General features: G+C 45.2%; 55 protein-coding genes and 1 riboswitch (1 of these 56 running past the window's edge). Of the genes, 34 read left to right on the top strand and 21 right to left on the bottom strand.

All coding sequences use genetic code 11. The features are described 5' to 3' along the window. From KTG14_RS11505 to KTG14_RS11495, 3 genes are all read left to right on the top strand, one after another. A protein-coding gene (locus tag KTG14_RS11505; protein WP_216971081.1) for a class I SAM-dependent methyltransferase crosses the window boundary here: on the top strand, positions 1–253 show its final stretch. It extends 506 nt beyond the left edge of the window; 253 of the gene's 759 nt are visible here — the last part of the coding sequence; the start codon falls outside the window, past its left edge; it ends in the stop codon at positions 251–253. 234 nt (positions 254–487) lie between these two features. Then, complete coding sequence (locus KTG14_RS11500; RefSeq protein ID WP_216971080.1) at positions 488–1426, top strand: magnesium transporter CorA family protein; 939 nt, start codon at positions 488–490, stop codon at positions 1424–1426. A 191-nt stretch (positions 1427–1617) separates the two neighbouring features. Next, positions 1618–2115 (top strand): spore germination protein GerW family protein, encoded by a 498-nt coding sequence (locus tag KTG14_RS11495; RefSeq protein ID WP_216971079.1) that lies wholly within the window; start codon positions 1618–1620, stop codon positions 2113–2115. Between the two features lie 70 nt (positions 2116–2185). Here KTG14_RS11495 and KTG14_RS11490 read toward each other — a convergent pair whose 3' ends face one another. The 4 genes from KTG14_RS11490 to KTG14_RS11475 all read right to left on the bottom strand — a co-directional run bounded on the left by KTG14_RS11490 (position 2186) and on the right by KTG14_RS11475 (position 5104). Beyond that, the gene (locus KTG14_RS11490; protein ID WP_216971078.1) at positions 2186–2941 is read right to left on the bottom strand and encodes a YibE/F family protein; all 756 of its coding nucleotides are present in this window, start codon (positions 2939–2941) and stop codon (positions 2186–2188) included. Beyond that, a complete protein-coding gene (locus KTG14_RS11485; RefSeq protein ID WP_216971077.1) occupies positions 2938–4068 on the bottom strand; it encodes a YibE/F family protein in 1131 nt (376 codons plus the stop codon). The genes KTG14_RS11490 and KTG14_RS11485 overlap by 4 nt, the downstream gene beginning before the upstream one ends. Before the next feature lie 225 nt (positions 4069–4293). Further along, positions 4294–4719, bottom strand: a complete 426-nt coding sequence (locus tag KTG14_RS11480) for a hypothetical protein (RefSeq protein WP_216971076.1) — start codon at positions 4717–4719, stop codon at positions 4294–4296. A 13-nt stretch (positions 4720–4732) separates the two neighbouring features. Next, positions 4733–5104 carry a hypothetical protein gene (locus KTG14_RS11475; RefSeq protein ID WP_216971075.1) on the bottom strand — a complete coding sequence of 124 codons (372 nt, stop codon included), beginning with the start codon at positions 5102–5104 and terminating at the stop codon, positions 4733–4735. Positions 5105–5478: 374 nt separating this feature from the next. On the opposite strand from KTG14_RS11475, the gene KTG14_RS11470 reads away from it, so the two are divergent. Next, on the top strand, positions 5479–6516 hold the full coding sequence (locus tag KTG14_RS11470) for a hypothetical protein (RefSeq protein WP_216971074.1): 1038 nt from the start codon (positions 5479–5481) through the stop codon (positions 6514–6516). Between the two features lie 57 nt (positions 6517–6573). Here KTG14_RS11470 and KTG14_RS11465 read toward each other — a convergent pair whose 3' ends face one another. Then, on the bottom strand, positions 6574–7425 hold the full coding sequence (locus KTG14_RS11465; RefSeq protein ID WP_216971073.1) for an SDR family oxidoreductase: 852 nt from the start codon (positions 7423–7425) through the stop codon (positions 6574–6576). Positions 7426–7831: 406 nt separating this feature from the next. Between KTG14_RS11465 and KTG14_RS11460 the strand changes: the two genes are divergently transcribed. Next, positions 7832–8797, top strand: a complete 966-nt coding sequence (locus tag KTG14_RS11460; protein WP_216971072.1) for an NAD(P)-dependent alcohol dehydrogenase — start codon at positions 7832–7834, stop codon at positions 8795–8797. 168 nt (positions 8798–8965) lie between these two features. Here the strand turns inward: KTG14_RS11460 and KTG14_RS11455 are convergent, their stop codons facing one another. Beyond that, the gene (locus tag KTG14_RS11455; protein WP_216971071.1) at positions 8966–9544 is read right to left on the bottom strand and encodes a biotin transporter BioY; all 579 of its coding nucleotides are present in this window, start codon (positions 9542–9544) and stop codon (positions 8966–8968) included. A gap of 194 nt (positions 9545–9738) precedes the next feature. Between KTG14_RS11455 and KTG14_RS11450 the strand changes: the two genes are divergently transcribed. Genes KTG14_RS11450 through KTG14_RS11440 form a run of 3 tightly spaced genes read left to right on the top strand, consistent with a single transcriptional unit; the run spans position 9739 to position 11691 of the window. Then, positions 9739–10314 (top strand): bifunctional transcriptional activator/DNA repair enzyme AdaA, encoded by a 576-nt coding sequence (locus tag KTG14_RS11450; RefSeq protein WP_254178125.1) that lies wholly within the window; start codon positions 9739–9741, stop codon positions 10312–10314. Then, entirely contained in the window at positions 10307–11209 is a 903-nt protein-coding gene (locus KTG14_RS11445) for a DNA-3-methyladenine glycosylase family protein (RefSeq protein ID WP_216971070.1), read from the top strand. The genes KTG14_RS11450 and KTG14_RS11445 overlap by 8 nt, the downstream gene beginning before the upstream one ends. Beyond that, positions 11206–11691 (top strand): methylated-DNA--[protein]-cysteine S-methyltransferase, encoded by a 486-nt coding sequence (locus tag KTG14_RS11440; RefSeq protein ID WP_216971069.1) that lies wholly within the window; start codon positions 11206–11208, stop codon positions 11689–11691. The genes KTG14_RS11445 and KTG14_RS11440 overlap by 4 nt, the downstream gene beginning before the upstream one ends. 33 nt (positions 11692–11724) lie before the next feature. Here the strand turns inward: KTG14_RS11440 and KTG14_RS11435 are convergent, their stop codons facing one another. From KTG14_RS11435 to KTG14_RS11425, 3 genes are all read right to left on the bottom strand, one after another. Next, positions 11725–12807 (bottom strand): AI-2E family transporter, encoded by a 1083-nt coding sequence (locus KTG14_RS11435; RefSeq protein ID WP_216971068.1) that lies wholly within the window; start codon positions 12805–12807, stop codon positions 11725–11727. A 175-nt stretch (positions 12808–12982) separates the two neighbouring features. Continuing rightward, complete coding sequence (locus KTG14_RS11430; protein WP_216971067.1) at positions 12983–13537, bottom strand: maltose acetyltransferase domain-containing protein; 555 nt, start codon at positions 13535–13537, stop codon at positions 12983–12985. Positions 13538–13562: 25 nt separating this feature from the next. Next, complete coding sequence (locus tag KTG14_RS11425; RefSeq protein ID WP_112233254.1) at positions 13563–13817, bottom strand: hypothetical protein; 255 nt, start codon at positions 13815–13817, stop codon at positions 13563–13565. A gap of 139 nt (positions 13818–13956) precedes the next feature. Here KTG14_RS11425 and KTG14_RS11420 point away from each other — a divergent pair, with 139 nt between their 5' ends. Continuing rightward, positions 13957–14622: an alpha/beta family hydrolase gene (locus KTG14_RS11420; RefSeq protein ID WP_216971066.1), complete on the top strand. Its 666-nt coding sequence runs from the start codon at positions 13957–13959 to the stop codon at positions 14620–14622. Between the two features lie 85 nt (positions 14623–14707). Further along, complete coding sequence (locus KTG14_RS11415) at positions 14708–15154, top strand: DUF4385 domain-containing protein (RefSeq protein ID WP_216971065.1); 447 nt, start codon at positions 14708–14710, stop codon at positions 15152–15154. Positions 15155–16117: 963 nt separating this feature from the next. Here the strand turns inward: KTG14_RS11415 and KTG14_RS11410 are convergent. Then, positions 16118–17377 carry a dicarboxylate/amino acid:cation symporter gene (locus tag KTG14_RS11410; protein ID WP_216971064.1) on the bottom strand — a complete coding sequence of 420 codons (1260 nt, stop codon included), beginning with the start codon at positions 17375–17377 and terminating at the stop codon, positions 16118–16120. Positions 17378–17532: 155 nt separating this feature from the next. Here KTG14_RS11410 and KTG14_RS11405 point away from each other — a divergent pair, with 155 nt between their 5' ends. Both KTG14_RS11405 and KTG14_RS11400 read left to right on the top strand, forming a co-directional pair. Next, positions 17533–18450, top strand: a complete 918-nt coding sequence (locus tag KTG14_RS11405; RefSeq protein WP_216971132.1) for a TIGR01777 family oxidoreductase — start codon at positions 17533–17535, stop codon at positions 18448–18450. An 87-nt stretch (positions 18451–18537) separates the two neighbouring features. Continuing rightward, entirely contained in the window at positions 18538–19278 is a 741-nt protein-coding gene (locus KTG14_RS11400; RefSeq protein ID WP_216971063.1) for a nucleotidyltransferase domain-containing protein, read from the top strand. Between the two features lie 444 nt (positions 19279–19722). Here KTG14_RS11400 and KTG14_RS11395 read toward each other — a convergent pair whose 3' ends face one another. From KTG14_RS11395 to KTG14_RS11380, 4 genes are all read right to left on the bottom strand, one after another. After that, a complete protein-coding gene (locus KTG14_RS11395) occupies positions 19723–20100 on the bottom strand; it encodes a hypothetical protein (RefSeq protein ID WP_216971062.1) in 378 nt (125 codons plus the stop codon). 193 nt (positions 20101–20293) lie between these two features. Next, positions 20294–20851 carry a hypothetical protein gene (locus KTG14_RS11390; RefSeq protein ID WP_216971061.1) on the bottom strand — a complete coding sequence of 186 codons (558 nt, stop codon included), beginning with the start codon at positions 20849–20851 and terminating at the stop codon, positions 20294–20296. A 430-nt stretch (positions 20852–21281) separates the two neighbouring features. Then, the gene (locus tag KTG14_RS11385) at positions 21282–21671 is read right to left on the bottom strand and encodes a hypothetical protein (RefSeq protein ID WP_216971131.1); all 390 of its coding nucleotides are present in this window, start codon (positions 21669–21671) and stop codon (positions 21282–21284) included. Positions 21672–21838: 167 nt separating this feature from the next. Further along, entirely contained in the window at positions 21839–22693 is an 855-nt protein-coding gene (locus KTG14_RS11380; protein WP_216971060.1) for a CPBP family intramembrane glutamic endopeptidase, read from the bottom strand. Positions 22694–22879: 186 nt separating this feature from the next. On the opposite strand from KTG14_RS11380, the gene KTG14_RS11375 reads away from it, so the two are divergent. Both KTG14_RS11375 and KTG14_RS11370 read left to right on the top strand, forming a co-directional pair. After that, complete coding sequence (locus KTG14_RS11375; RefSeq protein ID WP_216971059.1) at positions 22880–24868, top strand: penicillin-binding transpeptidase domain-containing protein; 1989 nt, start codon at positions 22880–22882, stop codon at positions 24866–24868. A 16-nt stretch (positions 24869–24884) separates the two neighbouring features. After that, a complete protein-coding gene (locus KTG14_RS11370; RefSeq protein WP_216971058.1) occupies positions 24885–25829 on the top strand; it encodes an Abi family protein in 945 nt (314 codons plus the stop codon). Positions 25830–25865: 36 nt separating this feature from the next. Here the strand turns inward: KTG14_RS11370 and KTG14_RS11365 are convergent, their stop codons facing one another. Next, positions 25866–27050: an MFS transporter gene (locus tag KTG14_RS11365; protein ID WP_216971057.1), complete on the bottom strand. Its 1185-nt coding sequence runs from the start codon at positions 27048–27050 to the stop codon at positions 25866–25868. Between the two features lie 82 nt (positions 27051–27132). Continuing rightward, a riboswitch (purine riboswitch) is annotated at positions 27133–27232 on the bottom strand. A 602-nt stretch (positions 27233–27834) separates the two neighbouring features. Between KTG14_RS11365 and KTG14_RS11360 the strand changes: the two genes are divergently transcribed. Both KTG14_RS11360 and KTG14_RS11355 read left to right on the top strand, forming a co-directional pair. Further along, complete coding sequence (locus KTG14_RS11360; protein ID WP_216971056.1) at positions 27835–28518, top strand: response regulator transcription factor; 684 nt, start codon at positions 27835–27837, stop codon at positions 28516–28518. 2 nt (positions 28519–28520) lie between these two features. Then, positions 28521–29525 (top strand): sensor histidine kinase, encoded by a 1005-nt coding sequence (locus KTG14_RS11355; protein ID WP_216971055.1) that lies wholly within the window; start codon positions 28521–28523, stop codon positions 29523–29525. An 84-nt stretch (positions 29526–29609) separates the two neighbouring features. Here the strand turns inward: KTG14_RS11355 and KTG14_RS11350 are convergent, their stop codons facing one another. Continuing rightward, complete coding sequence (locus KTG14_RS11350) at positions 29610–29840, bottom strand: hypothetical protein (RefSeq protein ID WP_216971054.1); 231 nt, start codon at positions 29838–29840, stop codon at positions 29610–29612. A 577-nt stretch (positions 29841–30417) separates the two neighbouring features. Between KTG14_RS11350 and KTG14_RS11345 the strand changes: the two genes are divergently transcribed. Further along, positions 30418–31101: an ABC transporter ATP-binding protein gene (locus KTG14_RS11345; RefSeq protein WP_216971053.1), complete on the top strand. Its 684-nt coding sequence runs from the start codon at positions 30418–30420 to the stop codon at positions 31099–31101. Continuing rightward, positions 31098–33683, top strand: coding sequence for an ABC transporter permease (locus tag KTG14_RS11340; RefSeq protein ID WP_216971052.1), 2586 nt, complete (start codon positions 31098–31100; stop codon positions 33681–33683). The genes KTG14_RS11345 and KTG14_RS11340 overlap by 4 nt, the downstream gene beginning before the upstream one ends. Positions 33684–33731: 48 nt before the next feature. On the opposite strand, the gene KTG14_RS11335 is transcribed toward KTG14_RS11340, so the two are convergent. Continuing rightward, positions 33732–34022, bottom strand: a complete 291-nt coding sequence (locus KTG14_RS11335) for a hypothetical protein (RefSeq protein WP_216971051.1) — start codon at positions 34020–34022, stop codon at positions 33732–33734. A 179-nt stretch (positions 34023–34201) separates the two neighbouring features. Here KTG14_RS11335 and KTG14_RS11330 point away from each other — a divergent pair, with 179 nt between their 5' ends. The 6 genes from KTG14_RS11330 to KTG14_RS11305 are packed head-to-tail and all read left to right on the top strand — an operon-like array spanning position 34202 to position 35576. Beyond that, entirely contained in the window at positions 34202–34417 is a 216-nt protein-coding gene (locus KTG14_RS11330; RefSeq protein WP_216971050.1) for a hypothetical protein, read from the top strand. Between the two features lies 1 nt (position 34418). Then, positions 34419–34625 (top strand): DUF2061 domain-containing protein, encoded by a 207-nt coding sequence (locus KTG14_RS11325; protein ID WP_216971049.1) that lies wholly within the window; start codon positions 34419–34421, stop codon positions 34623–34625. Continuing rightward, positions 34622–34864 carry a hypothetical protein gene (locus tag KTG14_RS11320; RefSeq protein ID WP_216971048.1) on the top strand — a complete coding sequence of 81 codons (243 nt, stop codon included), beginning with the start codon at positions 34622–34624 and terminating at the stop codon, positions 34862–34864. The genes KTG14_RS11325 and KTG14_RS11320 overlap by 4 nt, the downstream gene beginning before the upstream one ends. 56 nt (positions 34865–34920) lie before the next feature. After that, positions 34921–35127, top strand: a complete 207-nt coding sequence (locus tag KTG14_RS11315; protein WP_216971047.1) for a hypothetical protein — start codon at positions 34921–34923, stop codon at positions 35125–35127. After that, a complete protein-coding gene (locus tag KTG14_RS11310) occupies positions 35128–35331 on the top strand; it encodes a DUF2061 domain-containing protein (RefSeq protein WP_216971046.1) in 204 nt (67 codons plus the stop codon). Further along, positions 35328–35576, top strand: a complete 249-nt coding sequence (locus tag KTG14_RS11305) for a hypothetical protein (protein ID WP_216971045.1) — start codon at positions 35328–35330, stop codon at positions 35574–35576. The genes KTG14_RS11310 and KTG14_RS11305 overlap by 4 nt, the downstream gene beginning before the upstream one ends. 44 nt (positions 35577–35620) lie before the next feature. Here KTG14_RS11305 and KTG14_RS11300 read toward each other — a convergent pair whose 3' ends face one another. After that, positions 35621–36175 (bottom strand): hypothetical protein, encoded by a 555-nt coding sequence (locus tag KTG14_RS11300; protein ID WP_216971044.1) that lies wholly within the window; start codon positions 36173–36175, stop codon positions 35621–35623. Positions 36176–36457: 282 nt separating this feature from the next. Between KTG14_RS11300 and KTG14_RS11295 the strand changes: the two genes are divergently transcribed. After that, positions 36458–37747, top strand: coding sequence for a M48 family metallopeptidase (locus KTG14_RS11295; RefSeq protein WP_216971043.1), 1290 nt, complete (start codon positions 36458–36460; stop codon positions 37745–37747). Between the two features lie 28 nt (positions 37748–37775). On the opposite strand, the gene KTG14_RS11290 is transcribed toward KTG14_RS11295, so the two are convergent. Then, positions 37776–38033 (bottom strand): hypothetical protein, encoded by a 258-nt coding sequence (locus KTG14_RS11290; RefSeq protein ID WP_216971042.1) that lies wholly within the window; start codon positions 38031–38033, stop codon positions 37776–37778. Positions 38034–38244: 211 nt separating this feature from the next. On the opposite strand from KTG14_RS11290, the gene KTG14_RS11285 reads away from it, so the two are divergent. Continuing rightward, positions 38245–38403 carry a hypothetical protein gene (locus KTG14_RS11285; protein WP_216971041.1) on the top strand — a complete coding sequence of 53 codons (159 nt, stop codon included), beginning with the start codon at positions 38245–38247 and terminating at the stop codon, positions 38401–38403. A gap of 56 nt (positions 38404–38459) precedes the next feature. Here KTG14_RS11285 and KTG14_RS11280 read toward each other — a convergent pair whose 3' ends face one another. Next, positions 38460–38744 (bottom strand): addiction module toxin RelE, encoded by a 285-nt coding sequence (locus tag KTG14_RS11280; RefSeq protein WP_216971040.1) that lies wholly within the window; start codon positions 38742–38744, stop codon positions 38460–38462. A gap of 61 nt (positions 38745–38805) precedes the next feature. Further along, a complete protein-coding gene (locus KTG14_RS11275) occupies positions 38806–39165 on the bottom strand; it encodes a type II toxin-antitoxin system Phd/YefM family antitoxin (protein WP_211653308.1) in 360 nt (119 codons plus the stop codon). A 298-nt stretch (positions 39166–39463) separates the two neighbouring features. Here KTG14_RS11275 and KTG14_RS11270 point away from each other — a divergent pair, with 298 nt between their 5' ends. From KTG14_RS11270 to brxL, 8 genes are all read left to right on the top strand, one after another. Continuing rightward, positions 39464–43852 carry an AAA domain-containing protein gene (locus KTG14_RS11270; protein WP_216971039.1) on the top strand — a complete coding sequence of 1463 codons (4389 nt, stop codon included), beginning with the start codon at positions 39464–39466 and terminating at the stop codon, positions 43850–43852. A gap of 135 nt (positions 43853–43987) precedes the next feature. Next, positions 43988–44221 carry a TIGR04540 family protein gene (locus KTG14_RS11265; protein ID WP_216971038.1) on the top strand — a complete coding sequence of 78 codons (234 nt, stop codon included), beginning with the start codon at positions 43988–43990 and terminating at the stop codon, positions 44219–44221. Between the two features lie 14 nt (positions 44222–44235). Next, entirely contained in the window at positions 44236–44850 is a 615-nt protein-coding gene (locus KTG14_RS11260) for a DUF1819 family protein (RefSeq protein ID WP_254178122.1), read from the top strand. A gap of 12 nt (positions 44851–44862) precedes the next feature. Beyond that, complete coding sequence (locus KTG14_RS11255; protein ID WP_216971037.1) at positions 44863–45429, top strand: DUF1788 domain-containing protein; 567 nt, start codon at positions 44863–44865, stop codon at positions 45427–45429. A 20-nt stretch (positions 45430–45449) separates the two neighbouring features. After that, positions 45450–49031, top strand: coding sequence for a BREX system P-loop protein BrxC (gene brxC, locus KTG14_RS11250; protein ID WP_216971036.1), 3582 nt, complete (start codon positions 45450–45452; stop codon positions 49029–49031). Positions 49032–49044: 13 nt separating this feature from the next. Continuing rightward, the gene (gene pglX / locus KTG14_RS11245; protein WP_216971035.1) at positions 49045–52539 is read left to right on the top strand and encodes a BREX-1 system adenine-specific DNA-methyltransferase PglX; all 3495 of its coding nucleotides are present in this window, start codon (positions 49045–49047) and stop codon (positions 52537–52539) included. 74 nt (positions 52540–52613) lie between these two features. Continuing rightward, a complete protein-coding gene (gene pglZ, locus KTG14_RS11240) occupies positions 52614–55172 on the top strand; it encodes a BREX-1 system phosphatase PglZ type A (RefSeq protein WP_216971034.1) in 2559 nt (852 codons plus the stop codon). A gap of 16 nt (positions 55173–55188) precedes the next feature. Further along, positions 55189–57246 (top strand): protease Lon-related BREX system protein BrxL, encoded by a 2058-nt coding sequence (brxL, locus tag KTG14_RS11235; protein ID WP_216971033.1) that lies wholly within the window; start codon positions 55189–55191, stop codon positions 57244–57246. The last annotated feature ends 425 nt before the right edge of the window (positions 57247–57671 follow it).

The following is a 57671-nucleotide window of genomic DNA, read 5'->3' as shown; positions in this document are numbered from 1 at the left end:
CAAGACGGTTGAAGTCGATTGGATCAAGCAATATTCCGTATCGCATAACCGCTATGAGAAATGGCAGGACGGCAAACTCGTCCAGACCGAACTCGAACGCTTCCCGATGCGCTGGTACGGTGTCGAGGAGTTCAAGCTATTACTCGGCAGCCAAGGCTTCGAGGACATCATCGTGTCGTCCAATTACGAATACGGGCAATACCCGAAAAACGCTCAGCATGCCGTCACCTTTGAAGCAATCGCACATATTTGAAGATAAAAAGCTGTTTGGAGAAAAATCCAAACAGCTTTTTCTATGCCTGGCAGATGCGCTTCCATTTCCTCATAAAAAATTACAGAAAGGAACTTAGCCACATGTAGTGGTTAGATTTGTGGCTATTGCGGGTAAACTTGTAAAGGTCTGCAAAGGAAGTCGCCATAACAAAGAAGCTCTACAGAAATATTATATAGGCGAGGCTTACAGGCAGAGATAAAAGGGGGATGGAACATGATTACAATATATAAATCCTCTGCTGGCGGGGCTTTACAAACAGTTGATGCATTCGAAAAGAATTGTTGGATCAATATGGTGGCGCCTTCAACAGAGGAAATCACGGAAATAGCGGAACGCTGCAATATCCCGATCGAATTTTTGGAAGATCCATTGGATTTGGAAGAAAGCGCACGGATTGAATATGACGAAGAGACAAATTGCACATTGATCATTAACGATCTTCCGATTGTCGATGACAATAGCCCTCAGCTGGACTCTTATATCACGATCCCCATCGGCATCATTTTAGGGGAAGATTTCATCGTCACCATTTGTAGCCAAGCGACGAACTCCGTAGAAAACGTCATTAAGAAAAACGTGAATACGTCGATGAAAAATCGTTTTGCGCTCGAAGTGTTATTGTCGATTTCTACCCAGTACATAGTGAAATTGAAGAAATTGAACAAACAGCGCCTTAAAATCGAAAGCAATTTGAAGGATTCCTTAACGAACAAGCAACTCTATAAGATCATGGAGATCGAAAAAAGCTTGGTGTACTTCCTGACATCATTAAAAGCGAATGGCGATGTCATCACGAAGCTGTTCCGGACACATTCCATCAAATTGTATGAAGACGATGAAGACTTGCTAGAAGATGTGAAAATTGAAAACAACCAAGGAATTGAAACGACCGAATTGTACACAAGAATCTTGGACAGCATCACGGGATCGTATTCTTCACTCATATCGAATGAATTGAACAACACGATGAAAACCTTGACTCTTTTCACGGTATTCTTAACCCTTCCGACCTTAATCTTCAGCTTTTTCGGCATGAACGTGGCATTGCCTATTTCCGGGCAAGAGCCTGGTTCATGGATTACGACACTGGTCCTGTCCGCCATTTTGATGCTTGTGATCGCCGTCTCTCTATGGAAAAGAAGAATATTTTAGCCGAAAACGCCTGGAGAAAAATCCAGGCGTTTCTTCATGTTTTTAAATCAGGTTTATTTATAAAAGAATTAGAGGGTTCGTGAGTGGCAGGGCGAATGTATATACTAACTATCCACAGGGCGGATCTATGCCGCTTGTCATTACTGCTGCCTTGGCCATGAGAATTCATCGTCAAAAAAGGAGTGTAGAACATGGAGGAAAAAGAAACGATCCCGTTCCAATCGTCTCCGGTACGACCGATTTTCGAGAAGTTTTCCACTGCGCGCGATGTGTCGCTCGTCTACGGCGACCCAATCGAGATGCAAGGCAGGACCATCATTCCAGTCGCGAAAATCAGGTATAGTGTCGGTGCGGGTGCTGGAGGCGGCTATGGCCCTCCCGTGAACTCGAAAGGTCATGAGGAAAACACGGAAATGGCGGGTGGCCACGGGGAAGGCGCAGGCGGTTCGTTCTCAGTCAAACCCATTGGCATCTACGACGTGACAGCCGAAAAAACCGTCTATCGCCCGATCCTCCCGATTGAACTCATCGTTATGCTGCCGCTCATGATGACCGGCCTCGGATTTTTGATGGCTTCCAGCCAGAACAACAGCAAAGGCGGCAAGCACAAGAAGCGCATGCAAGCCGGAAAACGCTGCGACAAGAAAGGAAAAGGCAAGAAGTTGAAAGGGTTGGGGTATAACGGCTAAGAAAGCACAAAACTCCCATGGGGCATCATTTGATGCCCCATGGGAGTTTTAAAATTGAAGTGGGTGGGGTTCATGCTTTCCGCGTCAGCAGAAAAGCCGTGATCCAGGAGGCGATCGGGATGACAAGCGCGATCCCGATGCCAGCGCACAAGATGGTGATCATTTCGGCGGCGAAGATTTTTGAGTTGATGATATCGCCAAGCGAATAGGACAGGTCCTTGAACCAAATCAACAAAGCCAGGTAACTGCCGAAAAAGGCGAAAAATAAAGTGTTGGTGCTCGTGCCGAGAAGGTCTCGGCCAATGGCGAAGCCGGCGTGAACGAGATCGCTACGGCTCATCCTGGGATTGTGCAGGTGGAATTCGCGCATCGGTGAGCTGATCGAAATGGAAATGTCGGTGATCGCCCCGATTGTGCTGATGATGATGACCGCTGCCGCGAGTTCAACAAAACTGATGCCGATATAAAGCGAGAGCAAGCTGAGTTCGTCGATTTCCTCTGCGCCGAATCCATTGATCATCGTCAAATCGGTCAGGAACAGGATGAAAAGCAACAGCACAATCATCGTGGCGACCGTCGACAGGAAAGCGGCAAGGGTGGTGGTGTTGATGCCATTAATGAAAAATAGATTGACGCAGCTAATGATGACGCAAGCGATGATCACCCAGAGAATCGGGTCATTGCCAGGATCGTTCATCATATAGACGGTAAACAGCAGCACCAAGAAATTGATGAACAAGCTGACAAAAGAGATCGCTCCTTTTTTCCCGCCGATCATCACCATGGCCATGCACAGCATAAAGGCTAATAGAATCAATACATTCATTGGGCAGCCCTCTTTCTCTTAATGAAGAAAATGGACGTATAGATGCCGATCGGGATGGTCAGCACAATGCCGAGGCCGCCTGCAAGCGCTCGGGCGATTTCCAGCGACAAAGTGATCGAGAACGCAAACGGCCAAGTGGCGCCATTCGATAAATACAACAGCAGCATGGGAATCGATCCGCTGATATAGACAAAAAATAAAATATTCGCCATCGTGCCCATGATGTCTTTGCCGATTTCGATGCCGGAAGTTTTCATCGCTTCGATGGAGATATCCGGATTTTTTTCGTACAAGGTGAAGATTGACGCAGACATGGTGATGCCGACATCCATCACTGCACCGAGCGAGCCGATGAATAGGCCCGCCATAAACACCGCTTCGTATGGCCTTGAAAGGAACTGCATTTCCTCATAGTTCAAGCCGTTGCCGCCGGAAGTCCAGATTGCGAAAGAAGCGAGCAGCAGCGCGGCGAAAACGCCGGCAATCGTTGCTAGGATTGCTGCGTAGGTTTTTTCATTGAAACCGTTGACCAGCAGCAGGGAAGTGACGGTGAACAATAAGACACTGATGCTGGCAATCATCAGCAAGCTGGCATTTTCCGTTCGGATGTATATGTCCAAAGCGAAGGACAAGATCACGGCATTGAGTGCCAGGCTGACAATTGAGTAGAAGCCCTGTCTTTTCCCGATGACAAGCAGCACAAAAATAAAGATCCACGTAATCGCCAGGATGTATTGATCACGTTTCACATTGTCGATCGTCCCGGACAACGCCGCGTCACTTTCGGCTGATCCATCGATAAAGACGAACAAGTCCTGACCGGCCCGGTATTCATGATCATTGGCGCCGGACAAGGAATACTCATTATCGAGTTCGATAGCCTGTCCTTGATACTCACCGTTCTGGACCGTACCCTCGAGATGCTGGGTATACAGAATATCTTCATTGCCATATATGTCAGTGAGTTCCTGTGTTTTCTCGACCGTTGCAGCTGTGATTTTTGCAATCGGCTGGTCGTAAAATCCGTGGTTATGGTTGATGAAATAAACCGATCCGATAAAGCCGATCATCAACACCCCATAGATAATGAGCTTTAAAACAGATGTGTTTTTGAACCATTGCTTCATTCAGGCGTCCTCCAGTCCGGCACATGCTAATTGAGCTTCATGCTCTTTCTCCGTTGATTGTAGCAGAATTTTCCTGGACTTTCCGATTCCTCATTGTTCGAATGATTTTTAATTTTTCGTTCCGGCGAAGGATTTGTGCAAAAAAAAAAGCCGCACACGCGGAAATATATAGATGTGCGGTTCATTTACATTTCAGGATTGCCGATAGAGAGTGAATAAAGGCTTTTAGCTAGCACTGAATAATGTAATCACCGGCTCTTCAGCAGAAACAACATCCACTTGATGCTCCATGCAGAAAAAGCCGTAATGCTTATAATGGGTTTTTCTTTGACGTTCTTGCTCTTTTATATTTACCTGTTGTGTTAAATAAGCAAGGAGATCGGACTGTTGGTAAATCCGTAATGCGTGTCCTATATGTGTATCCGCAGCAGAAGGTGCCGTAAAATCCTCACAAGTTACGGAATACATGGCATATGAATGGAAATCAATATGCCATCTGTCCATTGTACCGGGGAGATTCAAGAGCAGGTCTGTTTCATTCTCACTGCCGCGCAAAATAATCCGCAATGCGGCGCCTGAAAGTCCTGTTTCTGCAAATCCTTCGAAGGCTATAAAGTAATCTTCTCGTGATAGCAATCCCGAACCTTTCATCAAATCGATCCTTTCATTGGGTATTAATAGCAGGGGAAGGAGCAAAAATCCGGTTCGAGGCGAAAAATAACAGGACCGGCGGCAGCAAGGTGAATAAGGACAGCACACCTGCTAGTGAGAACAGCACGGCGGGCACGAAGCGGTTAAGATTGATTGTTAATAAACCGCCAATACTCAATAACGCAGATGCGACGAGTAAGTAAAAAGGATAGAAGAGCAGTTGTTTGGCGCCCGCCACTACATCGGCGGCGAATATTTCCGAATTCATCTGTGCTTCTGTACGTGTCATTTCCCGCTGTACTTTCGGATCATTCTGGAATAGCTCTATTAATTGAGTTTGAGCAATTTGGCTGTCATCAAGCGAGAAAATCAAGAAGCCTGACAAGCCTGCGCATACCAGCAATAGTGCGAGAGAAGCGATTGCTAGTTTAACCGGAGTGAATAAACTTTCGATTGAGATGATGAACCCTCCTTTAAAATAATCGGTTGTATACCACTTCGATAGAAATTTGGGAATTCCTGCTATTTATAGGAGGGATGGGAAGGGGAATAAAGTGATTATTTAATGACGTGTCTTAAAAGGCTGCATTGCCGAACTTTAAACAACAAATATAACTTTCAAAAAAAATTAGTGAAACTATATTTAAAGTTTCGGAAATCCATATATATGCATTTTTATATAGTTTTTGGAAAAATATCCACTAAAAAGCTTTAAGGAATCAGTCGACGGGGTACGTGAATAGCAAGGAGGCGTTATGAGTGAGCAATATAAGCAAACTGGCTGGAATGACTTTTGCCGTATTTTTACTCGCAAGCTGCCAAGAAACTGAAAATCCATCGCCTAGCACAGAGGACTCAGATTCTCCAAGTGAAACAACACCTGACGTAGAAGAAACAGTAGAAGCAAAGGAAAGTAACGAAGATAGCCAAGACAATGAGGATAAAGAAGCGTCGGATGACTCGAGTGACAGTACAGATGACGATGCTTCAGATGGCTTTGAAGAAACTCAGGCGAGTCCATCCTATTCCATCGAGACATATTCATATGTCACAGAAACCGGCTATCTTACCGCATTCAACATTGAACGCGGCGAGGATGAGGAGGGCATAGCTGAAAAAAGCTTGATGCAATCTCTGATTGAAAACGATCCTACCACACTAGAAATTCTGGGATCTTATGCTGAGCTGACTGTTGATATGCCGAAGCTTAACGTGAAATTTACGGAAGAGGATGGAAGTGCACTATCCACAACTTCTGCGCAAACGACTTTTTTCTATAGTTCATTGTTTGGAATCAGTGATCTCTATGGCATTGAAGAAATTGTGTTTACCAATCCCGAGGGCGAAGAAAATGTCATTGTAGCTCAGCGCTTAGTGGACAAGCCCTTGATTGTTGAAGAAGAAAGAGGTATTTCGCGCGGTTACTATACAATGTACGACAAAGAGCTGGAGCAGACCAACTTCTTAGCTGGCGTGGATGTGGGAGAGCAAGTGGCGGATGAAAACGGTGAACCCTTGTCCTTTCATGAAACAGTGGAAGTGATGAAGACAGCGGACCAGGAAGGGGCCACTTACTCATCAGCCATGGTGGAAGGATTGGAAGTGGTTGACGCCTCACTCGAAAACGATACGGCTACAGTCCGCTTCACATCAGATGAAGAGACAGTCACAGAACCCGACCTGATCGTCTTCGAAACTGCAATGCAATTGGCAGCCCTTGACTTTGAGGTAGAGCAACTTCGTTTAATAAACGAAACCTTAGAAGAAAGCATCACGTACCCGTTTGCGGTGAAGTAAAGATTTGCCCAGGAAAAAGCCCAGAGATCATGTCTCTGGGCTTTTCATATTTATATATTATTCAGCTGGAGTGCCTGGTTCGATCTCGTAGGATTTTTGAACGGTTTCGTTGCGCTCGCCCAATCCTTCGTTGGTCGTTTTGCTCCACATGCCTTCCATGCGTTCCTTGACTTGTGGAATCATTTTTTCCGGAATGACGTTGCGGTATTGATTCGTTTCCCCAAGGATTACTTTGACCGATGGTTCAGTGACTTCTTTCGGATCGAATTGTTCGTAAGGGAAAGCGGCCTTTTCATAGTCGAAGACCGTGTTTTCTGAATCGGACTGCCAGTTTTTCCATGTTTCAAACTCGCGGTCATTAAAGCCAGTCAAATATGGCCCAGGGTTGATGGTTGCCACTTCCACATTGAATTCCTGCAGCTCTTTGCTCAAGGCATCCGCGAAAGCTTCAGTTGCGTGTTTCGTTCCGCAATATGGCCCCATCAACGGATCTGCCATTAAGCCGGATACAGAAGAGACGAAGACGATACGGCCGGATTTCTTTTCGACCATTTGGCGCGCAAATCCTTTCGTCAATAAGGTCGGCCCAAAGAGGTTGACCTCGAATTGGTGGCGCAAGTTTTCTTCAGGGATATCGACAAGCGATCCACCTTCAGACACTGCCGCATTGTTCACCAAGACATCGATGTCCCATGTCCATGCTTTTTCGCGGTCTTTCGGGTTCGTGACATCCAATTTCTCGATTTGCATCGATACGCCACGCTCTTTCGCTTCCTGCTCCAAAGCAGAAACCTGGGAAATGATTTCAACACCCGCGATGACGGATTTGCCTTTTTCCGCTAAGCTGAATGCAATATTTTTGCCGAATCCAGTGCCAGCACCGGTAATTAGTATTTTTTCGTTTGCCATTCTAAATTCCTCCTCGGATTTTTTATTGCTACTGTCTTTTACTTATACTTCCAATGCATACCCTTTTGGACTCTCTGCTCAAACGAAAAATAAGGGATTCTTTCTAAATCCAAGCGAAGAAATGGGCTGGGTGAAAAAGGGAGGTGGCATGCCGGTTCGTTGTCAGTCCCCAGAGTTGCAGGACAAAAAACCGTGTAGTGGATTAAAATTGCTAAAAGCAAGTAAAAAGTATAATGTTTAATTAACTTTATCGTAAAATTCTGATTTTTTATAAAAGGACTTATCATCTCTGGAAAAGCCGTAGCGGCTATGGGTAAGAGGATGATTCTGTTTAGCTATTAAGAAGAGACAAGAAAATACCTGAAATAAGACACCTGAAGCTAATCGAGGAAGGAGGCGTTCGCCGATGAAAGCTAGCGTCCACGAAACCTATGGGCCGCCGGAAGTCATGGTTCTGAAAGAAGTGAAGAAACCGAGCCCGAAAGAAGATGAAATATTGATCAAGGTTCATGCAACAACAGTTACTTCTGGAGACTGCAAAGTGCGAGGGGCGGATCCATTTGCTGTCAGGCTGTTCTATGGGTTGAAAAAACCAAAAATCGGGATACTGGGTTCTGAACTTTCCGGAGAAGTCGAAGAGATAGGGGGCAACGTTAAGTCATTCAAAAAAGGGGATTTGGTAGTGTGCGGAACAAATACAAAACTCGGCGCGAATGCCGAGTACGTATGCATCAAGGAAAAAGGCGCAATTGCCATCAAACCGGGGAACATGACATTTGAAGAAGCGGCCTCTGTTCCTTTTGGTGCCACCACCGCTTTGTTTTTCCTGCGGGATAAGGGGCGTATCCAGAAAGGGCAAAAAGTGTTGATCTACGGTGCGTCGGGCTGTGTGGGCACTTATGCGGTCCAATTAGCTGAAATTTTTGGCGCAGAAGTTACAGCGGTGTGCAGTGGCAAAAATATTGAATTGGTCAAGTCATTAGGGGCTGATTACGCAATCGATTACACTCTGGAGGATTTTACCGATTCAACTAAATGCTATGACCTGATCTTTGATACGGTAGGGAAAACTTCCTTCGCCCAATGCAAACGCATCATGACCGAAAAAGGGGTTTATTTAGCGACAGTCGCAGGAGTGCCTCAATTTGCGCAGATGTTTTCAACTTCTATCAGAGACGGCAAGAAATTGATCAGCGGATTAGCGCCTATGCACAAGGAAGATTTGCTTTTTTTGAATGAATTGATTGAAGCCGGAAAGCTCAAATCCGTCATCGATCGAAGTTATCCCTTAGATCGAGTTGCTGAAGCCCATCGGTACGTGGAAACAGGGCATAAGCGTGGAAATGTAGTTATAACTGTTATTGATTCCTGAAAAGCTTGTGGCGATCAGGAATTGAAAAAGCCCTATGGTCCGGTATATCGGCAGTTGTCGAGAGCTTTTACCGGTAGCAGGCGTGCGTGCTCGTAGTTCGAACGAAAGGAGGGTCAAAACCGTTTAACGGTTTTGACCCTCTCTTTTATTTTACAGATAGCCTACTGTTCATAAAGAAGAATGATTACGTGCTTCCAACCCCTGCAACAACTTAGCCGAGGCCAAACGGTTCCTTACCTGAATGCCAATCCACGCAGCGAGCACGGCTTTGATGACGCCAACGAGAATGAACGGCGCGAACCCGCCCATAAAGGCGCCGGTCCAGGAAAGTTCCGCGAAGAGTTTCAGCCAAACCGTCCCGAAGCCGAGAGCGACGAACATGCCGAGGATGTTGGCGATGACCGCATTCATGAACGTAAATCCTCTTTTCTCCAGATAATAACCGATGACGAAAGCGGTCGGGATGAATCCGAATAAATACCCGCCCGTCGGCCCGAACAAACTGCCCAAGCCGCCGGACATTTGCGCAAATACCGGGATTCCGGCAGCACCGATTGCCAAGTAAACCAAAATAGATAAGGTTCCATAGCGTGCCCCTAAAATCGTGGCGGCCAGCCCGATCGCCAAGGTTTGCCCGGTAATCGGCACGAGCGGGAGGGGGATGGTGACTTGTGCGAGAATGCCGATAATGGCCGCAAACAATGCAGTCACGATCATCATCCGCAGTTTTTGGTTAGATTGTGTCATGTGAGTACGCTCCTTTTGAGTTAACTTATTTATAAGTTAAGTTAACTCAATTTTATAGTATGGGAAGAGCGGATGTCAACAAGCTTTTGAATAGGCAGTGCAGGAGACCATAAGTGCAAAATAGAGGACGAATGCTGGAAACTGTAATGATAAAATGAGAAGAGATAAAATAGATATAAGAGAGGGGGGCAGCTATGGAGGTTCAAGCGAAGTTCACATTCGATGAAATGTGGGAAAAGATCCTGGATTGCGATAGAAAATACGACGGCTTGTTTTTCACATGCGTCAAGACGACAAAAATCTATTGCCGCCCCTCGTGCCGATCGCGCAAGCCGAAAAAGAAGAATGTGGAATTCTGTTTCTCGATTGAAGAAGCGGAGACTCGTGGATTTCGGGCATGCAAAAGATGCCAACCCGAAATTGACCATTCGCCTTATGTCGAATTCACCAAGCAAGTCATTACCTTTTTGACCAATCATTACCAACAGAAAATTGGGTTGGAAGAAGTGGCCGCCCATGTCGGCATGAGCCCATCGTATGTGGACCGTTTGTTCAAACAGGAAACGGGCGAAACGCCGCGTTCTTATTTGGAGAAAATCCGCATCGACAAAGCGGCTCATTTACTGGCGAATACCGATAAAAAGAATTTGGAGATTTGTCTCGAGATTGGTTTTCAAAGCACATCTCATTTCTATAAAGTGTTCCGGGAGTTGAAAGAATTATCACCAGGCCAATACCGGAAAGAGAAAGGAGAGCTGCAGAATGGATAGCGAAACGAAAACACAAGGGCTGGAAATTCCCACGCCGAAAGAGTTTAATTTCACCGAATGCTTGGCCATTCTCGGCCGCTCCGACCAAGAACTATTGCATACGATTTCAGGTGAGCGTATCACTAAGCTATTGAATGCAGAAGGGGAGCTCGTTTTATTCGAATTGAGCTATTCCGGCAGCGCGTTGCACATCGAATTTCTGCATCGTTCGCCATCTGAACAAGGAAAGCAAGCCGTTATGTGGTATGTGATGGATTGGTTCGACTTGGAAACCGACTTGCAGCCTTTTTACGCAATGGCGGCAAGTGACCCGGTTCTTCGCGAAGTGGTGGAGCAGCACGCAGGGCTTAGAATAATGGGCATGCCGGATTTATTTGAAGCGTTTGCCTGGGCCATCACCGGCCAGCAGATCAATTTGACTTTCGCCTATACCTTGAAAAGGCGCTTGATCGAAAACTTCGGCAGTTCAACCAAAGTCGGCGAAGTCGAATATTGGACCTTTCCATCCGCCGGCACAATCGCGTCGCTGGAAGTGGGGCAATTAAGAGAGCTGCAATTTTCAGGAAGAAAAGCGGAATACATCATCGGCATCGCCCGCGAACTTGCGAACGGGCATCTCGTAAAAGAAGAGCTCGTCAGCAAAACCGAACAGCAAGTAGAAAAACAGTTAGTGGCGATACGCGGCGTCGGGCCATGGTCCGCGCATTACGTCATGATGAAATGCCTGCGCTTTAATTCCGCGTTTCCGATATCCGACGTTGGGCTGCACAACGCCTTGAAGGAGCAATTAGGAATGGGCCGCAAACCGACGATTGCCGAAATCGAAGGCTTTGCAAAAAACTGGACAGGCTGGCAAGCGTACGCGACATTTTATTTATGGAGGGTGTTATTATGAATGAACTGCATCAAGTGGATTATCTATCGCCCATCGGCGTCGTCGAAATCACCGCGACTGAACAAGACGTCGTGTCGCTTTACTTCAGCGAACGGGAGCAGCTGCTGCATGCGGTGCAACCGGACACGCCTCAAGTGTTGAAAGACGCTTTACAGGAATTGGATGAATATTTCAAAGGACAACGAACGGAATTCACCGTGCCCTGCATTTCATCCGGCACCGAATTCCAGCAAAAAGTATGGGCGGCTTTGCCTGGCATTCCTTACGGGGAAACCGCCTCGTACCGCGATATCGCACGGACCGTCGGCAACGAGAAATCCGTCCGGGCGGTAGGGAATGCCAATAGCAAAAACAAAATCAGCATCATCATCCCATGCCACCGCATCATCGGATCGAACGGCAAATTGACCGGGTATGCGGGCAACTTGACTCGCAAGGAATGGCTATTAAAGCACGAGCAGATGGTAAAAGGTCAAGAATAAGCCGACTCTCGGGCTTTTCAAAACGTGCTTGTTTCAGCGCAAAGCCGGGAATTTCAAGCGGATCAACCGGTAAATATTCTGTACGATGGCTTTGCCTACAGCGTAAACGGGGATGACCAGGATCATGCCGATAATTCCAGCAAAGCTCGCACCGATGTACAGCAGAAAAATGATCGTCACTGGATGGACGGCAAGCTTATGGCCCATGACGTTCGGAGAAATGAGATTGCTCTCCAATTGCTGAATCACCAGAATGGCAATTGCTGTCCAAAGCGCCAGAACTGGTTCCTGTAAAAATGCCACAACGAGTACCGGCACAGCGCCAATGAATGGCCCGAGAAATGGGATCAGATTGGTGAACAAGGAGACGAGCGCCAGTATAACGGCGTATTGCAAATCAAGGAGCATGTAAGCAATGAGGCTCAGCACGCCCACGAACAAACTGACTATTGCCTGTCCCTGAATATAAGCACTCAAGTTCTCATCCATATCCTGCAAAATTTTCCGTCCGTCCTCGCGTGAATCTTGGGGAAGCACTTTCAGAAAGTGGTCCGGCAGGTGTTCGCCATCTTTCAACAGGAAAAACAGTATAAACGGGACAATGACTAGCTTGGAGACGATGCTCAGGACACTGGCGAGAAAGTCCATGAGGTTGGCCCCCAAGCCGGCAGAAGTGTTGAGGAAATTATCCATCAAAGTGGATGGCTGAAGTCCTGGCATGACTTCCTGCTCTTCGATGTAGCGCCACCATTCGCTTTCTAGCGCGGTGTTGACCCATTGCTGGACCCTTGCGGCGATAAGCGGGAAGTTATTGATCAGTGCCATTATTTGATTCGTCAGTATCGGTCCAAGCCAGGTGCCGAGAAAGAAGATGATAATTGTGAAGAGCGCAAAGATCGACAGAATAGCTGTTACGTGTCCCATACGTTTTTCCAACAGGCTGACAAGCGGACGGAAAATATAGTAGAGAATACCGCCGACAACAATCGTCGGGGCAATGGTTGAGAAGATGACGCGGAAAGGATAAAGCAGAAATGGCATGCGGGCAGCCAAATATATGATGATCAATATGAGAACGACGCTGTATAAAAATAGAAACCATTTTGTTTTCGGCATACACTCTTCCTCCAAACCTGCCTGCTTTTTGAGCAAGCCTTTATTTCCCTATTGCCTGTCACACAAGGCGTTAAACAACCAAAACAGGAAGTGCTTTATTTGAAATCAATAAAAACGCAGAACTTTCTCTTCTTGAGAGGTTCTGCGTTTTTTATGCTTGTCAGAATGATGCTGCCTAGACGGTTTTGATGACAACTGCCGGATTGCCGCCGACGACCGTATTCGCCGGTACGTCTTTCACGACAACTGCGCCGGAAGCGATGACGGCATTGTCACCGATCGTGACACCCGGGTTGATGACAGCGCGGCCACCGATCCAGACATTATCGCCGATGCGCACTGCTTTGCCTGACTCGACGCCGCTCAAACGCTGTTCGATATCAAGCGGGTGAGTCGCTGTATAGATATGGACACCCGGTCCGACTAGGCAGTTATCGCCGATGCGAATGTCGCAGACGTCGAGGAAGACACAATCGAAATTGGCGAAGAAATTGTGGCCGACGTGGATGTTGTAGCCGTAATCACAGCGGAAGTTCGGCTCGATATACAAACGGTCGCCGCTCGATCCGAGCAATTGGCTCATGAAGCGCTTACGTTCCTGGCCATCGGTTTCCATCGATTTATTGAACAAGCGCAATAGCCGCTTTGCATTGACGCGCTCACGCACGAGTACCGGATCATCCGCCCGGTAAAGTGCGCCTGCGAGCATTTTATCTTTTTCTGTGTGCATTTAAATTCCCTCTTTCCCGATTGAATTAAAAACCGAATAGCCGCCTTGCAATGAACGCAAACGCCGCAACTGCGGTAATGAAGGCCGCTACGAAAAACGCCACGGCATAGGACACCAGATTGCCCGGCAGCACCGCTTCGCCGATTTCAAAGAAATAAAACTGGATCGCGACCGGTTCTGTGGCATGGCGCATCAGCCACACTTGAACGCCTTTGACGGCAAATAGGATGCTGATGGCCATAAGGACAGAAAACGCAGTCCAGCGAATGCCTTTCCACATGAGAACCGCCTCCAATAGTGATGATATGGATATTATAACAGAATAGAAAAACGACTCCTCATGAAGTTTTCGAATTCTTTGAAAAATTTACATGCAATTAACTGGAAAGACTTTATACTATAGGAAAGGAGTGGAACCAATGAAAACGATCAACCGCACCATCAAAACGGATAAAGGCCAAGCGGTCAACTACAGCCTTGTCCTCAACCAAGACCAAACGAGAAAACTCGCGATTTTCCTGCCGGGCATCGGCTATACAGCGAAAAGCCCGTTATTCCATTACACGGAGCGGCTGCTCGCGGAACAGGAATACGACATCCTGCGCATCAATTACGATTACGATAATCCGCTCTATGACGACTACACGATGACGGAAATCGAAGAAGCGGTCAAACAAGATGCCAAGCAAGTCATCGACCAAGTATTAAAAGGCAGCATCTACGAAAAGTTCTTCCTCGTCGCCAAATCGCTCGGCACGATTGCGCTCGCAAACGAACTTGCGCGCAAGAAATTCACAGGCGCGAAAACCGTCTGGCTGACGCCGCTCATCAAGCATGAGGACATCTTCGAAGCAATGAAAGACTGTGAGAATCCGGCGCTGAGCTTTATCGGCGACAAAGACCATTATTACGACCGCAACCGGATGGAAGAGCTCCAAGGCAACAGCCAGCTGGACTCGCAGGTCTTAAAAGACGTCAACCATGGAATGGATTTTATTGGCGACCCGTTGAAATCGATCGATGTCCTAAAAGACGTCATCACAGATATCCACGCCTTCTCGAAAAAGAGCACAGAACACGCTTAACGAACAGCCGCCCTTGAGGCGGTTTTTTTATGTCGTTTTTCAAGCAGCGCGACAGGGTATAGTTTCTGCAAAAGGAGGGTGCAGCATGGCATTCGATTATGATTTGGACTATAAAAATTTGGACTTGCGGAAAAACCCCGAGCTTTACCGTGTCGGCAAAGGCGAACAGGGCGTATTGATGGTCGAACCCTATAAAAGTGAAATCCTGCCACATTGGCGATTTAAGACGCCGGACATCGCCCAGGAATCATGCGATAAAATTTCAGAGCTGTTTGAGGAGTACCGCAAAAAGGATGATTTCGTCGGCATGGACATGGCCCGCAAATTCATCCAAATGGGCTACACCCGAGCCCGGCGCTACACGAATTACAAAGGCGGCCGCAAATACAACGAAGACGGCTCGATCAAAGACCGGGAGATTAACGAAGAAAAAGCCGAATCTGCGGCGATTTTCAAGAAGCGCTGGGACGAGATCCGCGAAGACGAGGATTATTTAAAACGCAAAAAAGAACACCAGAAAAAATATGGTTGAAGCTGCATCCAATGGGTGCGGTTTTTTTGTGGAACTAAGATGTTTGTTTGTGGAACTAAGCAGTTTGTTTGTGGAATAAAGCGATTCTTTTGTAGAACTAAGTGATTTGTTTGTGAAATGAAGGGGTTTGTTTGTGGAACCAAGAGGTTTTTGTGAAATTAAGCAGTTTGTTTGTGGAATAAAGCGATTCTTTTGTAGAACTAAGCGATTTGTTTGTGGAATGAAGGGGTTTGTTTGCGGAATCAAGAGGTTTTTGTGAAATTAAGCAGTTTGTTTGTGGAATAAAGCGATTTTTTTGTAGAACTAAGCGATTTGTTTGTGGAACCAAGAGGTTTATTTGCGGAATGAAGATGACGGGATATTTTATCGATTAGGTATTCGCTCCCCCCTGCTTTCTCGGGGTGTGTAGATAAGGGGAGTGGGGAAATCACATTCTGGCGCAATTCATGATTAGATAGTGGGAGTTTGGGAGTCGAATTGTTTTCACCATCCGGTTGGGGGGTCGTCTTACTATTCGCCGCCGCCCGGCTTAGGCTTGAGCTCCCGCAGTAAGCCAAGAAGAGTACTTGTCTCACTGTTTCGCTTCACTCTTGACGCTCGGCGGCTTTGTGATTTCATTGAGATGAATTTTGGGACATTTGTTTGTGCTTTTATTGTTTTCATCGACTGGAGGGGGAATCGCTTCCTGCTTTTTTTGGGGGGGAGATGAGATAGTGAGGGCTAGTATGTGGAAATGTTCTTGGATTCTATTATCGCTTCAGTAAAATAGTCGCCGCTCGGCTTAGGGTTGAGCTCCCGCAGTAAGCGCGATGTCCTGTCGCATCAGCTACATGACCCGTACCCTGCGAACCCCAAGCACCCCCTGCAACACAGTCGAAAAGCAGAAGCTCTTCCAACCACTTTTTTCACTACATATTTTTCCACACAAAAAGCCTCCCGACATCGCCGGGAGGCTTTCTTCAATTATGCTTCTTGTGGGTTCATTGCTGTTTCTGTTTCCAAGCCGTGCTTTTTCTCGGATTCTGCGACCATCAAGGCGCAAGCTGCGTCACCGGAAATATTGATGGCTGTGCGGGACATATCCAGCAAGCGGTCGATTCCGAGTACAAGGCCGATGCCTTCGACCGGAAGCCCGACACTCGACAAGACCATCGCGAGCATGATTAAGCCGACGCCAGGAACTCCGGCGGTTCCTATGCTTGCAAGAACAGCCGTCAAGACGACCGTTAGCAATTGGCCGAGCGTCAAGTCGACCATGAATGCCTGCGCGATGAACATCGTCGCGGCACCTTGCATGATTGCCGTGCCGTCCATATTGATTGTCGCGCCAAGCGGCTGGACGAAAGAGCTGATCGATTTCGGTATTTTCAAGTCACGCTGTGCTACTTCCATTGAAACCGGAAGCGTGCCCGTGCTGCTTGAAGTACTAAACGCGACCGTCATGGCCGGCATAAAGGTTTTGAAAAACCAGATTGGGCTTTTCTTCGCCAGGAAATAGACGGTGCCGCCGTATGTAAAGGCAGCGTGAATCAACAAGGCGCCGATAACGACGAGCATATACGAGCCCATGGCCTGGATGGCGGCAAGGCCTTGCGAACCGATCGCAGTCGCAATCAAGCCGAATGTGCCGTACGGGGCAAAACGCATGACGATGCCAACTAAGTACATCATGATTTCATTGCCTTGTTCGACAAGGCTCAATATTCCTTGCGTCTTATCGCCAAGAGCGGTCAACGCGAGCCCGACGAATACCGCGAAGACGATGATCTGGAGCATATTGCCTTCAGTCATCGCTTCAAGCGGATTTTTCGGGATGATGTTGAGCAAGGTATCAGCGATCGATGGAGCGTCGTCCGGGCTGTACGTCGCAGCACCGATATCGAAATCACCCGCAGCACCTGGCTGGACGAGTGCGGATAAGCCGAGCCCGATAGTGATGGCGATGGTTGTTGTCACCAGGAAATACGAAATTGTCTTGATGCCGATGCGGCCAAGCTTCGCTGGGTCGCCAAGTCCGGCTGTGCCGAGAACGATTGACAAGAATACGAGCGGTACGACAAGCATGCTGATGAGGGCGAGGAAAATCTGCCCGACCGGCACGAAGACGTAAGGATTGAGTATTGCGAAAACTTCAGGTGCAAAAAGATTTAAAAGCAGTCCTGTAATCGCGCCTAAGATCAAGGCACTGATGACTTTAAATGTTAAACCTTTCTTTTTCTTCAATTTATCCACCAACTTTCTTCAATTAGAGAAACGCATAAAAACAAGTGTAACCGAAGCGGAGCAAAAGCAACAGTTTCAACAGACCGCTTTGCTTGGGAAGACATTTCCTAAAAAACCGCAACTATTCCCATAGGTTCGTCGTCTAACATGATAGAATTACGGCGAAAAGAGGTAAAAATAGGGTCAAGAAAGCAGTCATCGCAGGGGGTACCGGTTTTATCGGAACGTTTTTGAAAGAAAAATATGAGCGTCTCGGCTACCGTGTTTACATTATTTCAAGGCAATCAGAGCATATTCAGTGGGCTGACGAGCAGTGTATGAAAGATGCGCTCGACGGGGCGAAATTGGTTATTAATCTTGCTGGAAAATCCGTCGATTGCCGCTACACGGAAGCGAATAAACGCGAGATTTTTAATTCGCGTACCGAGACGACCGAATCGCTTGGGCGAATGATCGAAGCGTGCAGTGTCGCTCCGGAATTATGGGTCAACGCCAGCACGGCAACGATTTACCGCCATGCCGAAGACCGCCCGATGACTGAAGGCGGCGGAGAGGTGGGGCATGGATTTTCGGTAGAAGTCGCAAAAGCTTGGGAAGATAGCTTCTTTTCATTCCAATTGCCAAAAACGCGCCAAGTTGCCTTGCGCATCGCGATTGTCCTGGGAGACGGTGGTGTTATGGAACCGTACCGCAAGCTCGTGAGATATGGACTGGGCGGCAAGCAAGGCAATGGCCGCCAGATGTTCAGCTGGATCCATATTGAAGACTTGTACCGGACCATCCGTTTCATGCAGCACCGCGATAAACTCTCAGGCGTCTTCAATGCGTCTGCCCCAAATCCTGTCACGAATAAAGAATGGATGAAAGCACTGCGGCGATCGATGAACCGGCGAACGGGGCTTCCGGCGTCAAAATGGATGCTTAAGACAGGGGCAGCCGCGCTTCGGACCGAAACCGAATTGATTCTAAAAAGCCGCTGGGTTGTACCGGAGCGGCTTGTGCGTGAAGGCTTCCGCTTCCGCTATCCGGGTGTCGGAAGCGCATTGGCTGACTTGAATAATAGACAGACTTAAAGGCATTCAAGAGAATGTCTTTTTTTGTGCGCACTCTTGCACCAGGTAGGGTATGCTAAAGACAAACAGACTTTGGGGGAAACAGATATGAAAGAACGCTTAGATCCGATCCATGCAGCAAAAGTATTTGTCGAAACGAACTTCCGTCATTGCCGTGGGGCATTGCTTGCAGGCAGCGTCGTGCGCGGGCAAGAGACGGCGACATCAGACCTCGATATTGTCGTGTTCGATGAAACTTTGATGAATTCATACCGCGAATCCCTGATTGCGTTCGGTTGGCCGATTGAAGTCTTCGTCTACAATTTAAGTTCGTATAAAATCTTTTTCGAAAATGACCGTAAAGCCGCCAAGCCGAGCATGCCACGCATGGTCAGCGAAGGCATCATCCTGAAAGATTCAGGCATCATGGAAAGCATCCAGCAAGAAGCAAAAGCATTGCTCGAAGCAGGGCCGGAAGCGTGGAGTTCGGATACGATCCGCACGAAACGCTATTTCATCACTGATGTGCTGGACGACCTGCGGGGCAGCGATGACCGGAAAGAGCGGCTGTTTTGCGTCAACACGCTTTCGGATTTGGTGAGCGAATTCATTTTGCGCACCGAGCAAAAATGGATCGGCTCATCCAAATGGGTGATTCGTTCACTCGAAGCGCATGACCATGAACTGGCGGTACGGTTCGTCGAGGCGTTCGAGAACTTTTACCGGACCGATGAAACGGCGCACATTATCGAATTTGTCGAAAGTGTCTTGGAGCCTTACGGAGGCCGCTTATTCGACGGATTTTCGATCGGGAAAGCAGAAGCTGAGAGGACGACGGAAAAGCTTTAAAGTCGTGATTTGGAAAGTAGATGCATCATGTAACTCATACAACTGGGCGTGTGAAACGAAGTGAGAAGAAAAGCTTCCGCTTTTCGACTACGTTGCAGGGGCACGCTTTCCGGAGGGCTCGCACTGAGCCGCTTCGTCGCTGCGCTCCTGCAGGGTCTCAAATGTCTCGCTGATCCTCCCGGAGTCGGCCCCTTCCACTTCGTCTCTAGTTTTAGAGTATAGGGCCTCTTCTTCAGCATACTCAATATGAGATGTAGAAGAGCATTATGCTTTGCAGCTCAAGTTGCCCTAATCACAGGGCTTACAATTATTCAATCAAGTACGCCTATAATGAAATTAAATTCGCCGTCCAGTGAACATCAAGGCGGCGAATTTTGATGAAAAAAATAAAACCTTTCTATATTAACCGAGAGCTTTCATAAAAAAACACCGCTATCAGCGATGTCAGTTGTCAGTAGTTAGTAGTAAGTTTTCAGTGTGTCCGTTCCATGAAATTTCTACTTCTATTTCCTCATCCTCTTGTATAACTGAGCATCCTCCACAAGAGCTGTTGGCAATGCTAGCAACGTTATCGGATAACATTACGCCTGTACCTTCTGAACCTCCTGAATTAGCTTCAAGTTTGTACTCGATTGTTTCAGGGGCTTCACCCTCGCCGGTAAATTTAACAGTTCCGTCTTCTACTTGGTTCGTTCCATTCGAAACGTCTACCACATAAAATACGTCCCAGTTTTGACTGCTGCCCGAGAAGTTGTATCTATCGCCATCTACACATCCACTTAAAATGAATAGAAGCAACAAAAGCCCACTTATTTTTTTCACAAATCTTCCCCCCATCCAGTATTTGGAGTTTGTTTAATGGCGTCAATTTCCTCTTCTTCATTATTATACCTTAAAATTCAGAAAACATTTACTATTATTTAAACAATAACAAGCTCTAGGTGAGAAGATTTTTTAAGGAATTTTAGTATAAAGTCTATCAACAAAACCGCCCAGACGAATCTGGGCGGTTCTTTTAATACATTTCCAAACGCTGCAATTCCTGTCCGTTTGCATCGAGCAATTGGAGCGGGATCGGGCGTTCTTGTGGTGCGTTTTCGATAAACCACACCGCTTTTCCGGACAAACTGGTTTCTTCCAATAATTCGATTGGGAAGCGCTCGCCCAGCAATAATTGATCAGCCGGAACCTCACCGACCTGGACGTGGCGCCCATCAGACGGATCAAACAATCCGTAGACCAAGTCATCGCTGCTCATATAGCTGTCGATGCGGTCGGGATTATCGAGTGAGGGGATAGTGGCTTCGCTTCTCGTCTCGAGGCGCCAGCCGAACCAGGATTCTGTTGCCGTCACTGCCCCGAAGTGGTCATCACCGCGGATGAAGAAAAACAGCGCGTGGCCATTCAATTCGTAGACGGGCGTCAACACAAGGTCATCATCGCCATCACGGACGGCTTGTTCCGCCGTATCGACCGTATCCGAACTCCATACGAGTGCAATGATCAGCGCCGCGGCAAGCACAAGGCCCAGCAGTACAAGCATGCGTTTTTGAATTAGGTTTTGCAGGGTCATCCGCCATTTCCCCTTCCGTTTCACGATGCTTCCATTATACGGTATTTCGTCGGATAGGGTGAAATGAAAAAACAATCCAAAACGTTTCAAACGTTTTCTGGAACGGTGAAAACAGAGATGGCTCATTATGAACAACCAATGGTGGCACCATTTTACATGAAAACTGAGTAGGCGTATGCAGTGGTTTGTAGAAGCGTCCGCTCGTAAACCCTTCTGCTCAATAATGCTGCGCATTACTTTCGCAAAGATAATGTCTCCCGTAGGTCGACCTTATCTTTCCAGTGGATCAGCGAGACGACCGAGACCCCGCAAGGAGCGAAGCGACTGAGGAGGCTTGGGCGCGAGCCCACGGAAAGCGAGCGGTAAGCTTCGGAAAACCAGGTTTATCGATTACATAAAAAAACGCCCGGATGCGCCCGGGCGTTTTTCGTCAGTCTTTTTCCGTCAAGAACGTAATAACCGCAAACAATAAGAACGCGAGCAGTAAAATTGTGCCGCCGACGATAAAGAAAACCAAGATGAAGGTTTCGTTCATATTGAACGGGTTCAAATTATAGAACCACATCCCGGCAGTTAAGCCGACTGCGCCGATCATCGCGAGAAAGCCGTGGATGGTGACGAGCTTTTTGTATTTGACGGTATACAAGCGGTAGAACACGCCCCAGGCAAAAACCGAAAGCCAGCCAACGAGCAGGATGTGGGCGTGAATCGGGCGCAGCGCGTAATCCATCTGTCCCGCCATATGCGACCCGAGATAGGTCCCGATGAACCCGAAGATGGCCGAAAACTGGATCAAGCGCAAGCTCCATTTTTTCTCCAAGGTATTGTTGCGCGGTGTAACTGTGTTGTTCATGTAAATCCTCCTATAGCTTTTGGGAACAGCGACAAATATTCCGCTGGATAGCCCCTAAGTTCATATGACTGTATCATACCGCACGAATATAAACGCTATATGAACGGGGCGTGACAGATCATCGACAATTTTCTTTACGGCGTTTCGTTTTCCGCCAGTGGTTCAGTCATTTCAAGCTTGTCCGCTTGGTTCTTCAAGCCTTTAGCGAGGCGGTAGATGATCCAAGCGATGAGCAGCGCACTGATAATCATAATGATAATATTCGCAAATGCTTTTGCCTCGATATCAGCAGCAGTCGTTACGATAAACCAGTCGATCGCAAAGAATTGGTCGATCGGCACATAAATCGATAAGGCGGCGAGCGCATTATTGAGCATATGCACCAAGATTGGCAGCAACAAATTGCCGGTGCGCAAATACAGGAGCGACGCGATGATGCCGAATAAAAATGCGCCGACAAAATCGAGATGCAGCACGCCGAACAACAAACTCGAAATCAAAATGCCGCCCCACATTGAAGTTTTCGCCGCGAAGCGGGTCAAGAACACGCCGCGGAAAACGAATTCCTCGACGATCGGCGCGAGAATCACCAGCGTCAGCAGCGTGAAATATTCATAGCCGACACCACCCGGCGTTTCGATCGGCTCGAGCAATAATTCCGCAAGCCATGGAAACGCTGGCGAGATGATGGCGAGCTGCAGCCAGAACATCGTCAGCGAAAAGGCAATCGACACCAACACGATGCCAATAATGCTTGGAAGCCATGGTTTAATGCCCTTGGTGGTCAACACTTCGCTGAGCGACCAATCGGGGTTTTTGCCCCAATAATGATGGAAGAAAAAGTACGGTACTATAATATAAAAGGCAATCTGCACCGCGATTTCAGTCGTGACGGGATCCGCGCCGATGAGCACGAAAATGACCAGAGTCGCGATGACGCCGAGGATAGTGAAGAGAATCAAATAACGCGATTTCATTTCAGCAAACATAAATGGCCTCCTTTTCTTCCTTAATTATACGGAAGATGGGGCGGTTTGTTTCATAATGAACGAGATTCTTCTTAATTAAAGGAGTCAATTTCTCGCTTTCGCGCCCTTAATCCCGAAATTTTCGTATTGAAGCAAGCGTTTTCAGGGTAAGATGGTAAAAAGGGCTAAGGAGACGGAGGGGTATCAATGGGCAAAAGGAAGCTGTGGATGATCGGGATTGGCGCGGCGTTTGCGCTTGCGGCGTGTTCAGATGAGGAAGCGGAAGTGCCGGTGCCGGAAGAGGCGGAACCGGAGACGGTCGCATCGCCTGAACCGCGCGCAGAAGAATTCATGGAATTGTGGCAAGCGGGCGAATACGACACGCTGTACGAAGAATTTCTGACCGACCGGGCCAAAGAGGCATTCGGCGAAGAGACATTCATCGAGTGGCAAGTGGAACTCGAAGAGCAATTGTCGCTGTCGGAACGCGAGATCGATTGGCAGTTGGGCGAAGGGCCGTGGCTGAAAAATGAGCCGGCGGATATTCCGTTGACGGTTTCTGTCGATAGCCTCGTCGGGGAGATTGAATTCGCCAAGACCTTGAGCTTTGTCTACGAAAAGACAGAAGAAAACGAAGCGGGCGAATGGTTCGCAGAATGGGATCCTTCCTTCATTTTACCGAATCTGTCTAAAGGCGATAACGTCTTTGTGCAAATCAGCGATACCGAACGCGGCGAAATTGTCGACCGCAACGGCAATGTCATTGCCGGCAATACGGATGCCTACGAAATCGGCGTCGTGCCAGGGAATTTTGACCGCGATGATTATACGGAGCGACTCGCCGGGCTGTTGGATTTGACCGTCGAAGACATTGACGCAGAACTCGACAAGCCGTGGGTCGAACCGCATCATTACGTCCCGCTTGGAACTGTTGGGCCGGAGCGCGAAAAATTGAACCAGCTGTTCGCGATTCCCGGCACAAAGCGCACGAAAGTAAAAATGCGCGATTACCCATATGGCGAATCGATGGCGCATTTGACCGGCTATATCGCGCCGATTACCGCTGAACAACTGGAAGAGCGCAGCGGGCAAGGATACGGCCAAGGGGATATCGTCGGCCGTGAAGACTTGGAAGAAATCTTCGAAACCGAATTGCGCGGAAAACGCGGCGGCAAGATCTTGATTGAAAAGACCGCCCAAAACGAAACGATCACCGCCGTCGATAACTCCTCGGCAGCAGGTGAAACAATTGTACTCTCGATCGACGCCGATCTGCAGCGGGAAGTCTATCAGGAAATGGGCGGGGAACCGGGCACGGCCGCTGCGGTCGACCCGTATACGGGCGAGACGCATGTGCTGGTCAGTTCGCCGGCTTACGACCCGAATGATTTCATTCCTGGAATTAAGGAAAGCCGTTTCCGCGAACTCACGGATGATCCCGGCCAGCCATTCTTCAACCGGGCGGCTGCGACTTATCCGCCGTCTTATGTGATGCAACCAATCACGGCGGCCGTTGCCATGAAAGAAGGAACGCTGAATCCTGCGGAAGGCATCGAAATTGACGGAGAGACGTGGCAGAAATACCCGTCTTGGAACGATTTCCGCATCACCCGGCCGAATCTGGGTGTTAAAAATCCGATCGACTTGGAAAAAGCGCTCGTCCATTCCGATAGCATCTACTTTGCGATCCAAGCGACCAATATGCAGGACGATAGCTTCTTAGAAGGCTTAACTGAATTCGGCTTCGGCGCGGCGTTCGATTATCCGGTGCCGCTTACGGCTTCGCAGATTTCGGAAAGCGGCACGTTCGGATCGGAAGGACAGCTCGCGAGTTCCGCCTCCGGACAGAGCCAAGTGCGCGTCAACATCCTCCATGCCGCAGCTATGTACGGCAGCTTTTTAGCTGATGGCGAAATGAAAAAACCGATTCTTTTAGGAGACGCAGAGGAAGAAAACTTGAAGCAAGAGCTCCTCAGCCCAGAGCAAGCGGAATTAGTCCGCGCCGCATTTGTTAAAGCTGGCGAAGAAGATGGCCATGGCCTTGCAGGCAAGACGGCTGTCATCAAAACCGATGACGGCGATATGGGCTGGTTCGCCGGCTACGACCCGAACGTCGGCAATTTATCGGCAGCGGTCATGATGGAAGATAAGGAAGACGCGGCGGCTATCGCGGGCACATTGTTCAGCGATGACTAAACAGGGAGAGGTGGACATGAAAAGCTTTGCGACGCACGACGAACAGCTCGTGATCTTGAAAAGCCGTGGACTCATTGTAGAAGACGAAGCGGCCGCAAGACGCGTGCTGTCGCGCGACAATTATTACGCACTTATTGATGGCTACAAGGAGCCGTTCCTTGAGCGCGATGAAACCAAAAACCCGTATAGTGAAGAACTCTACGAAACAGGGACGACGTTCGGTCATATTCTCGCGCTGTACCAATTCGACCGCAAGCTGCGTTTGCTTGTGCTCGGTGAATTGTTGAAGTTCGAGCGCAGCATCAAATCCAAGCTCGCGTACCGGTTTTCTGAACGCTATCCGGAAGTCGACAGCTTCCTCGACAACGAGAACTACAGCCCGGACGACATCCATTTCCATGAGCGCGACCGTATCACGGCAACGCTCAATAATTTGATCGAAAGCCACAGGAAGCGCCACCGCGTGCGCTACCCGGAGCTCCGCGAGTTCTACGAAAAGCACAAGAACTTGCCGCTGTGGGTGCTTGTCAATTTCCTGTCGCTCGGCCAGATTACGAATTTTTATACGGTTATCGACCAAGACTTGCGCACGCGAATCGCGCAGGATTTCGCAGACGACGCGGGCGAACACGGCATCAAACTGGGCGCAGCGGAACTCGACGAAATCCTGTCGATCGCTTTCCCGTTCCGCAATAAGGCAGCGCATGAAGAAGTGCTGTATTCGTTCAGGCTCAGGGCTCCTCTTGAACTTGCTCGCCTAGAAGCGCAGCTGCATCAGGAAAAAGGCTATATCACTCGTGGGACGACGGCTTCGCTCATCAAGTTGTTAAAAGTGGTGTCGCCGCCGGATGAGTATGAAGTGTTCACGCGGGAGCTGTTGGAATTGATTCGGAGCTTGGAAGAAGCTTTGCCGGAAAGGCCGTATGTGTGGATTATGAAAGATGCGGGGTTTCGCGAATAAGAAAAGGCCTGGTCCGCGGACCAGGCCTTTTGCATATTATAGACTTTGTGATTTTTGGTAGTTGCGTATGCTGCGTTCAATCGCTGGGCGCGTAATCGAGAACACCGCACAGCCAAGGGCAACGAGTACGATCACGGCGCCGACCCAAGCAGTGCTGGTGACGGAGCCGGTTTGCGTCAAGGTGAGACCGCCGACTGCAGATCCGAGCGCGATGCCGACTTGCAGCGCCGAGTTATTGAAACTCTGCTGAATGTCGGAGGTGGCCGGATCGGTTTCGATCAAATAGCTTTGCTGCGGCGGGGCAAGTGCCCAGCTGAGCGCGGCCCAAATGACCATCACCGGCAAGAATATGACGAGCGAGAAAGTCGTGAACGGAAGAACAAACAAACTGACGGCAAACGCCGAGATGACGATCAAAATGCTTTTCTTTGAACCGATCGAATCGGACATGGTGCCACCGATTGCACCACCGCTCACTGCTGCGATGCCGAAAATCAAATAACAAGCGCTGACCCAGAACGGGCTAAGCTGCATCGTCGTTTCCAAAAACGGCGTGAAGTACGCATAAACGGTGTAATGCCCGGCGAGCATGAATAGCGTCGCGAGGTGGGCAGTGCCGATTTTGGCACTCGCGACCGCTTTTAATTGCTGCTTGAGCGGAATCGCCGTGCCTCCAGGAATCGGCTGGATGTAAAGAGCGATCAAAGCCATCGAACCGAGTGATAGGGCGGCGATGGCGAGGAAAATGACACGCCAGCCGAACGCATCAGCGATCAAGATGCCAAGCGGAACGCCGAGCACGAGCGACGAGCTGATCCCCATAAAGATCAGGCCAATCGCTTTCGCGCGGTAAGGCGGCTCGACGATTTTTGCGGCAATCGTGAGAGACAACACGACGATGAGCGCCGTACTCGCTGCGGTAATGACGCGCGCGATGACCATCCATGTAAAGTCTGGGCTGAAGAAAGTCATGATATTCCCGAGGAAAAAGATGAACATGGAAATCAAATAGACTTTCTTGCGCTCAAAGCGACTGGTCGCAATTAGCAACACCGGTCCGGCGATTGCGTAAATCAAGGCGAATAAGGTGATCAACTGGCCGGCAGCGCTCACCGACACATCAAACTCTTCGGCAATGGTCGGCAAAATGCCGCCGACGATCAGTTCGACAAGGCCGACAGCCACCGTGGCCAAGGCTAAAATATAAACTTTCAAATTCATAACATACGCTTCCTTTCTCATTAAAAAATTCCATACAGTCAACTGATTCTTTTCAGAAAATAAAAAAATCCTGATTACAGAAAACGAAAAGATCGCTTTCTGTAATCAGGATTTTTCGGTTCCTGGTAGAGACCCTTAAGCCGTATTCTTAAGGTTATACAGATAGATTATGGGGGTTATTCACTTTGAACAGCTTACTACATAGACAAACTTTATGCAAGAGAATATACAATAGACGTCAGACCTCTAATGAAATTGAAACTTTTTACAAATAGCGGCGTAAAACAATATAAGAACGATAATCAATGGCACTAACGCAAGAAAATGGAACAATGAAAAGCATCAATATTACGCATTTTCTCATGAAAGATGAACAAGAGAATAAAACGAAAGAAGCAATCGATGTTGCGACTAGGAGGACATCGATAGTAAAGTAAGTGGCGGCATCAGGAGTCTAATAATTTCAGGACGGGGAGAATCGACATGAACTTCATCATTATCTTTTCATTAATTATCATGCTTGTAGGCATCTATCTAGTAACACTTGGCATCTGGGAATTACGGCTGGGGAATGACAGAAGCAAGTATATGCTGTATACATTTTCGGGCTTGTTTTTGATTTTCATTGTGCCTACGTTATTTACTGGAGGAGCTTTCTTTTTCTTTTAAGTCATTTGTAATATTTTGCCTTCCACTAGTCACAGAAACCGAAAGCCTGTATCGTAGATGATAACAAATCTACGGTACCGGCTTTTTTCATTTCAACAGGGATAGGGGAATACAGATGAACATACTCGTAGTCGAAGACGACCGGACGATCGCTTCCGGCCTGACATATTCGCTCGAACAAGAAGGCTTCACCACGGTGTTATGCCATAGCGCAAAAGACGCCACCGCAGCGATCGAACAGCAGCTCTCCGCAATCGATCTCTGCCTCTTCGATCTGTCTTTGCCCGACGGCAGCGGTTATGACTTATGCGCGCTCGTCAAAAAGAAACGCGACATTCCGGTCATTTTCCTGACGGCGTTCGACGATGAAGTGAATGTCGTCATGGGGCTCGATATGGGCGCGGACGATTACATCACCAAACCGTTCCGCGTGCGTGAACTGTTGTCGCGCATCAATTCCGTGCTGCGTCGCTACCAGCGTCATGCGCAGCCGAAAACGGTCGTCGAACTCGGCGACGTGCAGATCAACACCTCAGAAGGCAAAGTCCATAAAGCGGGCAATGAAGTTCTCCTCACCGCACTCGAATACCGCTTGCTGCTCATTTTCGCGAATCATCTCGGCCAAGTGCTGACGAGAGCACAATTGCTCGACCGCATCTGGGACGTCGGCGGCGATTTCGTCAACGACAACACGCTGACGGTCTACATCAAACGACTGCGCGAGAAACTCGAAGACGATCCTCAACAACCGACGCTCATCAAAACCGTCCGCGGCATGGGCTATAAGGCGGGTGAGTAAGGATGCTGCGCAACCGCGAAATCCGCTGGCTATTCGCCGCGCTCATCACCATCAGCGCACTTGGTACGATTCTCTCAGCTATCTTTGTTTCCTATACAGCCGCGTGGTTCGTGCTCGGTGTCTCGCTATTGCTGAGCGCAACAGCACTCGCTTTCACCTGGTGGCGCTACCGGGAAATCGAGCGCTTATCGGGTTTCCTGCAGCAAATCAGCAGCGGCGATTTTCAGCTCGATGTGCGCGACAACCGCGAAGGCGAGCTGAGCCTCTTGAAAACGCAAATCTACAAAGTGACGAAAATGCTGTCGGAACACGGTGCTCTTCTGACTGAAGACAAAGGCAAGCTGACAAATGCCATTTCGGATATTTCCCATCAATTAAAAACGCCGCTTACCTCGATGATGGTCATGGCGGATCTGTTACGCGACAGCGAGTTGGATGACGCGAAACGCATCGAATTCATCCGTAATCTCCATGTCCAACTCGAGCGTATGGACTGGCTCGTATCGTCGCTACTCAAACTATCGAAAATCGATGCCGGCACGATTCATTTCAAAAAAGACCGCATCCCGGTATCCAAGCTCATCGAAAAAGCGGTCGAACCACTGCTCATCCCAATGGACATTAAAATGCAGGAACTCCACATCGAAGGCGATCGGGACGCAGCGTTTACAGGCGACCTCAACTGGACGACAGAAGCACTCATCAATATTTTGAAGAACTGTGTGGAACATACCGGGGAAGGCGGCAAGCTCAGCATCCACTACAGCGAAAACGCGCTCTACACTGACATCCGGATCGAAGACAACGGCAGCGGCATTTCCAGAAAAGATTTGCCCTATATCTTCAAGCGCTTCTACAAAGGCGAAAACGCCGGCGACGACTCGGTCGGCATCGGCCTCGCCATGGCCTATAGCATCATCACCAGCCAAAGCGGCGATATCGAAGTCGCCAGCACACCAAACGAAGGCACCCGCTTCCATATCAAATTCTACAAGCAGGTGATCTAGCGCCTGCTTTTTTCTATGGAATGAAAAAACAGAAACTCCGCATCCGTGGAATTTCTGCTCAACTTTTTCATTTAAAATTGACGGTCATCCGGACGTGCTATTAAACCACCAGACGACCAGTGCCAAACTGACAACGCCCCAAGCAGTAACGCTCCATACCCACCAAATCATGTGTTTGGTATCTCTTGAAGCTGACTCGCTGTCCGGGTTTGCTTTAACATGCGCGAGCTTCGTCTCCATTCGTTTTTTCATCAAAAGGAATACAAGCAACCCGATAAGGATGAAACCGATCATGAACCACAATAAGAAATCCACGTTTTACCCCTCCTCTATTTTGGTGATTTGTTTCACTCTAAACCTGTGCAAACAAATTGAGCCGAATAGGAGTATTGATAATTAAATTGTAACATGAAATCAATATCTGGAAATTCCCTTCCACTTCAAGTGAACTAGAACAGACCTTTACCTAATTTTCCTTAAGTGACTCGATTGTCACCTAAGAGTCACCGGGCAGTCATGAACCCGCTCTATACTAATGTTATGTAAGACGATCTGGTGTTGGTGAAAGAACATCTTATCTAATTTAAGTGAATTTATTTTACACATAACTTAGTTGCACGGCGGATTCAAAGAGAGTAGTGGAGCTGTATAGAATCACCTCAGGCATATAGAGATATGGAGCAAAACGGCGCAGACTCCTTGGGGAGCAGAAACGGAGGTGGCTTTCCAACTCCGTTTCGACGAAGTGCTGAAATCCATTCGGGCGCTAGTCCGAATTAGTTCAGCGCAAGCCCCCAGGAAAGCAAGTCGTTTTGCGGAATATCGTTTGCAATGAAATCACCAAAATATGTTCAATTTATTCATAAACAGTAATCAAACGGAGGGTACACTCATGACAATCATGGAAGTGAAAAACTTATCAAAAGTATACGGCAAGGATGAAATGGCGGTCAAAGCACTCGACGACGTGTCGTTCACCGTCAACAAAGGCGAATTCATCTGCATCATCGGGCCATCGGGTTCCGGCAAATCGACTTTGCTCCACCTGCTCGGCGGCGTCGACCGCCCGACCAGCGGCAACGTGTCGATCGATGGCACGGATATCTACAAGCTCGACGAAACGCAGCTGGCGATTTTCCGCCGCCGCCAAATCGGGTTGATTTATCAATTCTACAACTTGATCCCGATCTTGACGGTCGAGGAAAACATCACCTTACCAATGCTGCTCGACGAACAACGCGTCGACAAACACCAATTCAGCAAAATCACCGGAACGCTCGGTCTCGATAAACGGCTCGACCATTTACCGAACCAATTATCCGGCGGCCAGCAGCAGCGCGTCTCGATCGGCCGTGCGCTCGTCAGCAACCCGGCGATTATGCTCGCGGATGAGCCGACCGGGAACCTCGACAGCAAAAACAGCGAGGAAATCATGGAGCTTCTCAAAATGTTCAACAAAACCTTCAAGCAGACTTTGATTGTCATCACGCACGATGAACGCATCGCCTTGCAAGCGGACCGCGTCATTTCGATTGAAGACGGCAAAATCGCCAAAGACGAGGTCATCCGCTCATGAACATCGTCAATAAAGTCACCGTCCGCCACTTGAAGGAAAACAAACGGCGCTCGCTTGTCACCATTATCGGCGCGATCATTTCCGTCGCCATGATCACTGCGGTCGCAACGCTCGGCGTGTCATTTCTCGACTTGTTGATTCGGGAAGACATCGAACAAAACGGCGAATGGCATGTCCAGTATCAAGAAGCGACTGTCGAGCAGCTCCAAGCCATCGAGCAAGACGGCAATACCGAACAGCTCATCGTCACGAGCGACGGCTTTGCCGATTTTGAGAGCGCCAAAACCGATTCCAAGCGCTATCTCTATTTTCGCAATTTCGAAGCACAGGGAATGGAACATTTCCCGCTTGCGCTCACAGAAGGGCGCTTGCCTGAAAACGCCAATGAAGTCGTCATCTCGGAAACTTTAAACAATAGCTCCGAAGAGACCTATCAAGTCGGTGATACTTTGACTGCCGGCATCGGCGAACGCATGCACAGCTTGGAAAACCGCAAGCTCTCAGAGTTCGACGCCGTGCAGTTTGGGGAAGGCGACACGATCAACGAAGAACTGGTCGACGTAGAAGAGCAGACCTTCGACATCGTCGGCATCATCGAGCGGCCGGGCTGGGAAGTATCCTGGCTGCCGATGGTCAGCGTTGTCGGATTTACCGATACTGCCACTGCGGCAGCGGATGAGACCTTCGACGGCTATGTCGTCGCCTCGGAAATTAACACCGCTTTATTCGATGACGCCAAGGCGTTTGCCAACGAACAAGGCATCCTATCGGTCGATTTCAATTCAGATCTCCTGCGCTTATACGGCGCCACGCAAAACGATAATTTGCGGACGACTTTGTTCTCACTCGCCGGTATTATCATGGGGATCGTGGTCATCGGCTCGGTCGCACTCATCTACAACGCATTCGCCATCAGCGTCTCCGAACGCGCACGTCATCTCGGTATGCTCGCAAGTGTCGGGGCAACGAAACGGCAGAAACGCAACTCGGTGTTTTTCGAAGGGGCCATTATCGGCGCCATCAGCATCCCGCTCGGCATTCTCGCAGGGCTCGGTGGCATTTGGGTGACGTTCCAATTCATCAACACTTTCTTGCAAGGTGCGCTTAATGTTGATCAGCAGCTGGAAGTCGTCGTCACGCCGATGATGCTCGTCGTGGCAGTCGGCGTCTCGGCACTGACGATTTTAATTTCGACTTACGTCCCAGCGCAAAAAGCGTCGAAGATTTCCGCGATCGACGCCATCCGCCAAACGCAAGACATTAAACTGACGGGTAAAGCCGTGAAAACTTCAAAATGGGTGCGCAAGCTGTTCGGCCTGGAAGCGGAAATCGGCTTGAAGAACTTGAAGCGCAACCGCAAGCGCTATTTGGCCACAGTCTTTTCACTGGTCATTTCAATTGTCTTGTTCCTGTCGGTAACGTATTTCACCAATAACTTAAAAACCTCACTGGCCATGACGCAAAGCGATCTGCAATACGATATTCAATTGCACGGCGGCGAGATGGATACGGAGAGCCTCGAACAATACGCGGGTCTTCCTGAAGTAACCGAAGCGAGCTTCATTCGTCAGGCAGGAGGGGAAGCGCTAATCGCTCAAGACCAGTTGCCAGACGTTTTGCTCGAGCAGATCGAACGCGGTGAAGCCATGATTGAAGATGGTAAAGTTCAGTATTTTATCTCGGTGTATGCGATGGATAGTGAAAACTTCGAACAATACGCGGAACAAGTCGGCGTGGATGCGTCGAGCTTTGGCCAGGAAACGCCGCGTGCCATCGTCATTGATGAAGTGGTCTACCAAGACGGCATGTCCGGCACCATCAATGAATCGAAGACCATCAATGCAGAAGTCGGCGAGACAATAGAACTTCTTGGTAGCTCCATTAATGAAATGGGCGAGGAAATAGAACCGGAAGTGCTCGCCAATGTCGAAATCGCAGCATTGACGGATCAAGTACCCACTGGAGTCTCTACCTCTTATCCTGGCAGTGTCGACTTAATCGTCCCGATGGATGCACTCGATGAACTCGGCTTCATCGCTGAAGATACGTATCCTGTCATCTCACTCGCGACGAGTGACCCGATGAAGACAGAAGCGGAGATTTTGGAAATCAATGAAGCGGACGTCGGCATCTCCAACGTCTTCCAAAGGCGCCAGCAAGAAGAACAACTCGTCTTGCTCATGCAAGTGTTCACGTACGGCTTCATCACGCTAATCTCGCTCATTTCCATCGCGAACATTTTCAACACCATCTCGACAAGCATCCAATTGCGCAAACGGGAATTCGCCATGCTGCGATCAGTCGGCATGACCCCGAAAGGCTTTAATAAAATGATCCGTTATGAAAGCCTGTTCTACGGCGTCAAAGCCCTCGCATATGGATTGCCGATCAGTTTCGCCACGATGCTCGCGATGCATTTCGCACTCAACCAGACCTTCAGTTACGGGTTTGCGGTCCCTTGGGGCAGTGTCGCCTTTGTCATCGTCGTGATCTTCTTGATTGTCGGTGCGGCAATGCTTTACTCGATTGCCAAAATCAAGAATGACAATATTATTGAAAGCTTGAAACAGGAAAATGCATAAGGAAAACGCGCTCTGCCGGTTGGCGGAGCGCGTTTTTTGTATAGAACATCAAATTCTGCGAACGGCGTCTTTCTTGCGGAAAACCCCCATCAGCAATAACACCAAGCCGATGATAAACGTGCTGGGGTACAGGATGGCCAGCATCGCCACGGCAGCCCAACCACTTCGCTCGTAATGGGCATAGCCCATACTGACGAGCCAAGAGAACAACGGGCAAATGACAAACATTGTCGTAATGCCCCAAATGACGTATTTGCCTTTGCGCGAATAGCCTTTACCGAACTGATAGGCGAGAAGCAGCGAGACGAGTAAGATGCCACTGGCTGCAAAATATTCCATATCGAATAGCCTCCTTCTGATGGATGCCAATCTAGGGTGAGTTTCTGTTTAGTTGGTTCTATTTTAACACAAATTCCCAATTATTGAAGTTCTGCTTGAAGATCAGTTAGCTATCACATCAGAAAAGTTTCCAGGTATTCCCTAAGGGTAATAGGGGAGTAGAGCTAGGAGGAGAAAAAATGAACAACCGATGGAAAAATGCGTTATTGGTGATACCCATTTATGGCGTAGTCGCCTTTATTATGGGTTACATCATAGAAGGAAAACCTGTTTGGAATCTGGTGATCAGTTCCGTCATTGCTGGGTTTCTTCTTTCTGTATTTATTTGGCCTCGCATGGAGAAGAATCGGCTAGCAAAAGAAAAGAAGAGACAAAACAGCTTGGAGGATAACTGAAATGATTAACCTTATAGTAAAAGCCATTACATGGGCAGTGGCATATGCCGCCGTAGCGTTTACGGTGAGTTACATATTTGGAGGCGAGCCGGATTGGTTCTTTGTTGTCGGCTCATTAATTGCCGGATTCATTCTATTCGGTGTGCTGCGGCCCATCGTCCAGAATAAGCGCCGCAAGAAACAGCGACGAATAGGAGAGCATATATGAGCTGGCCAAAACTTAAAGAACATCTGACAGAGCCGATTATTTCGAAGCAGAAAGATCCTTTGCTTATTTTCCCTTTGGCGGTTCTCGCCGCCTGGATTGGGACAGCAGTCTATCGAAGAAGTGGCATTTCCTACTTTGAGTACCTGCTGTGGATGGTTCCAGTCGCCATCATCGCTTTCGCTTTGTACTTTTTGTTAATTGTCTGGCTGAAGAAGCGAAGGGCGAAAAACAAAAAATGAGCTATCCCAAAAAGTGTCGATAGCCAACAGGAGCGTATAGAGCTAGGAGGAAGTGCATGAATAAACGAGTGAAGAACACACTAATCGGCACATTAATGTATGGCGTCATCGCTTATATCGTCACCTATATTTTAGACGGGCAGCCGGTATGGAACTTGGTGATCGGAATGGCGCTTGCTGGATTTCTATCCTATGGCTTTATTTTGCCGTATATGGAGAAGAAACGAGTGGAGAAAAATAACAAGCGGACGGGGGAAACCTAAATGACGAACCGTGCAGTAAAAGCCATTTCATGGGCAGTGGCATACGGCGCTATCGCGTTTTTTGTCAGCTACCTACTCGGTGGCGAACCGGGCTGGATCTTCTTTATCGGCTCTTTGATTGCCGGATTCATCGTGTATGATGTGCTGGGGCCTGACGCTCAGAACAAACGCCGCAAGAAACAACAGCAAGCAGGTGAGATATGAACTGGCCAGAAATCAAAGAACATCTGACAGAGCCGATTTTTTCGAAGAAGAAAGACCCAATACTCTTTTTCCCCTTAGTATTTCTCGTCACTTGGCTCGGGACAGTCGTTTACCAAAGAAGTGGCATTTCCTATGTTGAATACATATTGTGGCTGATCCCGATCGCGCTCGTCTTTTCTGCCTTGTACATTTTGTTGATTGTCTGGTTGAAAAAGAAACGGGCGAAACGCACCAATGAATCATAAAGAAAGCGCGTGTCTTCTAAGAGACTCGCGCTTTCTTTATGGTTTCATTCTTCAATCACTTGGTTCTCTTTGTCGTAAAAAGTAAAGGCGGCCGGCGCTGACGAGTGAATGGCGTCTGGTAGCTTCGCGTACTCAATGAGGTAGGGGTCACTAGCTGTCGAAAAACTGTATTCCAATTGAGCGGCTCCTAGAGTTTTCAGGGTAACTTGAGCGATTCGCAAGGAATCATTTGTGCCAACCAACACACCGTAAGTTCCATCACTTGTCGGGATGTCCAGATACGTGAAGCCAGGAACAGTCCCAATCACATTTATACGCAAGCGTTTGAGCCAGTCGAATTCATAATGCGCATACATTGTCGTCCCGTCACTCGCTTCCAATAAGGCGATCCAGCTTTCAGAAGCATCTATTTTCTTGATTTCTTTCAGTGAAAAGCGCTTGTCGTCTGAGTTGCTGCGGTAAAGTTCATCAAATGCTGCTTGCGCGTGTTCCTCTAAATTGGCATGAAGATTGTTGGCGTTGGCTGAAATGCTCAGCCCGTAGAATAAAATCGAAACGAGTATTAAAGATGCAAGAAACCACACAATTTTTCTGTTCAATCCAATGCCTCCTTCACCAGTCAGTTGCGTCTAGTTATTCCATTCATCATACATCAAAGTAGGCGAAATAGAATATATCCTTAAAACAATTCAGCGGACCAGCCGCCTTCTGAATGAGCGTTAGCCAGTCAATAATATTTCTATTTTCATTGATTGAACGACTTGAATCATCATTTTTTAATCTCAACAAAAAAATTTACAAATCGCGTGAAAATTCTATTCTACAAATGAGCAGTAAGTGCTATTATATGTAAGATATTCCAAATCGAGAGGGAGAAAATGATGAGCAGGACGAACATTCAATCAGATAGAGAGAGCATTTATTTTATTCTTAGCGTAATTTTTAGTGTGTTAATTTATGTACTGGCAGCCGTCTCCATTATCGGGATCGGCATCGCTTTGACGGTTTTCGCGTTTTTGTTGTTTGCCAATGCGGTGATGCTTGGGTCAATCCGCGGAAACGGCGTGCGCATTCACGAACGCCAATTCCCGGACGTTTACGAACGTGTGCAGACCTTGTCGGCGCAAATGGAACTCGATAAAGTTCCGGACGTTTTCGTCATCCAATCTGAAGGCGCGCTTAACGCATTCGCGACACGCTTTTTCGGCCGCGACATGGTCGTGTTGTACTCGGAAGTGTTTGAACTGGCGCGCGAGCAAGGCCAAGACGAACTGGACTTTATCATCGCCCACGAACTGGCTCACGTAAAACGCCGCCATGTCTGGAAAAACTTATTGATTTTGCCGGCAGGGTTCATCCCATTCCTAAGTACGGCGTATAGCCGCTCATGTGAATACACATGCGACCGCCAAGCGGCCTATGAGATTCAAAATGCTGCCGCTGCGAAACGCGCATTGACGCTGCTGGGCATCGGCAAGAAAGCTTACGTCGAAGTAAACGAAGACGCTTACCGCGAACAAATCACGACGGAATCGAATGCATTCGTCTGGCTGGCCGAAGTATTGTCGACGCACCCGCGTTTGCCGAAACGCATCCAATCGATCGACTGGTTCAGCAGGGCCGACGTCAAATACTACCAGCCAAAACACGGACAAATAGCTCTTGGTGCAACCGTACTCGCCATCGTCATGAGCTTGGCTTATGCCGGGGTCATTAGCATATTTGCCACGACGGCTGCTTTTGCTGACCAATTCTTACTCGGATTTGAAGATGGCTTCTACGAGGAAATGTATACAGTCGAAGGCGAAACCCCGCTCATGGCCGCAGCCGCAGGGGGTGATGTGGCCGGAGTCGAACAAGCCCTCACTGACGGTGAGGACATTCACGCCAAAGACTCGGAAGGCTCTGACGCCTTAATGTACGCCGTCCACTGGGGTGATCCAGAGGTCATCCAAACATTGCTGGATGCAGGGGCCGATGCGAACACATCTGATTATTACACGACGGCTTTAGCAATTACCGTCATGTACGAAGATTACGAGAGCGCCAAGCTGCTTATCGAAAACGGAGCCGACCCGGCATTTAAAGGACCAGACGGCTTGAGCGCTATTGACGAAATGGGCATGGATTCCGAAGAAGAGTTCATGGAAATGCTAGAACAAGGATATTAATAGACTTCAGAAAAACAAGCGTCGATCGCTAACAGATCGACGCTTGTTTCATTTCTACGCTGCCATCATCCCCATCCACATGATTGATGTCCCATTCACAATTCCCTTCATTTTCCCACTCCACGGCGTAACGCCCAAAGCGATAGTCGATCGAAATCACTTCGGCTGTCCCGAATGAATTAGTATGAAGTTGCTCGATGATCGCGATGGCTTCAGATTCAGTGATTTGCGGTTGTGGCATGCAGCCGAAGAATAAAATCAATAAGCGTAAACTCAAGCGTTTCATCACGCCACTCCTTTGAATGCTAGACGGCCTGGTACTAAGAAAAGTTACCTATTCTATCAAAAATTCGGCTAAATATGTTAACTGCTTGCTATAGGTGGGTAATGATTAAGTAACACCCATTTAATTGGTAATTATAAAGTCTTTGGTGAATCATTGAAAATCAGCAAGGAAGAATAAAGCTCAAAATCCCAACTAGAGAGGAATGGTTGAAATGAAAAAATTCGCAGCAATCATCTTCGCAAGCGGACTGGCATTGTCTGCATGTTCAGGCGACAGCGAACCAGAAACAGAACCGCTCGAAGAAAATGATGGCGCCGATGATGTAATGAGCGATACAGAAGACGGGGAAGAGGAAGAAGAAGAGGAGTAATAGAATCCAAATATGAATAAAAGATATTCAAAAAGCTCGCAGCAAATGCGAGCTTTTTAGCGTTCTCTATTCATCATGTCTTTCAAGCGTTTTGCAGAATCAGTGAAGACTTCTTCATCAGCCCGATTTCCTGTAGCCAAGATCCAGACGACCTCTAGTTGGTCTTGTTTTTCTCCAGTTAATCGGTAGACGATTCGTAAACCGGCTTGCTTGAATTTCAATTCGCGGCAACCTGTTAACACGCTGCCACGTTTATTAGAGAGAGGCTTGCCGATTTCATCTGCGCGAAATCTTAGTTTGGCAAGGCCTTTGTCAACCAAGTTGCGGCTGCTTCCGTCCAATTTACTATATTCTTTCTGTGCTTTTGGATGAAAGTTTAAGACAAACTTGTCCTCGCTCATATCACTCGAACAACTCGTCATCGGAAATGTCATCTGGATCGATTGCCATGATTCGTGCGTAGCTCTCTTCTCCAACAGCTTCCCGAAGCGGAATCGTTTGTTCAGGATGTGCCTCAGCTTCAGCTGCTCTTCTTGCGATCTCTTCATACCAATTCAGTTCGCGGTACGTTTCTAACTCTTGGTACATTTTTTCGTATTGCGCATAATCTAAAATAACGGAATCGATTGTATTATTGGCGGAAATGAACTGAGGTTCTTTTTTAGCTGCCGCCCGTATGTGAGCCAATTGTTTTGCTGCCTTGGAAGCAGAAGTAATCTGGTCTACGTTGAATTGCGGTTTTTTGGGAGTGTCAGTGGCCATAAGGTTCAACTCCTTTATATTTGCTTTAATTATAGCAAGCTCCATGTACATTTGACAGTAAAATATACCGCTATTTTTCACGTTAAATATGACGGTATATTGATTGCGGAGTCAATCAATTATAGTGAAAATGAAACTTCAGCTTCTCGGTCAGAAGTTATCAGGCCGCCTTGTGAAAAGCCCGTCTTGTTGGTAAAATTAGGCACAGTATAATAATAATAGTATTAAAATATCAATTGATTAGCCTCTCTAGTCAACAGAAGCTGAGACATTAGAATAATGAAAAGAGGTGTTCATCTTGGAAACCATTACTGCTACGGATAAAGCGAAGAATTTCTTCGAGTATATGCTTGCATTGAATAACTTGGTCGGGAAAGTCATCCGAGATTACTCGGAATATGAGAAGAATTGGAACCTGGATGACATGAAGCTATTGGAAGGCTGCTTCGTATTTGACGAATGCCATAATGAAGAGAACTTAATGGAGATCCACAGGCCGACAATTACTGAGAAAGACACGACACCTCCAGTGCCTCACGCCATATTTAAAGACTGGCTGAGCTTTGATCCGAAAAAGGAAAATCAAAAGCCTTCTTATGTAGTAGGGAAACAGGTCGAGACAGCGAATGGTGAGAAAAAAGAAGAACTGTTTATCGATGACAAAAAGCGCATGCACGCTTATGGTACTTGGACAGCACAGTGGAAAGAATGGGCTGAGAAGTTGAAAGAGAAAAAACGCATTTTAGAAAAATACGAAGAGTTTTTTGATCTTATCACCCAGCTTGAAAAAGAAGGGGAGTCCTTGGAGTTCATTTATGGCAAAGGCCTCTTTACTTGGAAACATCCAGACCCAAAAATCGGCACAATCCGTTCGCCGCTATTAACGAGCAAAGTGGAGCTGGATTTGGACTCTGTAAAAGGGATTATTTCTGTGAAACTCGTCGATCAAGCAGTTGCTGTGGAGCGGGAAATTTTCTCTGGGATATCCATTCCGAATGTTCAAACGATCAATGGTTTGTGGAGAGACGTCCAGACACGTGAGATTACTGACGATATGAATGACTTCTTCACGCAATTCATTCAAACCTTTGATGCTAATGGAAGATTCATTGACGGCCAAACAGCTAAGACGCCAATGGAACATCCATCTGTTTATACTCATCACATGCTTTCACTGAGAACAAAAAATGCACGTGTGCTGCGGGACGACTTAACTCAAATCATTGACGGCATTGCCAATGATGAACTGGAGCTGTCGGATACAGTTGCTTCCATTATCGGTGAACGAGTCGAAAATGCTCCTGAAGAAAATTCGACAGTGGAAACCGAGGAAGTAAACAATTTTGAAGACGATATCCTCTATTTTCCGCTGGAATCCAATGAACAGCAAAAGGCCATCATCAAGCGTATTTCGCATCATCAAGGCGTAACTGTACAAGGGCCTCCTGGTACTGGGAAGACCCACACCATTGCAAACTTGGTTTCCCACTTTTTATCTGAAGGCAAGAAGATCCTTATCACCAGCCAAAAAGAAAGCCCGTTGAAAGTATTGAAAAACAAAATCCCTCAAGAAATCAGGGACTTGTGCGTGCCGGTACTTGGCGGCGGGCGTGAATCATTGCAGGAAATCGAGCAATCGATCCGCGTCATCGGCGAGAAGCTGGGCGAACTTGATGTCGATCGTCTGGAAAAGGAAATCGCACGCGACAAAGATGCCTTAAAACAAAGCAGACGCGACGAAGCGACATTGAAAAACCAATTAAAAGCATATGCTGAAAAAGAAGGGACCATTCTCCAATACAAAGGAGAAAAACTCTTCAAATACGATGTAGCAAAACGTCTAGCCGAATCGGAGATCGATTACAGCTGGATTCAAGACGAGTTGACGATGGACCAGACCTTCCCGTTAAACAATGTCGACTTCACTGAATTATGGGCATTGAAAAAAGAGTTGGCAAAAGAAGACTTGCCGCTGCATCAACAACTGCTTCCTGAAGTCGGTTCTGACATCCAAAACAGTTCGTCTTTCACCTCTTTCCTAGATGCAGAAAAGCAATTAGAACATGCAAATGAACAAGGCAAGGCAATCCTTGAGAAATACAAATATCCGCTAGAGGAAAATGAACTCAAAATCCTTCAAAAAGAACTCGATGAAATCATCGGCATGTCTGCCATTACAGAAAATGGCCCTTTCCGTTTGATTTTGGATGATGTTAAAGCAGGTGGCCTTCGAGAAGCAAGATGGCGTGAGCTCATAGAGAAACTATCCGGAGCTAATGAAAGACTATTCGCTTCTTATAATAAACTCGTTGCATACCAAGTGAAGCTGCCAAACAAGAGCACGGAAGAATTAAAAGCGGATGTCGCGATTGCGAGAGAGCCGCTTGAAAACGGCAAAAAGCCGAACTTCCTGTTCTTTTTGACCAAAGGCAAGCAAACGAAATACTTGTTTGAAGACCCTGTATTAAACGATGCTTCCATCAAAACGCTCGGCGACATCGAAGTGCTGGAAATGTATTTGGAACACGAATGGGTGAAGAAAGAAGCCGCACGCTTATTGAATGCCAATATGGAAGAGATTGGCCATACAGCAATCGACGTCGAAGAAAGACGCTTCCCACATCTACTCGAAGAGCGCTTGAACGAATTGAAGCTCATCATGAAAACAGCTGATTCGACCAAAGCATTAAAATCCAAACTGACACGCTACAATTTATACCAGATCGATCTTTATTCAATTGACGAGTGCCAGCAATTAAGTAAAGACTTAGATCTCGTCATCAAACGGATCGAGTACTTGAAATGGGAAGAACAGTACAAGCAGGATCTGGGCAAATTGCAAACCTTGAGTGCGCAAACGGATATGCATCCGGTCATGCAGGAATTCAAGGAAGCTTATATCAATAGAGATGCCGTGAAATGGAACGAGTTATTGGTCAAGCTAGAGCAATTGCAGCAGACCAAATCCCAAGCGATCCGTTTCTATGAACTACTCGGCCAATTCAGCAAGACTTTGCCGCTGACAGCGAAATTGTATGAACTGTCTGTAGGATCAGCTGTCGAGAAACCTGAACACCATCTAGAAGCATTCGAACTGAAAAAGCTGCAGTCGTGGCTCGATGAAACAAAAGACATGAACATCACGCTGTTGAAAAAGCAGCTGGAAGAAGAACATAAAGAACAGAAGCGCTTGGTCCGCTCAATCGTCAGTGCGTCAACTTGGAAGAACCAAGTGCAACGGATTACGGAAGAAGAAAAACGAGCCTTGTCTGCATGGAAAACCTACATCAAGCGTTTCGGTAAAGGCAGCGGAAAGTCCGCCAAGCGCAATTTGCAAGGCGCTAGAGAAGAAATGAAAACCGCTCAAAGTGCCATCCCTGTGTGGATCATGCCAATCAACCAAGTGCTGGAAAACTTCCCGGTGACCAACGAGAAATTCGACGTCATCATTTTCGATGAGAGCAGCCAATGTGATTTGTTCGCGGTCAATGTGCTGCTGCGCGGCAAGAAAGTGGTCGTCGTCGGAGACGATGAACAAATCAGCCCGCAATCGATCGGCACGAAGCAAGACGATGTCTACGAATTGGTGCGCCGCCATTTGAAAGGCATACCAAACGCCGACTTATTTGATGGCAACTTGTCACTTTACGAGATCGCCGAACAAACTTTCCCGAAAGAAGGAAAGCTCATGCTACGCGAGCATTTCCGCTGCGTGCCGGAAATCATCCAGTTCTCGAACGATATGAGTTACGGCGGCGAAATGATCCCGTTGCGCTTGCCGCTCGATGAAGAAAAAATCGATCCGCCTGTCACAGCCATCAAAGTAAACGACGGCGTAATCGGTGAGCAGCGTGACATTAACGAAGCGGAAATCGATGCAATCGTCGCCGATATGGCAGAGATGGTAGAGGATCCGAAATTGAAAGGGCAGACATTCGGTGTCATCACCCTCCTTGGAAACCAGCAGCACAAACTGTTGGAAACAAGAATTCGCCAAGAAATCGGCGACCGAGAGTTCGTAGAGCGCAAGATCATTTGCGGGAATCCATATACATTGCAAGGGGACGAACGCGACATCATCTTCCTGTCCATGGTCACAGCGCCGAACCGGAGATTTATGGCCTTGACCAAAACTTCGGACAAGCAACGCTTCAACGTCGCCGCAAGCCGTGCGAAAAACCAGATGCGCTTGTACCATTCAGTGGACCTGGAAGACCTCAATACGGAAGACCTGCGCTACCGTTTGCTGAGCTATTGCATGAACCCGACTCGCTTGAATGAGCAAATGGCGAATCTGGAAGAGCAATGCGACTCGCCATTTGAAGTCGACGTGCTCCGTATGCTTCTAGCACGCGGCTATAAAGTCACACCGCAAGTCAAAGTCGGCCAGTACCGCATCGACCTCGTCGTCGAAGGGCTGCGCGACCGACTAGCCGTCGAATGTGATGGAGAGAAATGGCACGGCCCAGAGAAATTCGAAGAAGACATGAGGCGCCAGGAATCCCTGGAACGAGCAGGCTGGAAGTTCTGGCGTGTACGCGGCAGGGAGTTCTACTTTGATAAAACGAAAGCGCTGGAGAGTTTGTGGGTGCAGTTGGATGAATTGGGGATTGAACCACATGTGAAAAATGAGGATGATTATATTAAAGGTGAGTTACTGGGTGATATTGTAGCTCATAAAAACTAGTCATTCAGATAACAATATGCAGCAAAAAGGATAGCGGAATGTCGCTATCCTTTTTGCTATATAAATCAAGATTGCATTCAACTAAAACTAAAGTAGAATAAGAACTAAGTATAAATTAAATGCGAGGGGAAGCATGTGGAAGTTAAATTATTTTACCGTACCCAAAGAGACGTTGCTTCAGCAATCAACCAGTTGATAGATGCCTACTGGAAAGAAGAGATTATGGAGCAAAAGTTAATTGAAAGTATTAGCGTTATACATAAAAATAACCAAGAAAAATTGATCAAAGACAATAACTTCACTAAAATCATTCAACAGCATTGCGGAAAAAGAAGGTTAGTTATTGTTGGGAAGATTTTAGGAATGTAGTTAAGGATTGTTTTATGAAAGGCCTGATGGTAATGGAAACAGAGTTAAAATACACTTCTGCATTAACAGGAGCAGCATTCATGTTCTACGAATTTAAACAAGTGGCAATTTTAAAAGAAGCAGGACTTTCTGATACAGAAATTCGTAAGAAAGTTATAGATGAAAATCTCTTTCAGCATGAAAAAATTTCTAGTTTAAAAAGAGGTCTCCCTTATGTTTTAAGAAGAGTTAATGCTTTAGATGAGACATTGAGAAACATGGTCATCGAAGATTCAAATGAAGTTGGAAAAACTATTAATTTGTATGCAATTATGAAAACGAATCGACTTTTCTATGAATTCATGGAAGAAGTAATTTATGAAAAATTTCAGTTGAACAATTACAGTCTAGAGAAAAAAGATCTCAACACATTTTTTACAATGAAAATGGAACAGAATGAAAACATAGCTAAGTGGACAGAAGAAACAATTAAAAAACTTAAACATGTTCATTCGAAAATACTGATTGATATGGGAATGTTAAAGAATATGAAATCAGGAGAATTAAATCGAATTATCATGGATGAAAGAGTAAAAAACCATTTAACTGATATTGGTGACAGCAAATATGTACATGTCATTGGCGAATAGGAGGAAAAGCTTGTGGCTAATTTAAATTCGAGGCTCGACAAGATCATTCCGAAAATCAAAGAAGATAAATTTATCGAGGGACGTGGCCTCGGAAATGAAATCAGTTTCTATGTATTCGATTACAAACCGGAAGATGAATTGGTTGTCCGGGATTATGTGAAGCACATAAAAAAGGAATTCAACTATGAAGGCTCAGAAAGAAAAATAATCGAATTCGATCTTTACAAGTTGCTTATCGAAATCACAAAAGAGAAAAAAATCTTCGACCGAATATTTGAGATGGAGCAAAAACAAGGGAAAGACGCTTTGTTTAAAGCTCTTACTACGTTTGCAAATCCTCAAATATTTTTACAGAAGATAAAAGAACAGATGGATGGGCACGATATTGTGATTTTGACAGGTGTCGGAAAAGTGTTCCCGTTTGTCCGTTCGCATACGATCTTAAATAATTTGCAGGAAGTCATAGACAAGACGCCTGTCATCATGTTTTATCCAGGTGAATACAGTGAGCAGGATTTGCATTTATTCGGCAAATTTAAAGACGATAATTATTACCGTGCATTCCGGTTGGTTGATTAAATAAATTTGGGGGTTATTTTATGTTATTGAAAGACATGTTTCAGAAAGATATAGAACGAGACATTCGCGGAGTCATTAAAGTTGCTCAAACTGATGACGACAGCATCTATCAAGAATTGGATGAATATGTGGTTACTCGGGAATTACAGAAGCACCTTTCCAAGTTCTATGAAAATTATCAAAGAGGCGTGAACGGTTCGACTGATAAAATGGGTGTCTGGATTTCTGGATTCTTTGGTTCGGGTAAATCGCATTTCCTTAAAATACTTTCCTACCTTTTAGAAAATAAAGAAATTCAAAACAGAACTGCAGTAGATTTTTTTGATGAAAAAATTCAGGATCCAATTGTATTAGCGAATATGCAGCGAACAGCTGGCATTGAAACAGAGACGATTCTTTTCAATATTGATGCAAAAGCACAACTAGACAATAAATCAAAAGAAGATGCAATTCTGCGTGTATTTATGAAAGTATTTTACGAACATAGAGGATATTACGGTGACATTTCTGGTGTAGCGGAAATGGAAAAATATTTGGATAAGCAAGGTACATATGAAGTTTTCAAAGAATCATTCAAAAACCTAGCCGGCGAGTCGTGGGAAGACCGTCGTAACAGTTTCTATTTTGATAGAGATTACATTGTCTCTGCACTTTCGGAAGCCACAGATATGACTGAAGAATCTGCTGGTAACTGGTTTGATAATGGCGTTAATAATTATGAAATCAGCATCGAAAAGTTTGCAAAAGATGTAAAAGAGTATATCGATCAAAAAGGCCCTAATTTCCACCTGATATTCCTGGTGGATGAAATCGGCCAATATATCGGTGATAGCAGAAGCCTGATGTTGAATCTACAAACTCTTACGGAAGAACTAGGAACACATGCCAAAGGAAAAGCATGGGTCATGGTCACTTCACAGGAAAGCATAGATAGCATTGTCAAAGTAAAAGGGGACGACTTTTCACGAATTCAAGGACGTTTTGATACCAGACTTTCACTTTCTTCAATTTCAGTAGATGAAGTATTGAAAAAGCGTATCCTTTTGAAAAAGAACTATGTGAATGACAAATTGAAATTGCTTTATCCGGAGAAAAGTGCTATTTTGAAAAATTTAATCAGCTTCCGTGAAAGCACTGCTGATTTGCGCGGATATGACAACGAGCAGGAATTTGCGGATGTCTATCCATTTGTTCCCTATCAATTTAAATTACTGCAGAACGTTTTTGAGCAAATTCGTAAACACGGTTCTTCCGGCAAAAGTCTTTCTGAAGGCGAACGTTCTATGTTGTCTGCTTATAAAGAAACGGCATTAAGATATAAAGGGGAAGAGGAAGGATTCCTGATTCCTTTCCCTGCCTTTTATGAGACTGTCAAAGAGTTTTTAAACCCTACTGTTTCGCGGGTTATCGAAGGTGCGTATGAAAACCCTGCATTAAAAGATGATCATTTCAATATGGAACTATTGAAAGTATTGTTCATGGTGAAATACATTAAAGAGCTGCCGGCTAATATCGACAATCTGGCAACTTTAATGATTACAAACATTGACGAAGATAAATTGGCGTTAAAAGAGAAAATTAAAGTTTCACTTCGTAAGCTGATCTCTCAAACATTGATTCAAAAAAACGGTGACTTCTATTTATTCTTAACTGATGATGAGCAAGACATTAACCGTGAAATCAAAACCTTGAACGTCGATGAAGAATTAGTTAAACGCGAATTAGCCGATTATGTTTTCCAAGACTTATATGATGAGAAAAGATTCCGTTATTCTTCAGAATACCTTTTCTCTTTCAATCAAAAAATGGACGAGAAAAATTACGGCAATCAATCATCAAGTATTGGCGTTCAAATCGTTTCACCGCTTTCTGACCATTACCAGAAGTCAGAACAGGAACTTATGATGATGACGAGTGGCAGTGGAGAAATGATTGTGAAACTCGGCGGCAGTGAATTATATGTTGAGGAAATTGAAGAAGCAATAAGAATTGAAAGTTACCGTAAGAAAAAGAACATCACACAACTTCCGGAAAACATTCAAAATATCTTGAACAATAAAACGGCTGAGGCACGTGAACGTAAAAATAGAAGCCGTGCTTTATTGGAAGACGCGATTAAGAGCGGAACTTTCTTTATTAATGGGGACAAAGTAGAAATTAAAGGTTCCACTGTCAAAGAGAAGTTCAATGCGGCGTTTAAGATGTTAGTCGATAATATTTATACCAAGCTGAATTATGTAAAAGAGCATATGGAGAATGAAAGAGGTCTCATCCATATCTTGGCTTCAGACAATGACCAAATTTCTTTCGAAGATACGATTGGAACCTATCCTAATGAGTTAGCCAAGAAGGAAATCTTCGATTTTATCACTTTACAAAATGACATCCAAAAACAAGTCCGGGTAAAAATCATTTACGATAGATTTCAGGACAAACCATATGGTTGGAGACAATTGGACATTGCAGCAATGATTGCAAAATTATTAAAAGAACAGCGTATTCGTGTGCGTTATAATGCCGAATATTTGGAACCGGAACAAAAAACGACCACCTTAGTATCCATATTCAGTAAGACTGCTGAAGCGGAGAAAGCAATCATACTTAAACGGGTACAAGTTGATGAAGCGTTAATCCGTACAGCAAAACGAGTTGCTAAAGATGTTTTTAATAAAACTGATTTAGCTGATGATGAAGATGGATTAGTCAAAGATTTGCGATTTCTTATAGAAGAACAAATTGCCGAGATAAATGATTTGAAGAGTCAATATGAAGGCAAAAAGTATCCAGGGAAAAGCCTTTTAGACAAAGGGCTGGAATATTTTACTCAATTCCACAATGGATTAGACAACGCTTCATTTTTTACAAAACTGAAAGAATTAGAAGATGACCTGGCTTACTGGGAAGAAGATATCGTTTTAGTCCAAAGCTTTTTTGGCAGCAATCAAATTCGAATTTTCGACCAGGGGTTAGCAGTCTTCGAAAAATACAAAGAAAACCAAGCCTATTTAAATGGGGAAGAAATTGAATCTACAGTGAAAGATCTAGCATCAATTCTAGAAGATTCGCTTCCTTACAGAAAGATTAAAGATATACCTGAATTGGTTCACAAAATTGAAGAGCACATAAAGACAGTTTTGCTAGAGAAGAAGAAGAATGCTGAAGATAGAATTGCAGATGATAAGGTAAGCCTTACTTCCTTCTCCAGTCAATATGGTGTCAGTAACGAAACAAAGCAAGAGATAAGTTACTTCTATAAACATTTACTCGAAGACCTTGATTCTTATACGGACATTCATAGAGTGGAATCAAGTATCCTTAGAAGTTCTAATTTCAAAGTTCAAACAGAGAATAAAATCAATAGAGAACTTGAAGAATGGTTACGAAGAAAAAGAAAAGAACAAAAAGAACAAGAAGGCGGAACGATCCAAGATGGGGATGAACCAACTGAAATTCCGGTTCAGAAGGAATTTATCCAAGTACTGGAATTAATCAGTCCAACACCATTAACAACAGAAGCAGAAGTGGATCTCTATCTTGAAAACTTGTCTCAAAGATTGAAGGCAGCCATAAAAAATAATAAACAAATAGAATTCAGAAAGTAAGTGGGGGAAAGCAGTGAATAAACCAGCATTAAAGAGATTTGCTACAGAAGCAAGAAGAGAACTGCTTGAACGAGTTGAACTTCAAGCAAGGAAAATAGGAATTACTTCTGAAGATATTCAAAAAGCGACTATTGAAAGTTCAGACGCCATCTTTATAAATGGCAGACAGCTGAAAGAAAAAGAAAAAGTGCAGCGAAACAAATTGATTTCCCGGATTCGCGATATTGGATTTGACCGAGTGATGGAAGAAGTTGCTTATACGTGGTTTAACCGTTTCACAGCTCTTCGTTTCATGGAAGTGAATGATTACTTGCCGACAAAAGTCAGAGTATTATCTTCTTCAAAACAAGGAAGCACAGAACCCGATATGATGAATGAGGCTCTATCACTCGACTTAGATTTAGATAAGGAATATGTTTATGAGCTTAAACTAAACAATAATGATGAAGAGCTTTTTAAATATCTGGTTATCAAGCATTGCAATGATTTGAACCGCTATATGCCTTTCATGTTTGAAACAATAGATCATTATACAGAAATTCTATTTCCTGAAGGTTTACTCGGAACCGATTCATTTGTGCGTGAGATGACGGATTTGGAAACTCTGCCAGAAGAAAATTGGCAAAAGGTTGAAGTAATTGGTTGGCTATATCAATACTATATTTCAGAAGAAAATGAACGCGTAATTCAAGCGAAAAAACGTTACAAAGCAGAAGAACTGCCTTTTGCAACTCAACTCTTCACACCTGAGTGGATTGTACGTTATATGGTGCAAAATGCATTAGGGCGTTATTGGATTGAATCACACCCTGAAGATTATGACCTTGTGAAGAATTGGGAGTTTTATTTAGAAAACCAGAACGTCGATTCTACCTTTGAAGAAAACTTGGCTCCATATATAAATAAAGAATTGAAAGTTGAAGAAATAACTTGTTTAGATCCAGCAATGGGAAGTGGACATATTCTTGTTTATATGTTCGATGTCTTGTATGAAATCTATAGCAAAGCTGGCTATATGGATAGAGAGATTCCCCGATTAATTATTGAAAACAATCTTTACGGTTTGGATATCGATGACCGTGCGTATCAATTGGCAAGCTTCTCGATTGTTATGAAAGCATTAGAATATAATAAACGATTCTTGAGAAGTATTGAACGCGATGGTTTAAAAATGAACCTGGCAGCTTTGCAAGAGACAAATACACTTAAAGATGAAGAGATTGCATTTTTAGCCGGAGAAGTATCAAGTGAGAGCTATGAAAATATGAAAGGCTTTATAGAGCAATTCCATCATGCTAAAGCAATTGGTTCTTTGATAAAACTAAATTCTTTCGATGAAGCATGGCTAAAACAACGGATGAAAGCAATCGGTGAACAGACAGGCAATTTGTTCGAAATGGATATGAAAGACCGGGTGGCTCCTTTGTTCAATAGCCTTGTTAAACAAGCAGGCATCATGAATCAGCAATACGATATTTTCATTACTAATCCGCCATATGCTGGAAACAAATACGTTCCTGCAGAAGTATCAAGTTATTTGGTAAATAGTTATCAAGAAGTAAAGTCGGATTTGTTTTCAGCGTTTATCGAGTATAGCTTCTCTGCTACAAAAGAAAATGGCCAGATTGGATTCATGTCACCATTTGTATGGATGTTTATCTCATCCTTTGAAAAGCTGCGGAAAAATATTGTTAATAATCGGACCATTAGCAGTCTAATTCAACTGGAGTATTCAGGTTTTGACGGAGCAACGGTTCCGATTTGTACATTTACTTTGAGAAATTATCCTAGCAATACTAAAGGTGAGTATATAAGGCTTTCAGATTTTAGGGGAGTTAAAAATCAGTCTATTAAAACATTAAAAGCTGTTACGAATCCTTCAGTAATATATCGTTACTCATTTAATCAAAATGATTTTAAAATAATTCCCGGATCGCCAGTTGCATATTGGGTTAGCGATAAACAAAAGAAAGTTTTTGAAAATAGTACTACTCTGAATAAGCTAGCTGAAGTTAAACAAGGACTTTCAACAGCAGATAACAATAGGTTCCTTAGATTATGGCATGAAGTTAATTATAAAAAAATAGGTTTAAATTTCAGAGATTCGGAAAGTGCTATTAAGTCAAGATTAAAATGGTTTCCTTTTAACAAAGGAGGAGACTTTAGAAAATGGTACGGGAACAATGACTATGTAATAAACTGGGAGAATAATGGCTATCAGCTAAAAAAATTTAAAAATGCTGCTATTAGAAATTCAGACTATTACTTTAAAGCTAGCGTGACATGGTCCAAAATATCTTCTGGTAATATGGCGTTTAGATATAAACCAGAAGGTTTTATTTTTGCGGATGCAGGTACCAGTTTTTTTTCAAAAAGTCATTTGAATTATTTACACGGATTTTGTAACAGTATAGTAGCGTTAAAAATAGCTAATACTATATCACCGACTCTTAATTATGAGGTTGGTCACATATCTAGTTTTCCTATTAAAGTGTCTGAAACAAAAAAAGAAGAAATAGATTCGTTAGTTGATTCTAATATATCTATCTCTAAAACGGATTGGAATTACTTCGAAACATCTTGGGAATTCAAAAAACATCCTTTGATATGCTTTTCAAAAAAAAGTTTAAAATTAGCTTTTGATGATTGGGAAAAATTTACTGATACCCAATTTAAACAGATTCACTCAAATGAAGAAAATCTTAATCGTATTTTTATAGAAATTTATAACCTAACCGATGAAATTTCATATGAAGTAAATAAAAAAGATATTACTATTCGAAGAGCGAATTTAGAAACTGATATTAAGAGTTTCATTTCTTATGCAATTGGTTGCTCTTTTGGACGCTATTCCCTTGATGAAGAAGGTATTATATATGCCGGAGGTGATTTAAATTCTTCTCAGTATAGAAAATACTATATAGACGAAGACAATATTTTGCCATTACTCACTATTGCATATTTTAATGATGACATTGTTTCTAGATTTGTTGAATTTGTTCGTATAAATTATAGCGAGGATACTCTCGAAGAAAATTTAGGTTTTATTGCGGAAGCAATTGGTCGAAAGAAAAGTGAAACAGTAAGAGAAAGCTTACGTCGATATTTATTGAATGATTTTTATAAAGAACATGTCCAGATATATAAGAAACGTCCAATTTACTGGTTATTTTCTTCAGGTAAAGAAAAGGCGTTCAATTGTCTTATCTATATGCATCGCTACGACAAAACAACACTTTCTCGCATTCGTACTGATTATTTACACGAAGTTCAAATTCGTATGGATGCAGAGAAGAAGGAATTGTTAACTATCATTGATGGGGATTCAACTACAAAAGAAATCAGCAATGCCAAAAAAGAATTAAAATCACTCGATAAGAAAATCGACGAACTGAAAGCATATGATGAGAAGTTGCACCATATGGCCGACATGCAAATTGAAATTGATCTTGATGATGGTGTTGCGGTCAACTATGCCAAGTTTGAAGGGCTAGTTGCCAAAATATAAAAACAAACAGAGATACATCGGAGATTTCTGATGTATCTTTGTTCTATAATGGAAAGAGAAAGCAGGTGACTGCCATGAACATGGGACAAATCGTGTCTGCGCTATCGGACATTTTTAATGAGCCACTGAAAGAAGAAGAACAGCGCAAGCTCGTTTTTTGGGTCGATAAAGATAATGAGTTTACTGAAGAAATTGAACCGCTTGAAATTGATGGAGTCAAAGTCCATTCGTTGACTGACAGAAATCAGTTTTATACGAAGCACTTGCTGGAGGAAGAAGATCCAACTTCTTCGTATTTAATTTATACGAACTTGGATTTGGGAGTAGAAGAAAATTGGTTGGCGGATACAGTCATGTATTCAAAGACTTTTTATGCAGACCGCATATCACTTATTTTGAGTGACTTACATATAGATCCATCATTACGAGCAACAGTGAAAAAATACGAGCGTTTCTTTAACAATAAAGATCGCTTTAAAAAATTTGCCGGATTCGGTATTGAATCGTTTACGGAAGAACTGATCGAGCTTTCGATTATGAGTGTCCTATGCAATTTGAAGACACCGTATTTCGAAGATGTGTTGAAAACCATTTTAATGGACACGCTGGATGATACAGAGAATAAATACTTGTCATCCATGGATCGCTTCTTTGACCTGGAGGTATTCTGGTCATGCGTGGCGAATTACTGCGGCTATGAACGGGATGTTAAAACCTTAAAGACTTTATTCATTCATTTATCGGTAACGGCATTCAGCCACTCAGTTGATGAAAAGTATTTAACGGAGCTGGATGATTTTATTGCAAAACGCAGTAAAACAAATGCATTGGTCTTTATCGATCATTGGATGCATCATAAGAGCGATTATGTTCAATTCAATAATTATATTGAGATGGTGGAACAAGAAATTAACCTGCCGAAGACTGTTAATGAGATTCCGTTGGATAAAGTTAAACAAGCGGATGTTTTTCCGTATATCGACCGAGCAATCATTATCCATATTGCGAACAGCTTGATAGACAAACTCGAGGATTATGAGGAATATAAAAAGCTGATTAAGCTCCGGAGAGTAAAACATTATTACAAGCAATACGAAGCGGTTTATGAAGCTCTTTTTTACACCGTGAAGATGTATGAGTTTTATCATGAGCACAGCCAGGGAATTCCGCAATCTCAGGTTGCCAATGTTTATGAAGCATATACCAAAGATTATTATCGAATGGATACGTATTACCGCAAGTTCTATGTAGCTTATGATGAAGCAGTGGATAACGAACTGTTGAAAAAGTTGAAAGTCATGATTGAAAACTTGTATTCAAATTGGTTTATGGGCGAATTGAGTTCTCACTGGTCACAAGCTGTCCGTACAGAAATGACCGAGCAATGGTCTTTGCCAGGAGTTGGACGACAGCAAGATTTCTATTCATCTGTGATAGCGCCGCATATGCGAAACAATGACAGAGTTTTTGTCATTATTTCCGACGCGATGAGATATGAAATAGGAGTAGAAATGGCTGAACGACTGAACGCCGAAACAACTGGAGTTTCGGAAATTCAAAGTACGCTCGGAGTCGTTCCTTCTGTAACAAAACTTGGAATGGCAGCATTATTGCCACACAGGAGTTTAGATTTTGATGCAACTGGAAAAGTTTTGGTCGATGGCAGAGATTCATCTGGGATTGAAAATCGGAAAAAAATACTCGAATCCGAAGTTGAGGACAGTATCGCTTTTCATTTCCAGGAAGTATTTGCAATGAATAAAGCAGCGCGTAGAGAGAACTTCAAAGGAAAAAAACTGATCTATCTTTACCACGATACAATTGATGCAATGGGGGACAATGGTTCCACTGAAATTTATACGTTTAAAGGTGTAGAAGATGCCTTAAACCAACTTTTTGACTTAGTGAAAATCATAAAAGATGATTTGGGTGGCACGAATATCTATATTACGGCCGATCACGGCTTCTTGTATCAACGGGATGCTTTAGAAGAAAGTGATAAAATGGTCAAAGAGTCAATTGATGCACTTGAAACGAAGCGCCGTTATATCCTTTCAAAAGAAAAACGAGAAGTAGCAGGACAATTAGCTATAGACTTGTCTTCAATAGTGGAAAATGAGCAGCAATTGACCGCTTATGTTCCAAATGCAACGATCCGTTATAAAATTCAAGGTTCCGGCGTCAATTTTGTACATGGTGGTGCCAGCTTGCAGGAAGTGGTCATTCCAGTAGTATCGTTTAAGAACAAACGGACGGGTCAACGAGGATCTCAAGCTATTCAAAAAGTTGATATTAAACTAACTAATACAACTCGGAAAATAACGAATAGCATTTTCAATCTCGAATTCTTCCAGACTGAAAAAGTGGAAGATAAAACGATTCCTCGTACTGTTGTGATTTATATGGCGGATGAAAATGGCAATGTGCTTTCCAATGAGGAAACGGTTATCGGGGACCGCCCGTTCGATAATCCAAGTGAACGCACTTTCAAATTGCGTTTTGTGTTAAGAAGCATCACTTATGATCGCAGCAAGACGTATTACTTAATAATCAAAGATATTGAAACAGGAGTAGCAACAGATAAAGTACCGTTCTCAATAAATTTGGGGATTGTCAGCGATTTTGATTTCTAATCAGGGAGGTGAATAAATGGAAGAGAAAGCGGAGATGACTTCAACTTTAGATCTGGATAAAAAGCTTAATGATGTGTTTGCAGGACGTGTCGTGCGGAAAGATTTAACGAAGCTGATCAAAGAAGGCGCCAACGTTCCGGTATATGTGTTGGAGTACTTATTGGGCATGTATGCGGCAACCGATGATGAAGAAAGCATCAAAGAAGGCGTTGAACGGGTTAAAAAGATCCTTTCCGATAACTTTGTCCGTCCAGACGAAGCGGAAAAAATTAAATCGCGGATCCGGGAACTTGGCCAGTATTCAATCATCGATAAAGTGACTGTGTCATTGAATCCCAAATTGGATATCTACGAGGCGGAGTTTTCCAATTTGGGTCTGAAAGGAGTCCCTATTGAATCGAATTTCATTAAAGAATTCGATAAGTTACTGGTCGGCGGCATTTGGTGCATGGTGAAGGTCGATTATTATTACGATGAAGAAGCTCGTAACAATAATCCATTTAACGTAAGCAGCTTGCAGCCGATTCAAATGCCGAATATGGACATGCAGGAAGTCTTTGAAGGCCGTAAAGAATTCACCAAAGACGAATGGATCGATGCATTGATCCGCTCGACAGGAATGGAACCAACGCAATTGAGTGACCGTGTGAAATGGCATTTGCTGCTTCGTTTGGTGCCTCTCGTCGAAAACAATTACAATATGTGCGAATTGGGGCCACGCGGGACCGGTAAATCGCACGTTTATAAAGAAATATCCCCGAACTCGATTTTAGTGTCAGGTGGACAAACGACCGTCGCCAACCTGTTCTACAATATGACTTCACGGAAAATCGGCCTTGTCGGCATGTGGGATTGTGTCACGTTTGATGAAGTAGCGGGCATCCGTTTCAAAGATAAAGACGGCATACAGATAATGAAAGATTATATGGCATCCGGTTCGTTTGCTCGTGGTAAAGAAGAGAAGAATGCGAGTGCTTCTATGGTGTTCGTCGGGAATATCAATCAAAGTGTCGATGTTTTATTGAAGACATCCCATCTTTTTGCGCCGTTTCCTGAGGAAATGGCCAACGATTCAGCATTCTTCGATCGCATGCATTATTATTTGCCGGGCTGGGAAATCCCGAAAATGCGTCCGGATTTTTTTACCGATCGGTATGGATTTATAGTGGATTATATTGCCGAGTTCTTCCGAGAAATGCGCAAGCGATCGTTTGCAGATGCGGTAGACCGCTATTTCAAATTAGGGAACAACCTCAACCAGCGTGATACGATTGCTGTGCGTAAGACTGTATCAGGCATGGTGAAACTAATTTATCCAAATGGTATTTATACAAAAGATGACATAGAAGAAATCTTGAAGTATGCGTTAGAAGGCCGTCGTAGAGTAAAAGAACAGCTGAAGAAAATAGGTGGCATGGAATTTTACGACGTCATGTTCTCCTATATAGATAAAGAATCATTAGAGGAAGAATACACTTCTGTGCCTGAACAAGGCGGCGGAAAACTTATTCCAGAAGGTATGGGGAAACCGGGGCATGTATATGTCGCAGGGCACGGTAATTCCGGGATGATCGGAATCTATAAATTGGAAAACCAAGTTGTGAGTGGCACGGGTAAATTCGACAAGTCCGGTGTCAGTTCATCGCGTGAAGCACGCGAAAGCTTAGACACCGCTTTCCGTTATTTTACCGCTAATAGCAAAAGCATCAGTAATACAATCGCCATTAAGACGAAGGATTATCTGATGCATATTAGCGACTTGCAGGGGATTGGATTAACAGATGAACTAGCCATCGCTGAATTGATCGGTCTGTGTTCTGGAGCATTAGAGAAGCCAGTCCAGGAAAGTACAGTCGTCATTGGAAACATGACAGTGGGCGGCACTATTGCAAAAGTAGAAGAATTCGCCAACGTCTTGCAGGTTTGTGTCGATGCAGGAGCGAAGAGAGTATTAATCCCAGCTGCATCGGTCATGGATTTGCAAACGGTGCCGCCAGATTTGTTGGTTAAAGTGCAGCCGGTGTTCTATTCGGATCCGATTGATGCGGTTTATAAAGCCCTGGGCGTGAATTAGATTATAAGTATGGGAAGAAGCATTCAATTTAATTGGATGCTTTTTTATAACTAAGAATGGAGGGCTAAAATTGTCTGATCGACAAGATTTTAAAAACTATATAGAATACCATAGATCTATTAATGACGAACTATTAGCTAGCCGGAATAGGGTCAAGTATTTTATAGGGGTGTAAACGCTAAACTAGATTAAACAGTTTTCCACAAATAACGGTAAACAGATTCCGCCAATTAAGAATCAACAGTTTACCGATACCTAAGCACTTTTAATATACTTGAGAGAGTCTATTGAAAGTGAGGAATGAGGAGTGGAAAAGTTTATGATTTACAACGAGATTCACCAACTACGCAGCGCGGGATTTACGAATAGCGCGATTGCTAGAAAGCTGAAGATATCTAGAAATCGGGTGATTGATTATGGAAAGA

Source organism: Planococcus sp. CP5-4_YE (genome assembly GCF_019042655.1).
Taxonomy (GTDB): domain Bacteria; phylum Bacillota; class Bacilli; order Bacillales_A; family Planococcaceae; genus Planococcus.
This window is presented reverse-complemented; position numbering and strand designations above follow the sequence as displayed.

Excerpts from the sequence above, each read along its gene's own strand:
- KTG14_RS11330 (WP_216971050.1), top strand. The coding sequence starts at position 34,202 with ATGAACAACCGATGGAAAAATGCGTTATTGGTGATACCCATTTATGGC.
- KTG14_RS11365 (WP_216971057.1), bottom strand. The coding sequence starts at position 27,050 with ATGAATTTGAAAGTTTATATTTTAGCCTTGGCCACGGTGGCTGTCGGC.
- KTG14_RS11445 (WP_216971070.1), top strand. The coding sequence starts at position 10,307 with ATGGATAGCGAAACGAAAACACAAGGGCTGGAAATTCCCACGCCGAAA.
- KTG14_RS11285 (WP_216971041.1), top strand. The coding sequence starts at position 38,245 with ATGAAAAAATTCGCAGCAATCATCTTCGCAAGCGGACTGGCATTGTCT.
- brxL (WP_216971033.1), top strand. The coding sequence starts at position 55,189 with ATGGAAGAGAAAGCGGAGATGACTTCAACTTTAGATCTGGATAAAAAG.
- KTG14_RS11495 (WP_216971079.1), top strand. The coding sequence starts at position 1,618 with ATGGAGGAAAAAGAAACGATCCCGTTCCAATCGTCTCCGGTACGACCG.
- KTG14_RS11425 (WP_112233254.1), bottom strand. The coding sequence starts at position 13,817 with ATGTGGAAAGGCATTCGCTGGACTGCGTTTTCTGTCCTTATGGCCATC.
- KTG14_RS11440 (WP_216971069.1), top strand. The coding sequence starts at position 11,206 with ATGAATGAACTGCATCAAGTGGATTATCTATCGCCCATCGGCGTCGTC.
- KTG14_RS11460 (WP_216971072.1), top strand. The coding sequence starts at position 7,832 with ATGAAAGCTAGCGTCCACGAAACCTATGGGCCGCCGGAAGTCATGGTT.
- KTG14_RS11370 (WP_216971058.1), top strand. The coding sequence starts at position 24,885 with ATGAAAAGCTTTGCGACGCACGACGAACAGCTCGTGATCTTGAAAAGC.
- KTG14_RS11340 (WP_216971052.1), top strand. The coding sequence starts at position 31,098 with ATGAACATCGTCAATAAAGTCACCGTCCGCCACTTGAAGGAAAACAAA.
- KTG14_RS11305 (WP_216971045.1), top strand. The coding sequence starts at position 35,328 with ATGAACTGGCCAGAAATCAAAGAACATCTGACAGAGCCGATTTTTTCG.
- KTG14_RS11290 (WP_216971042.1), bottom strand. The coding sequence starts at position 38,033 with ATGAAACGCTTGAGTTTACGCTTATTGATTTTATTCTTCGGCTGCATG.
- KTG14_RS11415 (WP_216971065.1), top strand. The coding sequence starts at position 14,708 with ATGGCATTCGATTATGATTTGGACTATAAAAATTTGGACTTGCGGAAA.
- KTG14_RS11390 (WP_216971061.1), bottom strand. The coding sequence starts at position 20,851 with ATGACCCTGCAAAACCTAATTCAAAAACGCATGCTTGTACTGCTGGGC.
- KTG14_RS11380 (WP_216971060.1), bottom strand. The coding sequence starts at position 22,693 with ATGTTTGCTGAAATGAAATCGCGTTATTTGATTCTCTTCACTATCCTC.
- KTG14_RS11430 (WP_216971067.1), bottom strand. The coding sequence starts at position 13,537 with ATGCACACAGAAAAAGATAAAATGCTCGCAGGCGCACTTTACCGGGCG.
- KTG14_RS11465 (WP_216971073.1), bottom strand. The coding sequence starts at position 7,425 with ATGGCAAACGAAAAAATACTAATTACCGGTGCTGGCACTGGATTCGGC.
- KTG14_RS11490 (WP_216971078.1), bottom strand. The coding sequence starts at position 2,941 with ATGAATGTATTGATTCTATTAGCCTTTATGCTGTGCATGGCCATGGTG.
- KTG14_RS11320 (WP_216971048.1), top strand. The coding sequence starts at position 34,622 with ATGAGCTGGCCAAAACTTAAAGAACATCTGACAGAGCCGATTATTTCG.
- KTG14_RS11335 (WP_216971051.1), bottom strand. The coding sequence starts at position 34,022 with ATGGAATATTTTGCAGCCAGTGGCATCTTACTCGTCTCGCTGCTTCTC.
- KTG14_RS11360 (WP_216971056.1), top strand. The coding sequence starts at position 27,835 with ATGAACATACTCGTAGTCGAAGACGACCGGACGATCGCTTCCGGCCTG.
- KTG14_RS11420 (WP_216971066.1), top strand. The coding sequence starts at position 13,957 with ATGAAAACGATCAACCGCACCATCAAAACGGATAAAGGCCAAGCGGTC.
- KTG14_RS11315 (WP_216971047.1), top strand. The coding sequence starts at position 34,921 with ATGAATAAACGAGTGAAGAACACACTAATCGGCACATTAATGTATGGC.
- KTG14_RS11345 (WP_216971053.1), top strand. The coding sequence starts at position 30,418 with ATGACAATCATGGAAGTGAAAAACTTATCAAAAGTATACGGCAAGGAT.
- KTG14_RS11455 (WP_216971071.1), bottom strand. The coding sequence starts at position 9,544 with ATGACACAATCTAACCAAAAACTGCGGATGATGATCGTGACTGCATTG.
- KTG14_RS11480 (WP_216971076.1), bottom strand. The coding sequence starts at position 4,719 with ATGAAAGGTTCGGGATTGCTATCACGAGAAGATTACTTTATAGCCTTC.
- KTG14_RS11310 (WP_216971046.1), top strand. The coding sequence starts at position 35,128 with ATGACGAACCGTGCAGTAAAAGCCATTTCATGGGCAGTGGCATACGGC.
- KTG14_RS11500 (WP_216971080.1), top strand. The coding sequence starts at position 488 with ATGATTACAATATATAAATCCTCTGCTGGCGGGGCTTTACAAACAGTT.
- KTG14_RS11375 (WP_216971059.1), top strand. The coding sequence starts at position 22,880 with ATGGGCAAAAGGAAGCTGTGGATGATCGGGATTGGCGCGGCGTTTGCG.
- KTG14_RS11400 (WP_216971063.1), top strand. The coding sequence starts at position 18,538 with ATGAAAGAACGCTTAGATCCGATCCATGCAGCAAAAGTATTTGTCGAA.
- brxC (WP_216971036.1), top strand. The coding sequence starts at position 45,450 with ATGTTATTGAAAGACATGTTTCAGAAAGATATAGAACGAGACATTCGC.
- KTG14_RS11325 (WP_216971049.1), top strand. The coding sequence starts at position 34,419 with ATGATTAACCTTATAGTAAAAGCCATTACATGGGCAGTGGCATATGCC.
- KTG14_RS11485 (WP_216971077.1), bottom strand. The coding sequence starts at position 4,068 with ATGAAGCAATGGTTCAAAAACACATCTGTTTTAAAGCTCATTATCTAT.
- KTG14_RS11435 (WP_216971068.1), bottom strand. The coding sequence starts at position 12,807 with ATGCCGAAAACAAAATGGTTTCTATTTTTATACAGCGTCGTTCTCATA.
- KTG14_RS11450 (WP_254178125.1), top strand. The coding sequence starts at position 9,739 with ATGGAGGTTCAAGCGAAGTTCACATTCGATGAAATGTGGGAAAAGATC.
- KTG14_RS11260 (WP_254178122.1), top strand. The coding sequence starts at position 44,236 with ATGAAAGGCCTGATGGTAATGGAAACAGAGTTAAAATACACTTCTGCA.
- pglZ (WP_216971034.1), top strand. The coding sequence starts at position 52,614 with ATGAACATGGGACAAATCGTGTCTGCGCTATCGGACATTTTTAATGAG.
- KTG14_RS11355 (WP_216971055.1), top strand. The coding sequence starts at position 28,521 with ATGCTGCGCAACCGCGAAATCCGCTGGCTATTCGCCGCGCTCATCACC.
- KTG14_RS11295 (WP_216971043.1), top strand. The coding sequence starts at position 36,458 with ATGAGCAGGACGAACATTCAATCAGATAGAGAGAGCATTTATTTTATT.
- KTG14_RS11275 (WP_211653308.1), bottom strand. The coding sequence starts at position 39,165 with ATGGCCACTGACACTCCCAAAAAACCGCAATTCAACGTAGACCAGATT.